Annotated in this window: 45 protein-coding genes and 2 pseudogenes (1 of these 47 only partly in view); 27 read left to right on the forward strand and 20 right to left on the reverse strand. The window is 68.6% G+C overall.

The features are described 5' to 3' along the window. Positions 1 to 191 precede the first annotated feature (191 nt). The 8 genes from ACWPN8_RS25755 to ACWPN8_RS25790 all read right to left on the reverse strand — a co-directional run bounded on the left by ACWPN8_RS25755 (position 192) and on the right by ACWPN8_RS25790 (position 9,209). Positions 192 to 1,655 (reverse strand): nickel-dependent hydrogenase large subunit, encoded by a 1,464-nt coding sequence (locus ACWPN8_RS25755; RefSeq protein ID WP_492242796.1) that lies wholly within the window; start codon positions 1,653 to 1,655, stop codon positions 192 to 194. Between the two features lie 4 nt (positions 1,656 to 1,659). Beyond that, the gene (locus tag ACWPN8_RS25760; protein WP_492242797.1) at positions 1,660 to 2,670 is read right to left on the reverse strand and encodes an NADH-quinone oxidoreductase subunit B family protein; all 1,011 of its coding nucleotides are present in this window, start codon (positions 2,668 to 2,670) and stop codon (positions 1,660 to 1,662) included. Continuing rightward, positions 2,667 to 4,022 (reverse strand): sensor histidine kinase, encoded by a 1,356-nt coding sequence (locus tag ACWPN8_RS25765; protein ID WP_492242798.1) that lies wholly within the window; start codon positions 4,020 to 4,022, stop codon positions 2,667 to 2,669. The genes ACWPN8_RS25760 and ACWPN8_RS25765 overlap by 4 nt, the downstream gene beginning before the upstream one ends. 58 nt (positions 4,023 to 4,080) lie before the next feature. After that, positions 4,081 to 4,290 carry a DUF1656 domain-containing protein gene (locus ACWPN8_RS25770; RefSeq protein WP_098738583.1) on the reverse strand — a complete coding sequence of 70 codons (210 nt, stop codon included), beginning with the start codon at positions 4,288 to 4,290 and terminating at the stop codon, positions 4,081 to 4,083. Continuing rightward, positions 4,287 to 6,386: an FUSC family protein gene (locus ACWPN8_RS25775; protein WP_492242799.1), complete on the reverse strand. Its 2,100-nt coding sequence runs from the start codon at positions 6,384 to 6,386 to the stop codon at positions 4,287 to 4,289. Before ACWPN8_RS25775 ends, ACWPN8_RS25770 begins: the two co-directional genes overlap by 4 nt. 10 nt (positions 6,387 to 6,396) lie before the next feature. Further along, a complete protein-coding gene (locus ACWPN8_RS25780; RefSeq protein WP_492242800.1) occupies positions 6,397 to 7,314 on the reverse strand; it encodes an efflux RND transporter periplasmic adaptor subunit in 918 nt (305 codons plus the stop codon). A 92-nt stretch (positions 7,315 to 7,406) separates the two neighbouring features. Further along, positions 7,407 to 7,859: a MarR family winged helix-turn-helix transcriptional regulator gene (locus ACWPN8_RS25785; RefSeq protein WP_109446558.1), complete on the reverse strand. Its 453-nt coding sequence runs from the start codon at positions 7,857 to 7,859 to the stop codon at positions 7,407 to 7,409. Positions 7,860 to 8,039: 180 nt separating this feature from the next. Beyond that, on the reverse strand, positions 8,040 to 9,209 hold the full coding sequence (locus ACWPN8_RS25790) for an MFS transporter (RefSeq protein ID WP_492242801.1): 1,170 nt from the start codon (positions 9,207 to 9,209) through the stop codon (positions 8,040 to 8,042). Between the two features lie 107 nt (positions 9,210 to 9,316). Between ACWPN8_RS25790 and ACWPN8_RS25795 the strand changes: the two genes are divergently transcribed. The 3 genes from ACWPN8_RS25795 to mazG all read left to right on the forward strand — a co-directional run bounded on the left by ACWPN8_RS25795 (position 9,317) and on the right by mazG (position 13,189). Further along, positions 9,317 to 10,303, forward strand: a complete 987-nt coding sequence (locus ACWPN8_RS25795) for an AraC family transcriptional regulator (RefSeq protein WP_492242802.1) — start codon at positions 9,317 to 9,319, stop codon at positions 10,301 to 10,303. Between the two features lie 353 nt (positions 10,304 to 10,656). After that, positions 10,657 to 12,270, forward strand: a complete 1,614-nt coding sequence (locus ACWPN8_RS25800) for a sensor domain-containing diguanylate cyclase (protein WP_492242803.1) — start codon at positions 10,657 to 10,659, stop codon at positions 12,268 to 12,270. A 109-nt stretch (positions 12,271 to 12,379) separates the two neighbouring features. Further along, entirely contained in the window at positions 12,380 to 13,189 is an 810-nt protein-coding gene (mazG, locus tag ACWPN8_RS25805; RefSeq protein WP_109446550.1) for a nucleoside triphosphate pyrophosphohydrolase, read from the forward strand. 4 nt (positions 13,190 to 13,193) lie between these two features. Here the strand turns inward: mazG and ACWPN8_RS25810 are convergent, their stop codons facing one another. The 5 genes from ACWPN8_RS25810 to crtI form a co-directional block, all read right to left on the reverse strand. After that, positions 13,194 to 14,306 carry a sulfotransferase family protein gene (locus ACWPN8_RS25810; RefSeq protein WP_492242804.1) on the reverse strand — a complete coding sequence of 371 codons (1,113 nt, stop codon included), beginning with the start codon at positions 14,304 to 14,306 and terminating at the stop codon, positions 13,194 to 13,196. Beyond that, positions 14,303 to 15,472: a glycosyltransferase family 2 protein gene (locus ACWPN8_RS25815; RefSeq protein WP_492242805.1), complete on the reverse strand. Its 1,170-nt coding sequence runs from the start codon at positions 15,470 to 15,472 to the stop codon at positions 14,303 to 14,305. The genes ACWPN8_RS25810 and ACWPN8_RS25815 overlap by 4 nt, the downstream gene beginning before the upstream one ends. Further along, a complete protein-coding gene (locus ACWPN8_RS25820) occupies positions 15,469 to 16,260 on the reverse strand; it encodes a lysophospholipid acyltransferase family protein (RefSeq protein WP_492242806.1) in 792 nt (263 codons plus the stop codon). The genes ACWPN8_RS25815 and ACWPN8_RS25820 overlap by 4 nt, the downstream gene beginning before the upstream one ends. Positions 16,261 to 16,337: 77 nt before the next feature. Next, positions 16,338 to 17,891 (reverse strand): phytoene desaturase family protein, encoded by a 1,554-nt coding sequence (locus tag ACWPN8_RS25825; protein WP_492242807.1) that lies wholly within the window; start codon positions 17,889 to 17,891, stop codon positions 16,338 to 16,340. Further along, positions 17,888 to 19,441 carry a phytoene desaturase family protein gene (gene crtI / locus ACWPN8_RS25830; RefSeq protein WP_492242808.1) on the reverse strand — a complete coding sequence of 518 codons (1,554 nt, stop codon included), beginning with the start codon at positions 19,439 to 19,441 and terminating at the stop codon, positions 17,888 to 17,890. Before crtI ends, ACWPN8_RS25825 begins: the two co-directional genes overlap by 4 nt. 63 nt (positions 19,442 to 19,504) lie before the next feature. On the opposite strand from crtI, the gene ACWPN8_RS25835 reads away from it, so the two are divergent. The 4 genes and pseudogenes from ACWPN8_RS25835 to ACWPN8_RS25850 form a co-directional block, all read left to right on the forward strand. Next, on the forward strand, positions 19,505 to 20,977 hold the full coding sequence (locus ACWPN8_RS25835) for an aldehyde dehydrogenase family protein (protein WP_492242809.1): 1,473 nt from the start codon (positions 19,505 to 19,507) through the stop codon (positions 20,975 to 20,977). Positions 20,978 to 21,042: 65 nt separating this feature from the next. Beyond that, positions 21,043 to 21,504, forward strand: a complete 462-nt coding sequence (locus ACWPN8_RS25840; protein WP_492242810.1) for a DUF4126 domain-containing protein — start codon at positions 21,043 to 21,045, stop codon at positions 21,502 to 21,504. 182 nt (positions 21,505 to 21,686) lie between these two features. Further along, positions 21,687 to 22,310: a TetR/AcrR family transcriptional regulator gene (locus ACWPN8_RS25845; protein WP_492242811.1), complete on the forward strand. Its 624-nt coding sequence runs from the start codon at positions 21,687 to 21,689 to the stop codon at positions 22,308 to 22,310. A gap of 232 nt (positions 22,311 to 22,542) precedes the next feature. Further along, positions 22,543 to 22,965, forward strand: a pseudogene (locus ACWPN8_RS25850) (protoglobin domain-containing protein); the annotation flags it as partial. A gap of 41 nt (positions 22,966 to 23,006) precedes the next feature. On the opposite strand, the gene ACWPN8_RS25855 reads toward ACWPN8_RS25850, so the two are convergent. After that, positions 23,007 to 23,396, reverse strand: coding sequence for a hypothetical protein (locus ACWPN8_RS25855; protein ID WP_492242812.1), 390 nt, complete (start codon positions 23,394 to 23,396; stop codon positions 23,007 to 23,009). 23 nt (positions 23,397 to 23,419) lie between these two features. Here ACWPN8_RS25855 and ACWPN8_RS25860 point away from each other — a divergent pair, with 23 nt between their 5' ends. From ACWPN8_RS25860 to ACWPN8_RS25895, 8 genes are all read left to right on the forward strand, one after another. Continuing rightward, a complete protein-coding gene (locus ACWPN8_RS25860; RefSeq protein WP_492242813.1) occupies positions 23,420 to 23,884 on the forward strand; it encodes a methyl-accepting chemotaxis protein in 465 nt (154 codons plus the stop codon). Positions 23,885 to 23,992: 108 nt separating this feature from the next. Then, a complete protein-coding gene (locus ACWPN8_RS25865) occupies positions 23,993 to 25,078 on the forward strand; it encodes an AbrB family transcriptional regulator (RefSeq protein WP_492242814.1) in 1,086 nt (361 codons plus the stop codon). A gap of 88 nt (positions 25,079 to 25,166) precedes the next feature. Further along, positions 25,167 to 26,312: a trans-sulfuration enzyme family protein gene (locus ACWPN8_RS25870; protein WP_492242815.1), complete on the forward strand. Its 1,146-nt coding sequence runs from the start codon at positions 25,167 to 25,169 to the stop codon at positions 26,310 to 26,312. A 191-nt stretch (positions 26,313 to 26,503) separates the two neighbouring features. Next, positions 26,504 to 27,778 carry an imelysin family protein gene (locus ACWPN8_RS25875; protein ID WP_492242816.1) on the forward strand — a complete coding sequence of 425 codons (1,275 nt, stop codon included), beginning with the start codon at positions 26,504 to 26,506 and terminating at the stop codon, positions 27,776 to 27,778. A 142-nt stretch (positions 27,779 to 27,920) separates the two neighbouring features. Further along, complete coding sequence (locus ACWPN8_RS25880) at positions 27,921 to 29,405, forward strand: multicopper oxidase family protein (RefSeq protein WP_492242817.1); 1,485 nt, start codon at positions 27,921 to 27,923, stop codon at positions 29,403 to 29,405. Beyond that, complete coding sequence (locus ACWPN8_RS25885) at positions 29,398 to 30,684, forward strand: di-heme oxidoredictase family protein (RefSeq protein ID WP_492242818.1); 1,287 nt, start codon at positions 29,398 to 29,400, stop codon at positions 30,682 to 30,684. Before ACWPN8_RS25880 ends, ACWPN8_RS25885 begins: the two co-directional genes overlap by 8 nt. A 50-nt stretch (positions 30,685 to 30,734) precedes the next feature. After that, positions 30,735 to 31,850 (forward strand): imelysin family protein, encoded by a 1,116-nt coding sequence (locus ACWPN8_RS25890; RefSeq protein WP_492242819.1) that lies wholly within the window; start codon positions 30,735 to 30,737, stop codon positions 31,848 to 31,850. Positions 31,851 to 31,852: 2 nt separating this feature from the next. After that, positions 31,853 to 33,001, forward strand: coding sequence for a DUF1513 domain-containing protein (locus tag ACWPN8_RS25895; protein WP_492242820.1), 1,149 nt, complete (start codon positions 31,853 to 31,855; stop codon positions 32,999 to 33,001). 51 nt (positions 33,002 to 33,052) lie between these two features. Here the strand turns inward: ACWPN8_RS25895 and fghA are convergent, their stop codons facing one another. Together fghA and ACWPN8_RS25905 are read right to left on the reverse strand one after the other, a co-directional pair. Continuing rightward, on the reverse strand, positions 33,053 to 33,904 hold the full coding sequence (gene fghA, locus ACWPN8_RS25900; protein ID WP_492242821.1) for an S-formylglutathione hydrolase: 852 nt from the start codon (positions 33,902 to 33,904) through the stop codon (positions 33,053 to 33,055). Between the two features lie 84 nt (positions 33,905 to 33,988). Next, positions 33,989 to 35,107, reverse strand: a complete 1,119-nt coding sequence (locus ACWPN8_RS25905; protein WP_492242822.1) for an S-(hydroxymethyl)glutathione dehydrogenase/class III alcohol dehydrogenase — start codon at positions 35,105 to 35,107, stop codon at positions 33,989 to 33,991. A 186-nt stretch (positions 35,108 to 35,293) separates the two neighbouring features. Here ACWPN8_RS25905 and ACWPN8_RS25910 point away from each other — a divergent pair, with 186 nt between their 5' ends. Next, positions 35,294 to 36,193: a LysR substrate-binding domain-containing protein gene (locus ACWPN8_RS25910; protein ID WP_492242823.1), complete on the forward strand. Its 900-nt coding sequence runs from the start codon at positions 35,294 to 35,296 to the stop codon at positions 36,191 to 36,193. Positions 36,194 to 36,208: 15 nt separating this feature from the next. On the opposite strand, the gene ACWPN8_RS25915 is transcribed toward ACWPN8_RS25910, so the two are convergent. From ACWPN8_RS25915 to ptsP, 4 genes are all read right to left on the reverse strand, one after another. Further along, complete coding sequence (locus ACWPN8_RS25915; RefSeq protein ID WP_492242824.1) at positions 36,209 to 36,526, reverse strand: hypothetical protein; 318 nt, start codon at positions 36,524 to 36,526, stop codon at positions 36,209 to 36,211. Positions 36,527 to 36,682: 156 nt separating this feature from the next. Continuing rightward, the gene (locus ACWPN8_RS25920; protein ID WP_492242825.1) at positions 36,683 to 38,455 is read right to left on the reverse strand and encodes a PTS fructose transporter subunit IIC; all 1,773 of its coding nucleotides are present in this window, start codon (positions 38,453 to 38,455) and stop codon (positions 36,683 to 36,685) included. Positions 38,456 to 38,525: 70 nt separating this feature from the next. Next, positions 38,526 to 39,500 carry a 1-phosphofructokinase gene (gene pfkB / locus ACWPN8_RS25925; protein WP_492242826.1) on the reverse strand — a complete coding sequence of 325 codons (975 nt, stop codon included), beginning with the start codon at positions 39,498 to 39,500 and terminating at the stop codon, positions 38,526 to 38,528. Then, complete coding sequence (ptsP, locus tag ACWPN8_RS25930) at positions 39,497 to 42,040, reverse strand: phosphoenolpyruvate--protein phosphotransferase (protein WP_492242827.1); 2,544 nt, start codon at positions 42,038 to 42,040, stop codon at positions 39,497 to 39,499. Before ptsP ends, pfkB begins: the two co-directional genes overlap by 4 nt. Positions 42,041 to 42,298: 258 nt before the next feature. On the opposite strand from ptsP, the gene ACWPN8_RS25935 reads away from it, so the two are divergent. The 11 genes and pseudogenes from ACWPN8_RS25935 to ACWPN8_RS25985 all read left to right on the forward strand — a co-directional run. Beyond that, positions 42,299 to 43,312: a LacI family DNA-binding transcriptional regulator gene (locus ACWPN8_RS25935; RefSeq protein ID WP_492242828.1), complete on the forward strand. Its 1,014-nt coding sequence runs from the start codon at positions 42,299 to 42,301 to the stop codon at positions 43,310 to 43,312. A gap of 518 nt (positions 43,313 to 43,830) precedes the next feature. Next, the gene (locus ACWPN8_RS25940) at positions 43,831 to 45,216 is read left to right on the forward strand and encodes an oligosaccharide flippase family protein (RefSeq protein ID WP_492242829.1); all 1,386 of its coding nucleotides are present in this window, start codon (positions 43,831 to 43,833) and stop codon (positions 45,214 to 45,216) included. Between the two features lie 41 nt (positions 45,217 to 45,257). Beyond that, complete coding sequence (locus ACWPN8_RS25945) at positions 45,258 to 47,105, forward strand: glycosyltransferase (RefSeq protein ID WP_492242830.1); 1,848 nt, start codon at positions 45,258 to 45,260, stop codon at positions 47,103 to 47,105. Further along, positions 47,102 to 49,258: a hypothetical protein gene (locus ACWPN8_RS25950; protein ID WP_492242831.1), complete on the forward strand. Its 2,157-nt coding sequence runs from the start codon at positions 47,102 to 47,104 to the stop codon at positions 49,256 to 49,258. The genes ACWPN8_RS25945 and ACWPN8_RS25950 overlap by 4 nt, the downstream gene beginning before the upstream one ends. A gap of 174 nt (positions 49,259 to 49,432) precedes the next feature. After that, positions 49,433 to 49,618: pseudogene (locus tag ACWPN8_RS25955) on the forward strand (Wzz/FepE/Etk N-terminal domain-containing protein); the annotation flags it as partial. Between the two features lie 298 nt (positions 49,619 to 49,916). Further along, the gene (locus ACWPN8_RS25960; protein WP_492242832.1) at positions 49,917 to 51,650 is read left to right on the forward strand and encodes a GumC family protein; all 1,734 of its coding nucleotides are present in this window, start codon (positions 49,917 to 49,919) and stop codon (positions 51,648 to 51,650) included. 52 nt (positions 51,651 to 51,702) lie between these two features. Further along, positions 51,703 to 52,875, forward strand: coding sequence for a glycosyltransferase (locus tag ACWPN8_RS25965; protein WP_492242833.1), 1,173 nt, complete (start codon positions 51,703 to 51,705; stop codon positions 52,873 to 52,875). After that, positions 52,872 to 53,882, forward strand: coding sequence for a glycosyltransferase family 2 protein (locus ACWPN8_RS25970; protein ID WP_492242834.1), 1,011 nt, complete (start codon positions 52,872 to 52,874; stop codon positions 53,880 to 53,882). Before ACWPN8_RS25965 ends, ACWPN8_RS25970 begins: the two co-directional genes overlap by 4 nt. Then, positions 53,879 to 55,381 (forward strand): O-antigen ligase family protein, encoded by a 1,503-nt coding sequence (locus ACWPN8_RS25975; RefSeq protein WP_492242835.1) that lies wholly within the window; start codon positions 53,879 to 53,881, stop codon positions 55,379 to 55,381. The genes ACWPN8_RS25970 and ACWPN8_RS25975 overlap by 4 nt, the downstream gene beginning before the upstream one ends. Further along, positions 55,366 to 56,553 carry a glycosyltransferase family 4 protein gene (locus tag ACWPN8_RS25980; RefSeq protein ID WP_492242836.1) on the forward strand — a complete coding sequence of 396 codons (1,188 nt, stop codon included), beginning with the start codon at positions 55,366 to 55,368 and terminating at the stop codon, positions 56,551 to 56,553. The genes ACWPN8_RS25975 and ACWPN8_RS25980 overlap by 16 nt, the downstream gene beginning before the upstream one ends. A 10-nt stretch (positions 56,554 to 56,563) precedes the next feature. Further along, positions 56,564 to 57,671 carry the 5' portion of a glycosyltransferase family 4 protein gene (locus ACWPN8_RS25985; protein WP_492242837.1) on the forward strand. 140 nt of this gene lie beyond the right edge of the window, so the window shows 1,108 of its 1,248 coding nt (coding positions 1–1,108); its start codon is at positions 56,564 to 56,566; the stop codon falls past the right edge of the window.

Here is a 57,671-nt window from a genome sequence, read left to right on the forward strand (position 1 = left end):
TGCGGACGAGGCGTAGATCCTTTGGAAAGGAATGAACCCCCGGTCCCAAGGAGATTGAAAATGGCCCCGATGGTCTCTCTGCTGATGTTCGTCAGTGTAATGTCCTATGCTGCCTTCATCATCTCATAAGAAAAACCTCAATGCGGATTTCTAGTATTCTTGGCACCTATAGTATAATTAAGTAAAAATAATCAATGAACTGTACATGCCATGCAAGGATCGAAAGATCTTACGATGTGCTGAACAGAAAGCGGCGTGCGTTCTCCTTCCCTAACTGGGGCTCCGACAAGGGCCTTCTCCAAAGGACCGGGTACTCCGTCCAGATCACGCGGTGAAAAGTTCCAGGTGGTCGGGGCGATGATCTGGTAGGAGGCGATCTTCCCGCGTTCAACCCGCAGCCAATGGCCCAATGCGCCGCGCGCGGCCTCCGTCAGCCCAATCGCCTGCGCGCTGTCCGGCATTTCCGAAGCCGCACACCATGAGGCGGACGGATCGATGGCACGCAGCCAGCCTTCCATCGCGTCGGTGGTGCGGGCCAGTTCCAGCAAACGAGCGATCACGCGGCTGCGCACCGAACCGCCATCCTGTGCAGTCAGCGCCCGGATCAACGGATGGCCATCCACCAGTTGCCGGGCAATGGCACCGGTTTCATAGGGCATGCCATCCAGCCGCGGCGCCTTGCACCAGCTGTAGCCGGTCTCGTCCATGCCATCCGGAACGGTCGAACCGGAGAAAGGCGGATGCGGGCGGTCCTGCCCGGCCATGCAGCTGAAGCGGTGATGCTCCGCCACCCGATCCGGATCGAAGGGGCCGGCGTGACCGTCGGCGAAGATGCCGCGGCGATAGAGATGTCCGCCCTCCGGCTCGGCATAGGCGCCGTGGCTGAGGAACCGGCCATAGGCCCGGCCGAGGCCCGCAAGCTCCAGATCGTCGGCGATCTCCAGGAACAGACGGAAGTCGCCGGCCGGACCGGAGATGCGCCAACGTTCCAGATCCTCCGGCCCTGCGAGGGCCAGCACCCGGTCGAGCGGCGCGCCGAACAGGCTGTCCTCCAGGAAGCGGCGGAAGCTGCGGACGGTGGCGAGCAGCCGCACCCGGTCACGCGCATCCACTGCACGGGTGACGCCGCCGGGCTGGAGCGTCAGGGTGTGCGGCCATTTGCCGCCCAGGATGCCCAGCACATGGAACAGCTCCGCCCGCGCCGCAGTGGCACTGCGCACCGCAATGCCGTGGGCGGCCTTGAACCGCGCCTCCGCCCTCTCGAACCAAGGTCGGCCCTGGTAGGCGGGGCGGGCGAAGTCGGGCATGAAGAACAGGTGGAAATGGGTCAGATGGTCGGCGATATTCTCGGTCGCCGTCATCAGGTTGGTCGCGAGCAGTCCGTTGCGCGGCACCTCCAGCCCCATGACGCCGGCCAGCGCCAGCGCCGCCGCATGGCTCTGGGAGACGGAGCAGATGCCGCAGATCCGCGGGGCGACCACCAGCGCATCCATTGGGTCGCGCCCTTCCAGAATGCGCTCGAACCCGCGGAACAGCGGCGAATTTACGTAAGCGGCAGAGACACTTGTGCCGTTTATCTCAAGCCGGACTTCAAGATCGCCTTCCACTCTGTTGAAAGGACCGACGATCAGACGGCGGTTTGGGGCTTCACTCACCCGATCAGCCTTTCCGGGTGGGACGGATGGTGGGAGCGACGAGGATGCGGTCGGCGGCGGCGTTCCGGCGCACCCGCTCCGGCGTCGCTGCCTTCGCCAGGGAGGCCAGCGCGACGAACCACGCCTTCGGCATATCGGTGGGCAGGCCGATGGGAATGCCTGCGAATTTTGGCGTCTGCTGGAACGGATGTCCGGGCTCCTCGAACCCCGGTGCCGTGCAATTGATGCAGGCGTACCCGCCACGGGTGCAGGAGCCTTCGCCATTCCACAGGCGGGTGTTGCAGTCGGCATGCGCCTGTGTGCCAAGGCAGCCCATATGTTCCATCAGGCAGCCGAGATCGGATGGCTTCTCCGCACTCGCCTTGTACTCATAATACTCGTTGCGCGGACAGCCATGGTGGACCAGATGGTCGGCATAGAAGCGCGGGCGCTGGTAGAGATCGAGGTCGGAAGCGGCGAGGGCGTTTTCGGCCAGCAGCATCAGCGTTTCGGTCACCCAGTTCGGATGGGTCGGGCACCCCGCGACATTGACCACCGGCAAGCCGCCACGCGCGCGGAACTCCGTCCCCAAGGCGCCACCGCGCTGCGTGCCATCATACTGCAGGCCGCAGGCGTCGGCGATGTTCTCGCCGCCTGCCGTGATGCCGCCGAAGGCCGCGCAGGTGCCGACGGCGACGACGGTGCCAGCGACGGCGGCCAGATCGCGTACCCAGTCGATGGTCGGCCGGCCGGTCCCCGCCAGAACATGGAAGCGCCCGGTGCCGTTGGGGCCGCGCAGCAGCGATCCCTCGACACACAGCACATCGAGCGGCTCCGCCCCCGACAGGACGCGCTCGAACAGCTCGACTGCCTCCGCCCCCGTTTCTTCCGACAGGCTGGGATGCCAGAGCAGGCGGATGCCGGCGGTCTCCAGCAGCAGCAGCAAATCCGGGGATTCGGCGCAGAGCAGCGACATGGTGCAGCCGCCGCAGCCGCCCGATTGGAGCCACAGCACCGACAGCGGGCGTTCTCTCATCGTCCGGCTCCTTCGCGCTGACCGGCGGCCGGCAGGGTCAGGGTGAACAGCGCCCCGCCTTCCGGATGATTGGCGGCGGACAGTGCGCCGCCATGGTCGTGCACCAGCTGGTAGCTGATCGACAGGCCGAGGCCGGTGCCCTTGCCGACAGGCTTGGTGGTGAAGAAGGGATCGAAGATGCGGGCCAGGATGGCATCGGGAACGCCGTGGCCGGTGTCGCGGATGGTGACGACGATTTTTCCGGCCTCCTCCCGGCCATGCAGTTCCAGCCGCTTGACCGCAGCGCCGGCCATGGCGTCGATGGCGTTCTGGACCAGATTCATCGCGACCTGATGCAGATGGCCGGGATGGCCGGCGATATCCAGCGTGTCGGGCAGGTCGAAAACGACGGTCAAGTCGGGCATCTGCGCCTTGGCGACCCAGGTGACCGCGGAGCGCAAAAGTCCCGTCAGATCAAAGCGTTCCGAGGCGTGCTTCTGTTCCGACGAGAAGCGGCGAAGCTCCGCCACGATGTCGCGCACCCGCTCCGTCCCTTCCAGCATGCCGTCCAGCGTCGCAGCGGCATCGGCACGGGCGCGGTCGATGCGCAATTCCTTGCGCAAGCCAGCGAGTTCCGGCGCCGCGGCACCGTCATGCACGCGGTCGAGATACGCGGTCATCCGGTCGACATAGCGGCGCATAGCATGGGCGTTGCCGTAGACGAAGGAGATCGGGTTGTTCAGCTCATGCGCCACGCCCGCCACCAGCCGGCCGAGAGAGGCCATCTTCTCCGAATGGACGAGCTGCTGCTGGGTCTGCTTCAGCCCTTCATGGGCGGCGGCAAGGTCGCGGTAGGCGCGGCGCAATTCCCCGACGGGCCGGCCGACCAGAACCAGCCCGATGGCATGGCCGCGCTGGTCGTAGCGAACCGTGCTGTTGACCGCGACCGGGAAGGGGCCGGTGGGGCCGCGCAGCGACAGCTCCACATCACTGACCTCCTCGCGCTGGAGGGCGGCGCTGCACAGCCGGGCGAAGGCGGGATGGAAAGCCGGGTCGAGGAAATCGCGCAACGGCCGTCCCGTCAGGTCACGCCCGGCGCAACCGAGCGCCCGTTCGGCCGCCGGGTTGGTCTGCTCGATCCGGCCATCGCGGTCGCAGGCGATCAGGACGTCGGTCATGGAGCCGAGGACGCTGGCGATGAAGGCCTGCGCCTCCTCCAGCTCCGCGTTCTTGCGCTCCAGCTCCACCTGTTGCGTCACAAGATTGGCGTAGGTCTCGTCCATCTTCCGGATCACGTCGATCCAGGCGCTCTCGGCGTCGGCATCGGACGTGATGCCGGGGATGGAGAAGGGCTGCGACAGCGGGGCGGTCATGGCAGGAAGACTAGCATGCCGGATGGCCCGCAGTGTGGACGATTTCAGCCGGAACGGGTCAGGCCGACCAGACCGACCACAGGCCGGCAAGGCCGCTCAGCACCAGCACATAGAGCGCGAAGTCGAACAGCGGTGCATGCCACACCCAGCCATAGGCGCCGATGGCGCGCAGTCCCCGCCGCAACAGCGCCGACACCGCCCAGGCGACCACGGCCATGATCAGCAGCGGCGGCAGGAACAGGCCGTAGACATCGATTTCGCCGATCATGCGCGTGCCCTTTCCTGATGCATCGTCGGAGGGACCTCCTCGTTGGCCAGAGGCGGCGGCAGCAAGGCTGCGCCTGGGAACAGGCTGCGCCGCAGCGAGGCGAGCGCCACCACGGCCCGGTCGCGCTCGGGGCAGGGCGGGGCGATGCGGATGGCGGACAGAAGCTCGTTCATGCTGCCCAGCAGCTCGGCCGGGGCCGGGTCGGGCCGCTTGGCCGACAGGGCGCGGAAATGGACGGCGACGCCGCGCAGAAGCCGGTCCAGCGCCGCTCCGCCTGCACGGCCCAGCACCGGGCGCGCCCGCTGAAGCTCGACGATGTTCAGCCCGACCCGCAGGTCGCGCACCGCATCGATGGCGTCGACATCGACGGACCCACCGGCCTGCGCCAGCCGGGCGGACAAGAGGCCGACGCGGTCCAGCATGCGGCTCTCGAAGCCGTCATTGGCCGGCACCCCGCGTGTCCGCGCCATATCGGCGATCTCGCGCCAGCCGATGTGCAGCAGGCGCCGGGCACTCCACGCCGCACCGACCGACCGGCACATGCGGGTGACCAGCATGGCGCCGACGATGCCGACGATCTGTCCGATGCTGCTGTTCAGGAAGGAGGCGAAATCGCCGTTGCCGGTGTCGAGCAGGCTGAGCGAGCCGCCGACGCCGAAGATCAGCGCCATCGCCTTGCCCATCGTCGCCGGGCGCGCAACGAAGATGCCCAGCGTCACCAGCGTCGGCGCCAGACAGAGCACCAGCATCGGGAAGCTGTCGAAGGATGGCAGCACCACCAGCAGATAGAAGGCGGACAGCGGCAGCGAGGCCATCGTATAGACCAGGAACAGGCGGATGCCCGGCACCGGATCGTCGAAGGACGCGAAGAAGCAGGTGAAGACCGCCACCATCATCGCCGCCGCCGATCCGGACGACCAGCCGGTCAGGATCCAGAAGGCGCAGACGCTGGTGATGCCCAGCAGGGCCGCCGCCGCCGACCATGCCGCCATCCCCTGATCCAGATGGAAGACGCCGCGCGACCGCTTGCGGGCCAGCGGATCGAGATGGTCGGGCAGGGCCTGGTCGCCCGTGGCCAGATGTGCCCGCAGATCCCGGCAATCGCGGTGGATTTCCACGAGCGACCGCAGGCGGCGGATGAAGCTGAAGCGGGTCGCGGCCTCCCAGCCGTCCGCCGACTGAGAGGATTCCGCCGCTTCCAGCCTGTCGAGCCGCTCGATCAGCCGGGCGGCGTCCGCCGGATCGGCGGCGGCACCGGCGGCGATCCAGTCGCGGACCGCGGCCACCACCGGCGCCAGATCCGGCGGCATCGCTCCATCCGGGCGGCGCAACGCGCCCAGCCGGTCATGCACGGCGGTCAGCACCGGCAGCAGGTAGACCATGCGGTCCTGCAAGGCCCGCATCGGCCGGGTCATCCAGCGCAGGTCGGAGGTGTCGTAGGGCAGGTGGGTGGTCATCACCCGCAATTCGGTCAGGTCGGTGGCCATCTTGTGGCGGTCGCGCAACCGTGCGTCGGTAGCGACCTGCTCCAGCGCGTCGAGCGTCCAGCGCTCCGCATCGCGCAGCGAAGCATCGAGCTTGCCGAGCAGGACCGGCCCCATGCCGCGTGGCAGGATGACGCTGTGGATGACGGTGGCGCAGACGATGCCGAGGATGATCTCTTCGACCCGGGCCAGCCCGGTGTCGAAGATCGCCTCCGGATTGGCGACGCCGGGAAAGACGATCAGGCCGGCGGTGTAGCCGGCCAGCATGAAGGCATAGCTGCGCGGCGTGCGGTCCAGCAGCGAGATGAACAGGCAGCCGCCGACCCACAGCCCGACCGCCAGCGACAGCAGTTCCGGCGCGTTGACCAGCTCGACCGTCAGGACGATGGCGGCGATGCAGCCGACGACCGTGCCCGCGACGCGATACACCGCCTTCGACCGCACGGTTCCCGACAGCGGGCTCGACACCACATAGGCGGTCAGCATCGCCCAGAAGGGCCGCGGCAATCCCATGCCGAAGGCGATGTAGAGCGCCAGCATGGAGGCGGCGAAGGACTTCAGCGAGAAGACCAGCTCGTTCAGGGTCGGGACCCAGGAAGATGCTTTTGGCATGGCCGTGCGCTCACTGCCCGGCCGGCAGCTGGGCAACCTTGGGCGTGCTGTCGGGAGACCCGATCACCGACACGGTCGCGGTGCGGCCGGCGACCAGCTGCAGGCCGTCCGGCACCTCGTCCAGCGCGATGCGCACGGGGATGCGCTGGGCCAGCCGGACCCAGTTGAAGGTCGGGTTGACGTTGGCGACCAGCCCGGTGCCCTCCGCCCGGTCGCGGTCGACGATGGCGCGGGTGATGCTGTCGACCCGGCCGCGCAGGTCGGCAGCGGCCCCCATGATGCGGACGGAAACGGGAGCGCCGACATGGATGCGCGGCAGCTTGGTTTCCTCGAAATAGCCCATGACATAGAAGGAATGGCTGTCGATCAGAGCCACCACCGCCTGACCGGCGGCGACATAGTTGCCGGTCTTCATCTGGAGGTTGGTGACATAGCCGTCGACCGTCGCCTTGACCTCCGTCCGCTCCAGGTTGAAGCGGGCGAGATCCAGCGCCGCCTCGCTCTGCTTGGCGGCGGCGGCGGCCTTGGACATGGCGGACGCCACCTCCTGCTTCTGGGCGGTCGAGACGACGTTGGTGCCCAGCTGCTCGTACCGGCGCGCCTCTGCGGTGCGATAGGCCAGTTCCGCCTTGGCGCTGTCGAGGTTGGCCTGGGCCTGTTCCACCGCCAGCTTGTAGCGGCCGGGATCCACGACGAACAGCAGGTCGCCCTTGTGGACCAGCTGGTTGTCGGTCACGCGGACGTCGGTCACCAGACCGGCGACGTCGGAGGACACCTGGACGATGTCGGCACGCACGCGGCCGTCACGGGTCCAGGGCTCGTTCATGTAGTAATCCCACAGCCACAGTCCGCCGCCGGCCGCCGCCACGGTCACCAACAGGGTCACGGCGATCCGGACCACCGTCCGGAAGGAAGGAAAGAGTGTCACGGTCTTGGTTCCTCAATCACCGCACCGATGCGACCGGAGGTCGCCGCGGCCGGAACCGGCCATGGCGCGCATCCCCGGAGAACACGGCACGATCAGGTCTGTTCACGCTTGGCGTTGGTTTCGATGATGGACAGCACGCGGTAGCAGGCCTCGACGTCGGTCTCCGCCGCGTCTGCCATCAGGCGCTGTCGGACATCGTTCAGCGCCTCGTTCACCTGCACCAGCAGGTGCCGGCCGGCATCGGTCATGTGCAGGGTCTTCGCACGGCGGTCGCAGGGATCCTCGCGCCGCTCCAGCAATCCAGCACCTTCCAGCCCGTCGAGAACCCGCACGAGGGAGGGGCCCTCGACGCCCATCTCCTCCGCCAGCTCGCGCTGGCGCAAGCCGTCGCCAAGTTCGGCCAGCAGCATCAGCGGCGTGATGGCCGATGCGGAAAAGCCGCTGTCCGCCAGCACCTTGTTCGCCGCCCGTCGCCACAGATGGGAGGCGCGGAACAGGTGCAGGCCAAAATTCGGGGGAAGGCGCAGCGCCTTATCTTGTAGCATCCCTATTTAATAGGTTTGCTATCTAAATCCGGCAAGAGGCCGATGCGGTCCCGAGGCCCCGTTCGCCGCATGGCTGGATTGCCGCAGTGCAAAAACACAAAGGCCCGCCGGTCGCCTGCATGGCGACCGGCGGGCCGGGAGACAGTTCCCTTCCGGGCTTATCGGTTGGGGACGCGATGTTCAGGCGGTCTCGACCGTCCGCGTGCGGACGCCGAGCAGGATGGTCAGGACGGCGATCAGCAGCACCGCTCCGGCCATGGTGAAGACCCCGGTCACGCCGCTGACACCGAAGATGGCTCCCCCGGCTGCGGCTCCCGTGGCGATGGCGAGTTGCACAGCGGCGACGATCAGGCCGCCGGCGCTCTCCGCCTCGTCGGGCACGGCACGGGTGATCCATGTCGACCATGCTACCGGAACCGCCCCGAAGGCGAGCCCCCACAGCGTCACCAGAACCGTGTCGATGGCCGGCGAACCGCCTGCACTTGCCAGCCCCAGTCCGAGCAGCGCCATCAGCAACGGCATGGCGACCAGCGTCAGGCGCATGTTGCGCTCCAGAAGCATGCCGCCCAGCGCGGTTCCGACGAAGTTGGCGAGTCCGAAGCCCAGGAGAATGCCGGAAACGCCGTCGAGCCCGACGCTGGTCACCGTTTCCAAGAACGGCCTGATGTAGGTGAAGAAGGCGAAATGCCCGGTGAAGACCAGCACCACGGCCAGCATGCCGATGCCGACGCCCGGCCGCGTCAGCACGTCGAGCAGGGTACGCAGCCGCGCATGTCCGGTCGGCGCCATGCGCGGCAGCGTCGCCGCCTGTGCCGCCAGGGCAAGGAGCCCGAGGACGGCGCCAAGCAGGAAGACGGGCCGCCAGCCGATCAACCCGCCGACATAGCTGCCGAGCGGAGCCGCGAACACCGTTGCCGCCGACACGCCGCTGAAGATGATCGACAGGGCGCGGGGCACCAGGTCGGGTGGAACGAGCCGCATCGCGGTCGCCGCGGCCATGGTCCAGAATCCGCCGATCGCTATGCCCAGCAGCACGCGCCCGACCAGGAGGACCGGCAGATTAGGCGCGAAGGCGACTGCGAGATTGGAGGCGATCAGCAGCATGGAAAATGCCATCAGCACGATCCGCCGGTCGACCCTGCGGGTCGCAGTGGCGATCAGCAGGCTGGTCACCAGCGCAACGGCCGCGGTGGCCGTAACCGCCTGTCCCGCCAGCCCTTCCGAAACGCCGAGATCGGCCGCCATCGGCGTCAGCAGGCTGGCGGGCAGGAACTCCGCTCCGACCAGCGCGAACACGCCCATGGACATCGCGAAAACCGCGCCCCAGGCCGGCTTCGTCACATCACTCATGTCTCTTTCCCCTCGTTTGAAGGTGTTTTTGCTGCGTTGCAGGGTAGGCTTGAAGCGCCGGACGATCCATGCCATACCGTCCGGAGTTTTTGATCGAAAGTCTGGACATGTCCCTACCCGTCCCCAGACAATCCTCGGCACCTCCGCTGCGCGATGCTGTCAGCGAGCTGTTGCTCGGCATGCGGCTTTACGGGGTCAGGTACCGCCGGATGCAGTTCGCTCCGCCGTTCGGCATCAGCTTCGGCCGGGACGAGGGGAGGGCGCAGTTCCATTTCGTGGCCTGCGGAACCGCCATCCTGCGCGGCAGGACGGGGATGTTGCATGAACTGCATGCCGGCGACGCGGTCCTGCTGCCGCGGGGCGGTGCCCATGATCTGGTCTCCGATGCAGACGGGCAGGGTCTGGATCTGGGCGGCTTCGACGAAGCGGCGCTGTGTGAAACGGTCGGCAGCATCAAATCCTGCCCGGCGGACACCTGCCGCAGCAAGGACACGGTGATCTTCAGCGGCTGCATGGAATTCGACCTCGGCGCCATGCATCCGCTGATCGGCCTCATGCCGGAGGTGATGCTGGTCGGCACCCTGCTCGACCGCTATCCGGAAATCCTTCCGATGCTGGAGGCGATGGAACGGGAGGCGCGGACCGAACGTGCCGGCTTTGCCGGAATCCTGGCGCGGCTGGCCGACGTCGTGTCGGCCTTCATCGTGCGCGGCTGGGTCGAATGCGGCTGCGGCGACGCCCGCGGCTGGGTGGAAGCGCTGCGCGATCCCAGGCTGGGGCGTGTCATCGCAGCGCTTCACCGCGATCCCGGCCGCGATTGGACCGTCGCCCAGTTGGCCGCCGAAATGGGCAGCTCGCGGTCCGTCTTCGCCGAACGCTTTCTGGCGGTCACCGGCATGACGCCGCTCCAGTATGTCACCGAACTGCGGATGCGGCTTGCCGCGCAATGGATCGGGCGCGAGAACATGCCAATAGAGACCGCGGCATACCGCTTGGGCTACGGCTCGCAGGCCGCTTTCAGCCGCGCCTTCAAACGGGTGACGGGACAACCGCCGGGGGCGGCACGCAACAGATCGCCCGGCTCACCGACATAATTTCCATAATGTAAATTATGTGTTTTATTCGTGAAGAGCTAAACGATGCACTTTATCGCAACTCAAAGATGCCAATGATCGGCCGGGGCTCGACAGCATGGCCGGGTTGCGAGAAGTATGAGCAGATTTAACAAGAAGAACTGGCATTTTTGAAATCCCGAAGGCATACGGTCTCTCCAACCGGCACTATGGATGGTTCCGGTGCGTCCCTTCGGAACGCGGACGCTTCAGCGCAACTGTAACTCCAGTCTCTTTGCTCAACCGCTTACCTGTGGTGTTTTGAACCTGCGTCATCGAGATACTCCTGCCGTTCTGGAACTGACATGTTCATTGGGTCTATAAGAAAATCCATAATGAATATCTGGGGCGGTATGGGTCTGCGTGTCCGACTCGAAATTTTCATCATAACCGCATTCTTGCCATTGGTTGGTCTTGTTCTGTCGCTCTACCTGCAGCAATGGAACGCCGACATCGAGCATGCCCGTCAACGTGTTCTGACGCTCGCCGAACAAGGCGCATCCCAGCAGGCCGATGCCATCGCGCGGGTTCGCGAGACCTTGCAGACGCTGGCTTTGATCCCCGAGGTCCGTGGGGACAGGTCCGAGGATTGCGGCCCGCCCCTGCGCAGGGCCATGTCGTTCCAGACCTGGAGCACCGGCTTTGCCGTAGCCGCCCCCGACGGCCGGATCCTCTGCCGGACGGGACTTGGCGGCAGCCCGGTGACGACCGTGGCGGATCAGGATTACTTCACGCTGGCGCTGGCCACGAAGTCATTTAGCACCAGCAATTTCCGCATTGGGCGAGGCTCCGGCAAGCCTCTTCTGGCCGCCGCCCTGCCCCTTCTCGATAAGGACGGTGCCGTCAAGGCGGTTTTGTTGACCGGACTGGATTTGAAATGGCTGGGCGACCTGACGAGAGAGGCCGCGGAGGCTCCCGGCACCACGGTGACCTTGTTCGACGGCGAGGGAACGATCCTGGCGCGCGAACCGGGGCCCCGCGCCCTGATTGGCCAGCCCATGGCCGACCATCCCGTCACACGCGCGATCTTCCGGGCCGACCGCGGCATCATCGAGCGTCCCGGTTTCGAAAATCAGCCGCTGATCATCGGCTTCGCGACTCTGGAGGACACCGGCGGGCGGATCGCTGTCGGGGTGCCACGCGATCTCGTCCTCGACGAAGTGAACGGCAAGATCATGTGGGGAATCGCGATCCTGGCCGGCGTCGTCGCGACGATCGTTGCCGGTGTCTGGTTCCTGCTTGACATCCTTGTCCTGCGCGGGCTGCGTGATCTCCAGCGCTCCGCCACCGACCTGTCGGCGGGGCGGATCGATTCCGTCGCGAAGAGTGCCGCAGCCGGATTCCAGACACGGGAGATGGGCAACGCCGCGCAGGCGATCCACGACATGGGCGCCACCCTGCACGGCTTCGCTTACAAGGACCAGCTCACCGCACTGGGAAATCGCCGCTACCTCGAAGCCAGGGTTCGGGAACTGGCCGACCTGCCGCCCGGCAGGCGCCCGACGGTGGCGGCGCTCTGCATCGACCTGGATGGCTTCAAGCCGGTGAACGACCGCCACGGGCACCATGTCGGCGATGCCGTGCTGGCGGAGGTCGGGCGCCGGCTGCTCAACTGCGTGCGTGACGGCGACGAGGTCATCCGGCTCGGTGGCGACGAGTTCCTGGTCTGTCTGGCGCTTCCACAGGCCGACTGGCTGACGCCACAGGAGGTCGCGGCCCGCATCATCGCCTCGCTGTCGGCGCCGATGAGGATGGAGGAAGCGGAAATCGGCATCGGGTGCAGCATCGGGATGGCGCTGTGGCCGGTCGACGACACGGATTTCGACACGGTCCTGCGCTATGCCGACCAGGCATTGTATGCCGCCAAGCGCAATGGACGCGGGCAGGTCGGCCTGCACGGGCGTCCGGTTCCGGCGTCAGTCGATGCAGCCGGCGCTGGCTCCGCCTAGGGGTTGCCCGGTCTTACACTCATGGCGTCCCCCCACGCCGCTTCCACCGCCCGCTCCGCTCGGTTATCGTCGCGGACCTTTACCTTCCGGCAATCGGAGACGGCACGACATGACCCGCAACATCGACCGGCTGCTCGACGTGATGGCGCGGCTGCGGAATCCGGACGGCGGATGCCCGTGGGATCTGGAACAGACCTATCGCACCATCGCGCCGCACACGATCGAGGAAGCCTATGAGGTCGCCGACGCCATCGAGAAGGACGACAAGGCCGCCCTGCGCGAGGAACTGGGCGATCTGCTGTTCCAGGTCGTCTATTACAGCCAGATGGCGCGCGAAGAGGGGCTGTTCGATTTCGACGAGGTCGCCGGCGTCATCACCGACAAGATGATCCGCCGCCATCCCCACGTCTTCGGGCCGGAGGAGGTGAAGTCGTCGGACCAGCAGACCTCGCGCTGGGAGGACCACAAGGCGGCCGAGCGGGCGGCCAAGGCCGCCGAGGAAGGACGGGCGCCGTCGGCGCTGGAGGGCGTCATCGCCGGGCTGCCGGCGCTGACCAGGGCGTTGAAGCTGCAGAACCGCGCCGCGCGGGTCGGTTTCGATTGGACCGACGCCCGCGACATCCTCGACAAGATCGAGGAGGAGGTGCGGGAATTGCGGGCCGAGATGGACGCCGGTTCTGCACAGGAGCGGGTGGCGGACGAGCTGGGCGACCTGCTGTTCGCGCTGGTCAACCTCGCCCGCCGGATGAAGGTGGAGCCGGAAACGGCGCTCCGCGGCACCAACGCCAAGTTCGAACGCCGCTTCCACCGGATCGAAGCGCTGCTGTCCGCCCAGGGGCGCAAGCCGCAGGATGCCACGCTGGACGAGATGGAAGCCATGTGGCAGCAGGCCAAGCGCGAGGAGCGCGGCGGAGCCTGACGCGTCAGTAGCCCCAGCGGTCGAAGGCGAAGGCCCACCGGCGGCGCACCGCGCGGCGGGCCGGGTCCTCCAGATCGTGACGGGCCCGGCGATACCCACGCACGCTTGCCAGATAGCGTTCCATGTTCGGCTGAACCGGTGCGAGGGGGCCGAGATCGAGCCCGTCATAGATCTCGGCCAGCGCCCCCAGCGGATCGGCGACGAAGCGTTCGTAGCGGATCTCCACCAGCCGGCCGGGCGGCAACAGCGCCTGGTCGCGGTCGAATTTCGCCATCATCGCCGGGTAGAGATCCAGCACCAGATCGTCCACCGCCTGCGGATCGTAGGATTGCAGCGAGAACTCCCGCAGCAGGGTCAGCAGCATGCGACGGGTGGAGCTGAAGACCTCGTAAGGGTCGCGGTGGATGTGGACAAAAACGGCATCGGGCCGCAGCGCCAGCAGTTCCGCCAGCTTCGATGTGTGTGCAGGATTCTTGATCAGCAGCCGCCGGCCGCCGCAAAAGATCTGCATCTTGCTCAGGTAATGGTCCATCCGGCGCCGCCACAGCGCGACGGCCTGTGGCCGGCATCCCTCGAACAGCACGCCCTGGCGGAAGGCACGGTGCAGGTGCCTGGGGAAGAAGATGCCGTGGTAGTAGGACAGCGGCTGCATCAGGGCCAGCGCCAGTTCGTCCTCCTGCGGAGAGGTCGGATCGACCGGCATGGCGTCGATGATGCGGTCAGGCGGCAGCCACTCCTCCAGCCGCGCGCGCCAGAAGGAATTCAGGCCGAGGAAGCCCCAGGGCAGGCCCACCGCCAGCGGATCGGGGGCGGCGAACCGCGCATCCTGCGCCAGCAGGTTCAGCAGATGGGTGGTGCCGCTGCGCCAGTGGCCGAGGATGAACAGCGGCGGCGGCCCGGCAGCCCTGCCCTGCCCGACCAGCCCCGCCACCCGCCGCCGCTCCAGCAGGTCGAGCGGTGCGCGGATCGCGGCGGCGCCCAGAGCGGTCGCGACGCGATGCAGGTGCAGCGGCCCGACACCGCCGCCATCGCGCAGCACTGTCGCCAGCGTGGCGGCATCGGCTCCGGCCAGCGGGTGGAAAATGCGGTGGCCGTGGCGGCGCAGCCAGGGTGTCATGGAGCACCGTTTCCCGGCCCCAGCCCACTCCCCGTCGCAGCCGGATAGGCCCTGCCGCGCCATTCCGACGGCTTGCCATGGCGGGCGCGCAGCAGGGCGGTCCATTGGATCGCCAGCATGATCAGCACGCCGACCGGATGCAGCAGGGCACCGACGACGCTCTGGCGGAAGCGGACGGCCAGCAGAAGGCGGAAGGCCAGCCCGGCACCCGCCGCCAGCCCTGCCAGCACGAGTGCCGGAACGGGCAGCGGATGGAGCGCCGCCCAGCCGAGCAGAATCCAGGGCAGCACATGGCCGCCGAACAGCAGCAGCGTCCAGACCGGCAGGGCGGCCGGGGTCGCCATTCCCTCCGTCGCGTTCTTGGAGAAGCCGGACCAGACCTCGCGCCAGCCGCGGTACATGCGGCAGCGAGCAAAGCCGGTGGCGTCGAACAGGTCGGTTCCCTGCCCCGCCCGGCGGAAGGCGCGCGGCAGCGTCACCCCGTCGTGCAGAGACGTCGCGATGGCCGCATGGCCGCCGGCCTTCAGATAGGCATCCCGCCGCACCGCGATCAGCTGGCCGCAGGCGGCAGCGAAGCGCGGGTCGGTCGAGCGCCGCATCGCCGCCATCGGCAGGTAGCCCAACAGCAGGAAATGGATCAGCGGGATCACCAGGGCTTCCGCCAGCGTCCCGGTCTCCTCGCGGGGGAAGCCGCTGACCAAGCCGCATTCACCCGCCAGCAGGGCGCCGCCGACCCGGCGGGCGGCCGTCGGCGACAACCGCACATCGGCGTCCTGGAACAGCAGCACCGGGTAGCGCGCCAGCCCGGCGAGCATCTGGCAGGCATGCTGCTTGCCCGACCAGCCCGGCGGCAGCGGCGGCGCGCTCTCCAGACGGACACGCGGATCGCGGGCGGCGATGGCCTGGACGATCTCCGCCGTGCGGTCGGTGGAGTGGTCATCCAGCACAACCACCTCGACATCGACGCCACGGCTGAGCAGGGCGGCATCGACGGCTGCGGCGATGCCGCCCTCCTCGTTGCGGGCGGGGATCAGGATGCTGACGGCGGTGCCCGGCGGCGGTTCGGCGGTCGGGCGGCGATAGAGGAACAGGTTCACGATCCCCTGCCCCAGCGGCAACAGGGCCAGGATCAGAGACAGCGCGGCGATCAGGACGATGACGCTCATGGCCCCTTGATCTCCTGCTGCATCTCCTGCTGCATCTCTTGGCGGGCCGGACCTTGCCGGCCGTCCTCCTCCCGGCTGCCATGGGCCGGAGAGAAGCCCTGTCCACCGGCCAGGGCGCGCAGCCGGCGCCAGAGGTCGTAGATGCCGCCGACCCCGACCGTTCCCTCGATCAGCGTCAGGAAACGGGCTGGATCGCGGCTCTGCGCATCGAGCGCCAACTGGTCCATCTCCGTCTCCAGCCGCCCTTCCAATTCCGCCGCGATGTCCTGCACCGGAAGAGCGGAAAGAGCGGCGGCTTCAAAGGGTTGGCCGAACCGCATCAGCGCCTCCGGCGTTCGCTCGTCCCAGAACGGGTATTCGACCGCCAGCGGCACCACCAGTGCGGTGGGCATGCGGCGGACCAGATGGGCGATTCCCGGCCGCAATGTCACCGGGCGGCGGCGCGGGTCGGTGAAGGCACCCTCCGCCGTGATCCACAGCATGGCGCGCGGGTTGCCCAGGATCCGTTCGGCGTTGCGCAGGAAGGAGACGGCGCCCGCGCGGCCGGGCTCCAGCCCGAACAGGCCGATGCGGCGCATGAAGCGGTAGCGGCGCAGCATCTCCCCATCGATCGGCCCGTAGCCAGGCCGGCCGCGGAAACGGGTGGTGCCCATCACGATCAGCAGCGCCGGATCCCACCAGGATGGGTGGTTCAGATAGACGATGACCGGACGATCCGGCGGCAGGGCGGGCCAGCCCGGCCGCGCCAGCCGCACCGCGTGGAAGCCGCGCCGCAGCCGTCGGGCCATGACCCCGCCGAAAAACCAGCAGAGCAGCCGGGACCGTAACGCAACCGGATCGTCCGTCATCCTCCCGCCGCCTTCCGTCAGGCCACGGCGCGCGCGGAGCCTGCACCGGCACCGTCATGGGCGCCGTCGCGCATGTCCTGGTCGAGGCTGTCGGCGGCGATCCAACCCGACATCAGCACCATCGGCATGCCCGGTCCGGGATGAGCGGCGCCACCGGCCAGATACAGCCCCTCCACATCGCGGGAGCGGTTGCCGGGCTTGAAGGCGCCCATGAAGCGGCCATGGCTCGCCAAGCCATAGATGGCGCCGTTCAGCACATTGTAGCGGTCGTTGATGTCCTTCGGCGTCAACACATGCTCGACGCGGATACGGTCCTCCAGATCGGGCATGCCGGCGGTGCGCTTCAGCTTGTCGAACACCACGCGGCGATAGGCCGGCAGCATGCGGTTCCAGTCATGGCGCTCGCGCAGATAGGGGGTGTGGACCAGCACATACAGCGCCTCGCCACCCGCCGGTGCGACGCCCGGCTCGGTGCGGGCCGGAGCGGCGATGTAGCAGGTCGGGTCGGGCGCGGGTTCCCCCTGACGATAGATCCAGTCGAATTCCTCCTCCGGATCGCGCGAGAAGACGAAGTCGTGATGCAGCAGGTGATCGTAGGCGCGGTCCAGGCCCAGATAGAACACCACCCCGGAACAGGCCGGCTCGTAGCTGCGGCGCTTGGCGAAGCGCTTTGCCGGCGGGCCGCCGATCAGTTCCTGATATGTGCGGACCGAATCCATGTTCGACACGGCGGCCGAAACCGGGATGCGCTCGCCGCCGTCCGTCTCGACCGCCACCACGCGGCCACGTTCCACCTGAAGACGGCGGACGCCGGTGTTGGTGCGGATTTCCACGCCGAGCCGCCGTGCCACCCGCTCCAGCGCCGCCGGCACGGCACGGGTGCCGCCCATCGGATACCAGACGCCGTCGTTGGTCTGCATGTGGGCGATGGCGCACAGCACCGCCGGAGAGCCGTAGGGCGAGGAGCCGACATACTGGGTGAAATGGTCCAGCATCTGCGCCGCCCGCGCATCCGGCACATGGCCGCGGATGGTGCCGGCCACCGTGCTGCCCATGCGGAGCGCCAGCACGTCCGACAGGGTGCTGGCGTTGAAGCTGTTGCGGAAGTTCAGCGTGTCGCCGAGATCCTCCACCGACTTCCAGAAGAAAAAGCGTTCGGAAATGCCGTGCAGCCGTTCCGACATCGCCTGGAAGCGGCGGTAGCCCTCCCCCGCCCCGCTGCCGGGCGCCAGCTTGTCCAGCTCCGCCGCCATGGTGCCGACATTCTCCGACAGGTCCAGCACCGTGCCGTCGTCGAAGAAGCAGCGCCATTGCGGCTCCAACCGGACCATCTCCAACTCCCGGTCCAGATCGCAGCCGGCCTCCTCCAGGATGCGGCGCAGGACGCGCGGCACCGTCAGGATGGTCGGCCCCATGTCGAAGCGGAAGCCGCCTTCCTCCAGAACGGCCGCCTTGCCGCCGACCCAGGCGTTCTTTTCCAGCAGGGTCACCTTATGCCCGCGCGCCGCCAGCACCACCGCCGCCGCCAGTCCGCCCAGGCCCCCGCCGATCACCGCAATCCGATCCGTCATGCCATTCCCCCTGCAACGGCTTGCCGCAGCATGCCGGACAAACCAATGGTTTTTGTGCGCCAGGGCGTCGGCAGGCCCAGTTCCTGGGCCAGCAGCCGCGCCGTGATGCGTGCGCCTTCAAAAATGACCGGCAGGCCGCTGCCGGGATGGGTGCCGCCACCCACCAGATAGACGCCGTCCAGATCCTCGAACCGGTTGCGCGGCCGGCGGTGAAGCATCTGGTCCAGACTGTGCGCCAGATTGAAGGTAGCACCACGGTGCACGGCGAACTGGCTGTCCCAGTCGGCCGGAGTCACCACCCGCTCCACCCGGATCCGGCGTTCCAGATCGGTCAGGCCGAAGGCGGCCAGCCGGTCGAGCACCAGACGGCGATATTGCGGCGCCTCCGCTTTCCAGTCGATGTGGCCGCGCTGGTGGCCGACCGGTACCAGGATGTAGAGCGTGCTGCCGCCCGGCGGCGCCAGATCCGGATCGGTGACGCAGGCGTTCTGCACATAGATCGACGGCCGGCGCGGCAACTCCCGGCATTCCTCGATCTCTGCGAGGTTGCGGGCGTAATCCTCCGCCAGATAGACGGTGTGGTGGTCCAGCCCGTCCACTTTGCCTTCGATGCCGAGATACATCATGAAGGTGGAGCAGGAGAATTTCTTGGTGGCGAGGCGGGCGTCGCTCCAGCGCCGGCGCAGATCGTCGGGCACCAGCGTGGTCATGGCGCGGGCGAAGTCGGCGTTGATGACCAAGGCATCGGCCGGATAATCGCCGGCGTCCGTGCGCACACCGACGGCGCGGCGGCCCTGGAACTTGATGTGGCGCACCGTCTCGTTCAGCCGGACGGTGACGCCCAGGCTTTCCGCCACCCGGCGCATCGCCTCCATCACCGATTCCGTGCCGCCGCGGGGATGGAAGATGCCGTGTTCATGCTCCAGGAAGGACAGGATGGTGAACAGGCTGGGGCAGCGGAAGGGCGACATGCCCAGATATTTGCTCTGGAACGAGAAGGCGAGGCGGATGCGCGGATCCTGGAAATAGCGGGACAGGTCGCGGTCCACCGAGCGGTGCGGCGCCAGCCTGCCCAGGGCCTTCAGCATCGGCAGCGAGGCGAGCGCCCAGGGGCTGGAGAAATCGGATTCCAGAACCGGGCGGAAGCGCTCCATCTTCGCCCTGTTGTCGGCCAGGAAGCGCGGAAGCCCGTCGGCATCGCCCGGGCTGAGCTTGGCGATCTCCGCCATCAGCGCCTTCAACTGGGCATGGACCCGCAACTCCCCGCCGCCCTCGAACACCAGCCGGTAGAGCGGGTCGAGGCGGATCAGGTCGACCTCGTCCGACAGGCGCTGTCCGCAGGCCTCGAAGATTTCCTCCAAGATGCGGGGATAGAGGAAGAAGGTCGGGCCGCTGTCGAACCGGTAGCCGTCGAGCGAAAAGCCCGCCGACCTGCCGCCGATGCGGTCCTGCCGTTCCAGCACCGTCACCTTCGCTCCGGTGAGCGCCAGGAGCATCGCGGATGCCAATCCGCCCGGTCCCGCGCCGATGATCACGACTTGTCGTTCCATCCGCTTGCCAAACGCTCCTGCGCTGCCGAATTCAGTCGTGATCTCTACGAAGCTGGGTCGGAAATGGATCGCAACAACAGCCCTCCTCCTGACGTCCTATCTCCATGGATAAGAAAAGCGATCCTTCGGGAGGCGGTCGGCTCTACGTCCTGGTCCGAACGGGATATTTCCATACGCCTTTCCTCTATTCGTGGACTCCGCCATCGGATCGCCGTCGGTGCGGAAGACCTCGTCGAAGCATTGCAAACGCGCCCGGCACGGACCGCCACCGAGAGCGTCAGCGCCGAAATCCTGCCACTGGCGGAGGCCTGTCGGTTTCTGGAACGGGAAGCGTCCAGGCTGCTGGCGCCGAGGAGGCTGGGCCGGCGCGGCCGTCCGGTCTGGCTGTTCGGGGTGGAGGCGGAGGTGCGGCGGGAGCCGGTCGGTACTGTGTTGATCGTCGGTCCGTCCAATTACCCATTGCTGCTGCCGGGCGTTCAGGCGATCCAGGCTCTCGCGGCCGGAAACAGGGTGCTGGTCAAGCCGGCACCGGGATGCAGCGCGCCGATGATCCTGCTTGGAACCTGGCTGGAAGAGGCCGGACTGCCGCCGGGGCTGTACCGGGTGCTGGACGAATCCGCCGCCGCGGTGGATGAGGCCATCGAGGAGGGCATCGACAAGCTGGTGCTGACCGGATCGGCCGGTACGGGACGGGTGGTGGCGGAAAAACTGGCCCGGCATCTGGTGCCCTCGACGATGGAGCTGTCGGGCAACGACGCCGTCTTCGTCCTGCAGGGTGCGGATCTGGAGCGGGTCGCCCGCGCGCTGGCCTTCGGACTTCGGCTCAACGGCTCCGCCACCTGCATCGCGCCGCGGCGGGTGTTCGTCCCACAGGGCATGGCGGCGGGGCTGGAGGCCGCTCTCCTCCGCCATGCCGGCAAGATTCCGGCCGTGCCGGTGTCCCCGCCGACCGGACGCCGGCTCGCCGCCCTTGCCCGGGACGCGGTTGCCGGCGGAGCCCGTGCGCTGGGCGCTTTGCCGGAGGTGGACAGCCCGGCGATGGCGCCGCTGATCCTTGCCGATGCGACGCCCTCCATGGCGCTGCTGCGCGAGGAGATCTTCGCCCCGGTGCTGTCGCTGGTGCCGGTGCGGGACATGGAGGAGGCGCTGACGGTTGCGTCCGGCAGTCCCTATGCGCTGGGGGCGTCCGTGTTCGGGCCGGAGGCGCAGGCCTGGGAATTGGCCGGACGGATCGACGCCGGAACCGTGACGATCAACGACCTCATCGTGCCGACCGCCGACCCGCGCCTGCCCTTCGGCGGGCGGCACGCCAGCGGCTGGGGCGTCACCCGTGGCGCCGAGGGGCTGCTGGAGATGACGCAGGTGAAGACCGTCTCGGTCCGCAAGGGACGGCTCCGCCCCCATTTCGACCAGCCGCGCGCCGGTGACGAGGCGCTGATGCTGGCCGCACTGCGCCTGTTCCATGGCGGGCCCGGCACCCGCGGAGGGGCGCTGCGGCGGCTGGTACAGGCGGTGCGCGGACGTTCCGCCGGATGACTGTAAACTTCAGCCGATCGTTAGCCCACCGCTGACTTTGACCCCAACGAAACACGGATGACCGGATGCTTGCCCTGGCCCTTGCCTTTCTGATCGGCGCCGTCGCCGGCTCGCGCACCCTGCTCGCCCCGGCGGCCGTCAGTTGGGCCGCCTACGGCGGTTGGCTCGACGTATCGGGAAGCTGGCTGTTCTTCCTCGGGCACCCGGTGTCGCCCTGGGTCTTCACCGCCATGGCGGTGGTGGAGCTGGTCGTCGACAAGCTGCCGACCACTCCCAGCCGCAAGCTGCCCTTCCCCTTCGCCAGCCGCATTGCCGGCGGCGTTATCGCCGGAGCGGCCATCGGGGCGAATGCCGGATTCTGGATCGGCGGTCTGGTGGCCGGCGGCATCGGCGCCGTGGTGGGCACACTGGTCGGTTATGCCGCCCGCATGCGCATGGCCGCCGCCTTCGGCCGCGACCGCCCCGCCGCTCTGCTGGAGGATGCGGTGGCGCTGATCGCGGCCCTGCTGATCGTCTCCGCCGCGTGAGGGACCGCTGCTTTCCTCTCGGGCGTATCCGGCGTTTTTTTACTGCATGGAACCAAAGTTACTTCACAGTAGAACGGTAAGCCGGTTTGCTGCGCCAGCCGACCGTCTGCCGGCCTGGGCATGGGCACAGCCAAATGGGAAAGCGATTGGCCGGAAGAATGAGCGAAGGGAGCCAGCACCGCATGTCGGATTCGCCATGGAAGACCGCCGCCGACCGCCGCAGCGAACGGGAGGAAAAGCGGATCGCCGTGCTGCGGACCGCGGCGCAGGCCTTCAACGAGCTTGGCTATCACGCCACCTCGCTGGACGACATCGCCCGGCGGCTGAACGTGACCAAGCCGACGATCTATTACTATGTGAAGAACAAGGAGGAGATTCTGTTCGAGTGCGTGCGGATCGGGCTGGAGATGCTCGACACCGCGTCGAATGAGGTGACGGGTCATGGCGGCAGCGCCTATGAGGAACTGGTGGCGGTGATGACCACCTATGTCGGCATTGTCACCATGGACTTCGGCATGTGCGTGATCCGGGTCGGCGAGGAGCCGCTGACCGAGGACAGCCGCCGTACCCTGCGCAGCCTGAAGCGCCGCATCGACCTGAAGTTCCGCATTCTGATCGAACGCGGCATCGCCGAGGGCAGCATCGTTTCCTGCGATCCGAAGATCGCCGCCTTCACGCTGTCGGGAGCGCTCAGCTGGGTCGCCCGCTGGTACCGCCCGGATGGGGAGATGGACCCGGCGGAGATCGCCCGACAATCCATAGCCCTGCTGCTGAACGGCCTGCGCCCGCGTCCCGACATGGGGTGACTCCACCGCCGATCCCCGGTCGACCTTAGGCCGAAAGTATTATAGTTGGTCAGCCGTCCGCATTGCATGACCTGCCACTGCTCTCCTTATTATACATATGTGGGTATGATAAAAATGCGGTGGTGAGTTGCCATCGAGAGGCGATCCGGACGAGCATCGTTAGCGTAGAACGATCCATGCGAGGCCCCCGGAACTGAGGATCGTCCAGAAGATGACCGTCGAGCTGACAGATATGCAGGCGAAGAGACTTTCCACCTTTTCCATCACCCAGGACGATCTGGACCGGCTCAGGGGCAACCGGGAGTTCGCGGAGCAGCGCCTTCCCCTATTGCTGACCGAATGGCATCGGCATTTCGATGCCTGGCCGGAAATCCAGGCGGCGCTGCAACTGCCGGACGTGCATGCCGCCCGTCTGGATCATTGGATGCGGGCCGTGTCCGGTCGGATCGATGCCGGCTTCTCCGAGTCCGCCACACGGCTCGCGACCCTGTTCTACAAGAACGGCGTCCCGGCTTATGCGGTGTCGATCTGCCATTACATCGTCAGTTCCAACATTGCCCGCGAACTCGGGCTCACCGCCGGCGACGAGGGGCTGAGGGCCGGCCTGTTCGGCGCCGCGGCCCGCCGCAGCCGGCTGGCACAGCTGGAAACGCTGAACAAGATCGCCTGGTTCGACATCGAACTGCTGCTTGAGACCTACAAGCTGGCGGAAGAGGAGAGCAAGCGCGCCACCCTCGACCGGCTCGCCGGGAATTTCGAAGACAGCGTGAAGAGCATCGTGGAGGGCACGGTCGCCGCCTCCAACCAGATGCAGGCCAACGCCCAGCGCATGTCGCAGATCGCCAGCGGGACCAGCCGCCGCTCCGCCGATGTGGCGACGGAGACGGAATTCGCCTCGTCCAGCATGCAGACGGTGGCCGCGGCGACCGAGCAGCTCGCCAGTTCCATCTCCGACATCAGCCGGCATGTCAACGAATCCTCCCGCATCTCCACCTCCGCCGTCGATGAGGCCGAACGGACCAAGGGAACCGTCAGCGGTCTGGTGGAGGCGGCCCAGCGCATCGGCGACGTGGTCAACCTGATCAACAACATCGCCAGCCAGAACCAACTTGCTGGCGCTGAACGCCACCATCGAGGCGGCGCGGGCGGGCGAGGCGGGCAAGGGCTTCGCGGTCGTCGCCAACGAGGTGAAGAGCCTCGCCAACCAGACCGCCAAGGCGACGGAGGACATCTCCAGCCAGATCGCCGGCATGCAGAATGCCGCCGGCCAAGCCGCCGAAGCGATCCATGGAGTGGGCCGCACCATCACCCACATCAACGAGATCGTCACCACCGTCGCCGCGACGGTCGAGCAGCAGACCGCCGCGACGCAGGAGATCACCCGGAACGTGCAGGAGGTCGCGGTCGGCGCCCGCCGGGTCACCGCCTCCATCGGCGAAGTGACGCAATCCTCGTCGGAGACCGGTGGCATCGCGCAGGAGGTGCTGGCCGCTGCAGGACTTCTGCACCGGCAGGCGGACGATCTCAACCGGGGCGTCGACGATTTCCTGACCCGGATCCGCATGGCCCGCTGAACCGCTGGTCGGCCGCGCATGGCTGCCGCGCCCCCTCGCCTGCTGGACGGACGGAGGGGCGGCGGGCAGCATGGGGCGGTCGAGATTCATTCGTGCAGGTATGGTTTCGTGGTCAGCGCAAAGGATGGTGGCGGAAACGGCGACCGTTGGGGGCTCCGCCTGCGGAAAATTGCGCAATGGGCGGGACTGCTCGCCCTGTCCGCGGCGGCGACGCTGGGGCTCGATGCGGCCGGGCTGCCGGCGGCTTGGCTGATCGGGCCGATGATCGCCGCCATCGCGCTGGGCGTCGGCGGCGCCACCATCCGCGTTCCGGCCTCGGGCTTCACCATGGCGCAGGCGATCATCGGCTGTCTCGTCGCCCATGCCGTCACCTCGTCGATCCTGCTGTCCATCGCAGAAAACTGGCCGCTGATGCTGGGAACCGTCGGGCTGACGGTGCTGGTCAGCGGCATCGTCGGCTGGCTGTTCGTCCGCTACGGCAGCCTGCCCGGCACCACCGCGGCCTGGGGCGTGTCGCCGGGTGCGGCCTCCGCCATGGTCGCCATGGCCGGCGACTATGGCGCTGACGTCCGGCTGGTCGCGGTGATGCAGTATCTGCGCGTCGTGCTGGTGGTGCTCAGCGCCTCGCTGGTGACGCATGCGCTGACCGCCGGTTCGCAGGGCTCCGCCATCCCGGTGGCCCCGGTGGAGGCGCTGGACCTGCGCGGGCTGGCGGCGACGCTTCTGGTCGCCGCGGCGGGCGGCTGGATCGGCCACCGCTTCCGCATTCCCTCCGGTGCCCTTCTGGTGCCGATGGTGCTGGGCGCACTGGTCCAGACCGGTGCGGGCGTGACCCTGCAACTGCCGCACGCGCTGCTGACCATCACCTACACCGTCATCGGCTGGAGCATCGGCCTGCGCTTCACCCGCGAGGTGCTGAGCCACGCCCTGCGTGCCGTGCCGCAGATGCTGCTGTCGACCGGGCTCATGATCGCCCTGTGCAGCCTGTCGGCCTGGGTGCTGGTCACGCTGCTGCCGACCGACCCGCTGACCGCCTTCCTCGCCACCAGCCCTGGAGGACTCGATTCGGTGGTGGTGATCGCGCTGGGCAGCGGGGTTGATTTGCCACTCGTGCTGGCCCTGCAAACCCTGCGGCTTTTCGTGGTGGTGCTGTCCGGGCCGCCGCTCGCCCGCCTGATCGCACGCTACGCCTGACGGTTGCGCGGCGCCATTGCGTCCCGGTGTCGGGCAGACGTATCCTTGATACCCCCCCTTTCATGACCGATCCCGGAGTGCCCCGGCAATGACCGACCGTCCCCACCGTCCCGAAACCATCGCCGCCGGCGCCCTGGGCTTTGAGGATGCGGCCAGTGGCGCGGTCATCCCGCCGATCCACCCGTCCACCACCTATGTCCGGGATGCCGACAACGGCTATGGCCGCGGCCGGGTCTATGCCCGTGCCGACAACCCCACCTTCGATATTCCGGCAAGGACCATCACCGAGCTGGAAAAGGGCGTCGACACGCTGCTGTTCGCCTCCGGCATGGCGGCTGCGACCGCCGTGTTCCAGGCGCTGGACCCCGGCGACCATGTGATTGTGCCCGACGTGATGTACTGGGCCTTCCGCAACTGGGTGCACGGTCCGGCCACCCGCTGGGGGCTGAAGGTCGAGGGCGTCGACACCAGCGACACCGACGCAGTGCGCGCCGCACTCCGCCCCGGCCAGACGCGGCTGGTGTGGGTGGAAACCCCGGCCAACCCGCTGTGGACCGTCACCGACATCGCCGCCGTCGCCGAACTGGCGCACGAGGCGGGGGCCTGGCTGGCGGTGGACAGCACGGTCGCCACCCCGGTGCTGACCCGTCCGCTGGAACTGGGCGCCGACATCGTCATGCATTCGGCGACCAAGTATCTCAACGGCCATTCCGACGTCGTCGCCGGCACCCTGACCGCCGCCCGCAAGGACGAGTTCTGGGCCCGGATCAAGGCGGTGCAGACCCAGCAGGGCGGCATCCTCGGCAGCTTCGAGGCTTGGCTGCTGCAGCGCGGCCTGCGCACCCTGTTCGCCCGCGTCCGCTGGCAGAGCGACGCCGCCATGGCCCTGGCCGAGCGGCTGTCCGCCCATCCGCGGGTGGCCGAGGTGCTCTATCCCGGCCTGCCGGGCTTCCCCGGCCACGGCATCGCATCGCGCCAGATGAGCGGCGGCTATGGCGGCATGCTGTCCGTCCGCGTGAAGGGCGGCACCCAGGCGGCCATCGACACCGCCGCCCGTGTCGAGATCTGGCGCCGCGCCACCTCGCTCGGCGGGGTGGAAAGCCTGATCGAACATCGGGCCAGCATCGAAGGGCCAAGCTCTCCGGTGCCGGGCGACCTGCTGCGCCTGTCGGTCGGGCTGGAGTCGCCGGACGACCTTTATGAGGATCTGTCGCAGGCGCTCGGACAGGGCTGAGGACCGTCCACCTCCCGCCGCCCGTGGGACGGGTCGGCGGGACATATCGACGCGGCATGGCGGAGCCTGCGCATTTCCGAGTACCCCCAACGCGGATAGGGCTTGACAGTGAGAATGATTCGCGACGTTATTCGCTGAGAATAAGTCGCACTTGCTGTCATTACCGACCACCGACGTTCGAGGAGACCTCCATGTCGAAGCGCGCTGCCGGCTTCGCCGCCGTAGCCGTCGTTGCCCTGCTGCCGTACGGTGCCCAGGCTGCCGGTCCGGCCTACAAGGACGTGGCGAAGAACTACGCCGACATCGCCCATGCCGCCTATGAGGACGCCACCAACGGCGCCAAGGCGCTGAAGAAGGCGGTGGACGCCCTGGTCGCCAACCCGACCGAGGACAATCTGGCGAAGGCGCGCGACGCCTGGAAGGCCGCCCGCGTTCCGTACATGCAGACGGAAGCCTTCCGCTTCGGCAATCCGATCGTCGACGAATGGGAAGGCAAGGTGAATGCCTGGCCGCTGGACGAGGGCCTGATCGACTATGTCGACGACGGCTATGCCGGCGGCGAGAGCAACCCCTACGCCAAGGCGAACGTCATCGCCAACCCGAAGATCACGGCCGGCGGCAAGACCATCAACGCCTCCAAGATCACCAAGGACCTGCTGACCGACAAGCTGCACGGCGCCGGCAAGGTCGAGGCGAACGTCGCCACCGGCTACCACGCCATCGAATTCCTGCTGTGGGGCCAGGATCTGCACGGCACCGGTCCGGGGGCCGGTGAGCGCAAGGCCACCGACTATGGCAAGGGCAAGGACTGCACCAACGGCCATTGCGACCGCCGGGTCCAGTATCTGAAGGTCGCCACCCAGATGCTGGTCGACGACCTGTCGGAAATGACTGCCGATTGGGCCGCCAAGGGCAAGGCGCGCGCCTCCATTGCCAAGGCTCCGGAGAGCGAAGGCGTCGGCCGCATGCTGACCGGCCTGGGTTCGCTGAGCTATGGCGAACTGGCGGGCGAGCGCATGAAGCTCGGCCTCATGCTGCACGATCCGGAAGAGGAGCATGACTGCTTCTCCGACAACACCCACAACTCGCACTATTACGACGAAGTCGGCATGGTGAACGTCTACAACGGCAGCTACAAGCGCACCGACGGCAAGACCGTCTCGGGCGCCTCGCTGTCGCAGCTGGTCGCCGCCAAGTCCGCCGACGCCGACGCTGCGGTCAAGACCGCCCTGGCCAACACCATGAAGGCGATGCAGGCGATCAAGGACACCGCCGACAGCGGCAAGATGGCCTACGACCAGATGATCGCCGCCGACAACGACGAGGGCAACAAGCTGGTGTCCGCCGGCATCGACGGCCTCGTCGCCCAGAAGAAGGCGCTGGAAGGCGCCGTCGCCGCGTTGGGCGTCTCGGTCGATGTCAAGGGCTCCGACAGCCTCGACGACCCGTCGAAGGTCGGTAAGTAAGCACGGCCTGCCCGGCTCCGGTCCCGCGCCCTCCCGCGCAGGACAGTTTCCCCCGAGCTTCCCTTCCGGGCCGACCCGGCGGGGGATGGCAAAGGGACCGGAGCCGGTCTTTATCCTGCCTGAAGTTTTTTGGACCGCCGTCATGCCGCATCGCCCCGCCCCCACCCTGTCCCGTCGCACCCTCCTGCGCGCCGGGGGCGCCGCCGTCGCGGCGACGGCGCTGGGCGGAACCGGCCTTGCCGCCCCCGATGCCGGCGCGCTGAAGGCCAGTCTCGCCGGCCCGACACCTGTCACCGCCGCCGGCGAGCTGGTCGAGGTCGAGTTGGTCGCCCGGCAGCGGATGCTGCGCATCCTGCCGGAACCGGCCGGGCTGTCGCCGCTGATCACCTATGCCGACAGCTTTCCCGGCCCGATCATCCGCATGCGCAAGGGCCAGCGGTTGCGCGCCACCCTGGTGAACGGGCTGGACGAGCACACCTCGGTCCACTGGCACGGCATCCGCCTGCCGAACCTGGAAGACGGCGTGCCCTATCTGACCCAGCCGCCGACCAAACCGGGCGAGCGCCACGTCTATGAATTCACCCCGCCCGATTCCGGGTCCTTCTTCTTCCATCCCCATTGCAACACGGTGGAACTGCTGGGCCGCGGCCTTGCCGGCGTCCTGATCGTCGAGGAGCCGGACGCGCCGAAGGTCGATGCCGACGTCGTCTGCCTGGTCAAGGACTGGCAGTTGGACAAGACCGGCACGTTCGGCACGTTCATGACCGACCGCGGCGCCTCGCGCGCCGGCACCTTCGGCAGCGTCTCGACCGTCAACGGCGCCATCGAGCCGGTGATCGAGGTTCCCGCCAATGGCGACATCCGCGCCCGTCTCTACAACATCGACAGCACCCGCGTGGTCGATCTGCGGGTTGAGGGGGCCGAGGCCTGGATCATCGCGGTCGACGGCAATCCGCTGCCGCCCCGCCCGCTGGATGGCTGGCCGATGGGGCCGGCAATGCGCATCGACGTGCTGTTCCGTGCACCCGCCAAGGCCGGCCAGACCCTGCGGCTGACCAATGTCTATTCGGCCGAACCCCGGCCGCTCGCCACCTTCCGCGCCGTCGGACCCGCCCGGCCCAACAAGCGGTTCAAGCCGCGCGCCCTGCCCGCCTCAGCCATTCCGGAGCCGGATTTGAAGGACGCGCCGATCATCCCGATGGCCTTCTCCGCCACTGCGGTGGCGCAGAGCTTCGACGCGGCGGCTCTGCCCGGCCTGCCCTATGCCGACGCGCTGTGCCTGTCGGCGAAGACCTTCTGGGCGATCAACCAGCAGAGCTGGCCGGAGGGCGGGCATGAACGCCTGCCGCCGCCGCTGATCACGCTGGAGAAGGGCCGGAGCTACATCTTCGAGCTGGCCAACCTGACGCCGCACCTTCACCCGATCCACATCCACGGCTACACCTTCAAGGTGCTGTCCTCCGATGCCCGCAAGGTGGTGCCCCACCATGCCGACACGGTGCTGCTGGAGCCGAAGGAGCGGCTGCGCGTCGCCATCAAGGCCGACAATCCCGGCGACTGGATGTTCCACTGCCACATCATCGAACATCAGGACACCGGCATGATGGGATACATCCGCGTTGCCTGATTTTATCAATTTCCGCAGCGTTTTCACCGCTGCGCTGCTTCTCGCAGCTCAGGCCACCCCTGTCACCGCCCAGGCCGCCGACAGCCTCGACAACCGCATCGGCGAGGCGCTGTTCCGCCGCATGTGGGTGGCGGCGCCCACCGCGACGCAGGCGGCGGACGGGCTCGGTCCGCTCTACAACGCCCGCTCCTGCGCCACCTGCCATCCGCGTGGCGCCGGCGGCCGGCCGCCCGATCCGGCGGTGAAGGACGACCAGGGCGTCGGCTATGCGATCAAGCTGAACGCCGATCCGGTCTATGGCCGGCAGATCCAGTCCAACGCCATTCCGGGCCAACTGGTCGAAGGCCGTCCCCGCGTCACCTACCGCGAGGAGACGGTCCGCTTCCCCGACGGCGAAACCGTCCGGCTGCGCCACCCGACGCCGGTGGTCGAGGATCTCGGCTATGGCCCGCTGGCCGAAACGACGGTGATGTCCGCCCGCGTGCCGCCGCGCGTTCACGGCATGGGCCTGCTCGACCGCATTCCGGCCGAGGCCATCGAAGCCGAAGCCGCCAAGCAGGCCGCCTCCGGCGGTCCGGTCGCCGGGCGGGTGAATTATGTGACGGTGGACGGCAAGCGGCAGGTCGGCCGCTTCGGCTGGAAGGCGATGCACCCCACCCTGGACCATCAGGATGCGGAGGCCTTCAGCCTGGATATTGGCATGTCGACCCCGGCCTTCCCGGAGCCCTGGGGCGACTGTACCCCGGCACAGACCGCCTGCCGCAACGCTCCCCACGGCGATTCCAAGCAGTTCGAGGGGCTCGAGATCCCCAGCACCGTCATCGGCCTGATCGACGGCTACCTGCGTGACCTGCCGCCCGACGGCAGCCTGGAGATGCCGAAGGACAAGGCCGGCACCGCGCTGTTCGCCGACACCGGCTGTGCCGCCTGCCACCGCCCGACCTGGCGCACGGGAGAGGATGCCGAGCATCCGTCGCTGTCCAACCGCGACATCTTCCCGCACAGCGACATGCTTCTCCACGACCTGGGCCCCGGGCTGGGCGACCGGCTGCCGATGGGCGAGGCTAACGGGTCGGACTGGCGCACCACGCCGCTGTGGGGCTTGAACCGGCTCGCGGCCAAGGATGGGCAGCTGTCGCTTCTGCATGACGGGCGCGCCCGCAGCGTCACCGAAGCGATCCTGTGGCATGGCGGCGAGGCGGAAACGGCGAAGGACCGCTTCAAGTCTCTGCCGGGCGAGGACCGGAAACGTCTGGTGCGTTACGTGCTGGGTTTGTAAAGGAAGGGCGGGGGGTTCGCTCCACGTTAAAGGCAGAAGGGATTGATCGTATGCGACGCCGCATAGTGCTGGGACTGATGTCGGCCGCCGCTGCCGTGGCGGCCCTGCTGCCGCGGACGCCGGCCTTCGCCGCCCGCCAGTCGGACAAGGATGCCGCCTTCCTGGGCGGCATGGTCCGCACCCATGCCCTGCCCCGCTTCGATGCGCTGGTGACGGCAGCCACCGCCTATGCCGATACGCTCGACCGTTTTGCCGCCGGCCCCACCGCCGCCGGGCTCGATGAGGCGCGCGCCGCCCATTTCAAGGTCACCGACGGTTGGGCCGCCGTGCAGCATCTGCGCCCCGGCCCGCTGACCATGAATCTGCGGGCCGACCGCATGTCGTTCTGGCCGGAGCGGCCGGGCGTGGTCCAGCGCCAGATCGGCCAGATCCTGCGCGACCATGATCCCAAGCTGCTGGAGCCCGGCGCGCTCGCCCGCCAGAGTGCCGCCGTCCAGGGGCTGACCGTGCTGGAGCGGCTGCTGTTCGACGAGGGCGTCACCGCCGACGGCTTCACCGGCAGCGATGCCAAGCAGTACCGCGCCAGGCTCGCCGCGGCCGCCGCCCGCAACATCGCCGCCATCGCCACCGATGCGCGCGACGGGTGGAAGGAGCTGGAGGCGCCCCTCGCCGCCGGACAGTCGACCGTTCTCGGCCCCAATGCTTCGGAAGCGGTGAACACGCTCTACGCCTCAGCCATCACCGCGATGCAGGTGGTGATCGACCAGAAACTGATCGCCCCGCTCGGCACGAGCATCGAGGATGCCAAGCCGACGGTGGTGGAGGCGCTGCGCAGCGGCCGGTCGCTGCGCAATGTCGTGCTGAACCTGGAGGGGCTGCGCGCCCTGCTGATGGGCGAGCATGGTGGTCCGGGTTTCGTCTCGCTGCTGCCCGCCAACGACGACGGCGCCACCGCCAAGCAAGCCATCGATGAAAGTTTCGCCTCCGCCATCAGCGCTGTCGAGGCGGTCCCCGGCCCGCTTAACAAGGCGGTCACCGATCCCGCCGCCCGCAAGAAGACCGAGAGCGCGCTGCGGTTGGTCAAGGCGGCGCGGGTGGAGATGCTGGGCACGCTGGCGCCGCTGCTGGACATCACTCTCGGCTTCAACGAATTGGACGGAGACTGACGATGGCGGTCGACCGCAGGAACATCCTGAGTCTGCTGGCCGGGAGGGTTTTCGGTGGGCGCGTGCTGTCAGGCGCCGGCCTGTCGGGTGGGCTGCTGGCGGTGCTGACGGGCAAGGCCCATGCCGCCGACGCCGACACGCTCTACCTCAACGCCTATGCCACCGCCGGGGCGGAGCCGAGCTTCGGCGTCGCCGCACTCGACCGCACCGGCAAGGTGCTGTTCACCACCGCCACCCCCGGCCGCGCCCATGGCATCATGCCCCGGCCCGGCATGGCGGAGGCCGCCGTCTTCGCCCGCCGGCCCGGCCGCTGGTTCCAGACGCTGTCGCTGGCGGACGGCACCCCCGGCCCGGTGGTGCGGGCGCCGGACGACCGCCGCTTCACCGGCCATGGCGACTATTCGGCCGACGGTCGCACCCTCTTCGTTGCCGAGGACGATGTGCCGCGCGAAGAGGGCGCCATCGGCATCTATGACGCCACCGACAATTACCGCCGCATCGGCGCCATCCCCACCCATGGGCTGGGGCCGCACGAGTTGATCCTGATGCGCGACGGCACGACGCTGGCGGTCGCCAACGGCGGCGTCATCACCCACCCCGATACCGGCCGGGCCAAGCTGAACCTCGACAGCATGGACAGCTCGCTGACCTATGTCGACGCAACCACCGGCAAGCTGCTCGACAAGGTCCGGCTGCCGGAAGAGCACGCCAACCTCGGTATGCGCCACATCGCCCTGCTCGAGGATGGCGGGATCGCCTTCGGCGTGCAGGACGAGCGGCCCATCGGCATGCTCCAGCCGCTGACCGGCGCCCACCGTCCCGGTGGCGGCGCCATCCGCCTGTTCGACACCCCGGAGGATGTGCTGTCGCGCATGCAGGGCTATATCGGCAGCGTGGCGTCGGACGGCAGAACCGTGGCGGCCAGCTCGCCGATGGGCGGGATCATCGGGCTGTGGGATGCGGCGAGCGGGGCTTGGCTGGGCTCCACCGCGCTGGCCGACGGTTGCGGTCTGGCGCCGAACGGCGACGGTTATCTGGCAACCAGCGGGCTCGGCGTGATCGAGCCGGTCTCGGTGAGCGCCGAGGCGGGACCGGAGCGCAAGGCGCCGGCCTTCCGCTGGGACAACCACCTGACGCGGCGCGTGGCCTGACGGAAGGCCTCGAGGCAGGGGGCGAGTTTTGCCCCCTGCCCGTTCGGCATCTCATGCCAGCAGCGCCGCCGCATGGTGGCGCAGATGGTCCTCGATGAAGGTGCTGATGAAGAAGTAGCTGTGGTCGTAGCCCGGCTGCATCCGCAGCGTCACCAAGTGACCGACCGCCTCCGCCGCGGCGACCAGCGTCTCCGGCTTCAGCTGCGCCTCTAGAAAGCCGTCGCGGTCACCCTGGTCGATCAGGATCGGCAGCCGCTCGGCGGCAGTCTCGATCAGCGCACAGGCGTCCCACTCCAGCCAGCGGTCGCGGTCGGGGCCGAGATAACGGCCAAAGGCCTTCTCGCCCCAGGGCACCGCGGCCGGGTTGACGATGGGGGCGAAGGCCGACACCGCCTTGTAGAAGCCCGGATGTTTCAGCGCGCAGACCAGCGCGCCATGCCCGCCCATCGAATGGCCTGCGACCGACCGCTTGTCGGTGACCGGATAATTTGCCTCGACCAGCGCCGGCAATTCCCGCGTCACATAGTCGTGCATCCGGTAATGGCGCGCCCAGGGCTGTTCGGTCGCATCGACATAGAACCCGGCGCCGAGCCCGAAATCCCAGGAATTGTCGGGGTCGCCGGGCACCCCCTCGCCGCGCGGGCTGGTGTCGGGAGCGACGATGGCGAGACCAAGCTCCGCCGCGACGCGGAAGGCACCGGCCTTCTGGGTGAAGTTCTCGTCGGTGCAGGTCAGTCCCGACAGCCAGTAGAAGACCGGCACCGTGGCGCCGGATTCCACTTGCGGCGGCAGAAAGATCGCGAAGGTCATCTCGCAATCCACCGCCGCGGACTGGTGCCGCACCCGCTTCAACCGGCCGCCGAAGACGCGGGTTTCCGACAGGGTGGTCAGGGGATCGGTCATGGAAGCGCCTTTTGAAAAACGATGGCCGGAAGGCTCCCTCCCCCGGTCCAGATAGAGGGAGCGAGGGAAAGAGCCAGCGTCACCTCACTGGTTGTACAGGATGACCGAGCGGATGCTCTTGCCCTCATGCATCAGGTCGAAGGCATGGTTGATGTCCTCCAGGCCCATGGTGTGGGTGATGAAGGTGTCCAGCTCGAATTCGCCGCGCAGATAACGCTCCACATACTCCGGTAGCTCCGACCGGCCCTTGACGCCACCGAAGGCGGAGCCGCGCCAGACGCGGCCGGTGACCAGCTGGAACGGACGGGTGGCGATCTCCTCGCCAGCGCCGGCGACGCCGATGATGACCGACTTGCCCCATCCCTTGTGGCAGCATTCCAGGGCGGCCCGCATCACCTTGACGTTGCCGATGCACTCGAAGCTGTAATCGACGCCGCCGTCGGTCATCTCGACCAGGACTTCCTGGATCGGGCGGTCGAAGTCCATCGGGTTGACGACGTCGGTGGCGCCGAGCTGCTTGGCGATCTCGAACTTCGACGGGTTGACGTCGATGCCGATGATGCGGCTGGCCTTCGCCATGGTGGCGCCGATGATGGCCGACAGGCCGATGCCGCCCAGCCCAAAGATGGCGACGGTCGAGCCCGGCTCCACCTTCGCGGTGTTCATCACCGCACCCATGCCGGTGGTGACGCCGCAGCCCAGCAGGCAGACCTTCTCAAGCGGCGCCGCCTTGTTGATCTTGGCGAGCGCGATCTCCGGCAGGACCGTGTATTCGGAGAAGGTCGAGGTGCCCATATAGTGGGCGATCTCCTTGCCCTTCAGTGAGAAACGGCTGGTGCCATCGGGCATCAGGCCCTTGCCTTGGGTGGCGCGGATCGCCTGGCACAGGTTGGTCTTGCCGGACAGGCAGAATTTGCACTTGCCGCATTCCGGCGTGTAGAGCGGGATGACGTGGTCGCCCACCGCCACCGACGTGACGCCCGGGCCGACCTCCACCACCACGCCGCCGCCCTCATGGCCGAGGATGCAGGGGAAGACGCCTTCGGAATCCTTGCCGGACAGGGTGTAGGCATCGGTGTGGCAGACACCGGTGGCGACGATGCGAACCATCACCTCGCCGGCCTTGGGGGCCGCGACCTCGACCTCTTCGATCTCCAGCGGACGGTTGGCTTCCCAGGCGACGGCGGCGCGCGACAGAACCATGTGGGTTTCCTTCCCCAAGTCGGATTGGTCCCGAGAACGGGTTTGCCCCGAAAGCGGGTTTGCCAATGAGGATTGGCATTTGATTTCCGCAGTGTAGACCGCGACCGGTCATTGCCAGAACGGCGATTTCGGGAATAGATTTTTGCCGTATGGGGATAATGGCCCGATGGCCCTGGGAGAATGTCCATGAGCGGCTGGGACGGCATCGACGAATTCATGGCGGTGGCCGAAACCGGCAGCTTCTCCCGGGCAGCGGAGCGGCTGCGCGTCTCCTCCTCCCATGTCAGCCGCAGCGTGGCGCGGCTGGAGGACCGGCTCCAGGCCCGGCTGTTCTACCGCACCACCCGCAAGGTCAGCCTGACCGAGAGCGGGCGCGCCTTCCTCGCCCGCTGCCGGCGGCTGGCGGAGCAGCGCGACGACGCCTTCCTGGCGGTGGGCGCCTTGCAGGGCGGCAGCGACAGCGATGTGAAGGGGGTGCTGCGCATGACCTGCGCCACCGCCTATGGCGAGCAGTTCGTCATGCCGCTGATCAACGACCTCATGGAGCGCCACCCGCAGCTGAGCATCGAGGTGGAACTGACCAACCGGCAGCTCGATCTGGTGCAGGAAGGCTACGATCTGGCGATCCGGCTTGGCCGCCTCAGCGAATCGAGCCTCGTGGCGACGCGCATCGCCCCGCGCGTGATGCATCTGTGCGCCGCCCCGTCCTATCTGGAACGCCACGGCAGCCCGGACAACCTGACCAGCCTCGGCTCCCACCAGTGTTTGGTCGGCACCTCCGACCACTGGCTGTTCGACGACAACGGCCAGGACTGGCTGTTCCGGCCGCGGGGCCGCTGGCGCTGCAACAGCGGCTTCTCGGTGCTGGACGCGGCTTTGCGCGGGTTTGGGCTCTGTCAGCTGCCGGATTATTATGTGCGCGGCCCGGTGGCCGAGGGACGGCTGGTTTCCCTGCTGGACCGCCACCGGCCGCCCAATACGGCGGTGTGGGCGGTCTATCCGCAGAAGCGGCATGTTCCGGCGAAAGTGCATGCGGCGATCCGGCACCTGAAGGACGGGCTGGCGCGGCGGCAGGAGTACCGGTGACGATAACGGGTCCGCTCAGCCGTGATGGCGCAGATAAGCGCGCGGGTTGCACTCCTCCCCCAGCGCCATGGCGCGGGCGCGGTGGATGTGCTGCATCAGCACGTCGCGGAATTCCTGCGCCGTCAGGTCGCTCCATTCCGGCGTCTCGTTGGCGAAGGTCATCTGCGCGGCGGTCGCCTCGAACAGGCGCAGCCATTCATCCGCCTTGCCGGCCGGATTCTCGTCCTTGCGGAACATCTCCGCCATCATCTTGGTCATCAGCGTGCCAAGGGCCAACAGGTTTACATGCAGAAGCATGTTGCCCAGCATCACATCAGGCTTTTCGTCGAGCATGGATCGGTCACTCCGGGCGATGTCATGACCGATCCCACGGGCGGAGCCGCAAAAGCTGGCGCGGATTCTTCGGGTGGAGAGAAAAAGAAAGCCCCTCCCCACGGAAGCGGAGAGGGGCCAGTTTCGGGAGGACGCCCGAGAGGAAAGGAATAGGGATCAGGCGTGCGCGCCGGCCTGCTGGACCACCGGCTTCGGCGCTGCGGCGGCGGCGACCGGCTTCTTCAGGATGCGCAGGGCGACGGCAGTCACCACCGTGCCGACCACCAGAGCCACCACATAGCCGAGCAGATGCGTCACTGCATTGGGGATCGGCAGGACGAAGACGCCGCCATGCGGCACCTTCAGCTCGGCACCAACGGCCATCGACATCGCACCGGTCAGCGCGCCGCCGATCATCAGCGCCGGGATGACGCGCAGCGGATCGCGGGCGGCGAAGGGAATGGCGCCCTCTGTGATGAAGGCGATGCCCAGGACCGCGGCGGCGTTGCCGGCCTCGCGCTCCTCTGCGGTGAAGCGGTCGGCGAACAGCTTGGTGGCGAGCGCCAGACCCAGCGGCGGCACCATGCCGGCGGCCATGGCGGCGGCCATCGGGGTGTAGACCTGGGAGGCGATCAGGCCGGTGGAGAAGGCGTAGGCCGCCTTGTTGACTGGACCGCCCATGTCGAAGGCCATCATCGCCCCGATCAGCAGGCCGAGCAGGATGGCGCTGCTGCCCTGCATGCCTTTCAGCCAGGCGCTCATCCAGGCCAGTGCCTCGGCGACCGGGGTGCCGACGACATAGATCATCAGCAGGCCGGTCAGCAGCGAGCCCAGCAGCGGCAGGATCAGGACCGGCTTCAGCCCTTCCAAATTGCGGTGCAGCTTGATGTGACGGTTGAGGAAGGCGGTGCCGTAGCCGGCGATGAATCCGGCGACGATGCCGCCCAGAAAGCCGGCACCGATGCTGCCGGCCAGCATGCCGCCGACCATGCCGGGGGCGATGCCGGGACGGTCGGCGATGGAGTAGGCGATGTAGCCGGCCAGCGCCGGCACCATCAGGGCGAAGGCACCCTTGGCGCCGATCTGGAACAGGGCATAGCCCAGCGTGCCGGCGTTGGATTCCTCGTAGACGTAGATGCCGCCCAGCGCGAAGGCCAGCGCGATCAGCAAGCCGCCCGTCACCACGAAGGGCAGCATGAAGGACACGCCGGTCATCAGGTGCTTGTAGGGGCCGGTGCGCTGGGCCGAGCGCTCGGCCTTGCCGGCGGCGACGGCATCGGCCAGCGGGACCGCGCCGCCAGCGGCGCCATGGGTCTTGGCCTCGGCAAGGGCACGGTTGACCAGGGCCTTGCCGTCGTTGATGGCGGGCTTGGTGCCGCTGAGGAACACGCGCTTGCCGGCAAAGCGAGACAGGTCGATCTGGGTGTCGGCGGCGATCAGAACGACGTCCGCCTCGCGGATCTCGTCGTCGGTCAGGGTGTCGCGCGCACCGACGGAGCCCTGGGTTTCCACCCGGACCTTGTGGCCGAGCGCGGTCGCCGCCTGCTGGATGCCCTCGGCCGCCATGAAGGTGTGGGCGATGCCCGTCGGGCAGGAGGTGATGGCGACGATCCGGCGTGGACCGGCTGCCGCATTTGCAGACGCGGAGGATGTGGACAACGCCTTTTCCAGCACGGCGGCGGGATTGCCCAGCACCTCGTCGAGCGAGGCGGTGCTGCGCTTCAGCGCGGCGAAGCGTCCGTCGTCGAAGTCGCCGCTGCCGACCAGCATCAGCCCGTCAGCCGCGGACAGTGCGGCGGCGTCGAGCGGAGACTGGATGCCGAGGCTGGTGCGAGTCTCCACCTGGATGCGGTGGCCGGCCTTTGCCGCCGCCTTGCGCAGGGCCTCGGCCGCCAGAACGGCCTGGGTGGTAAGATCGCCCGCTGCGATCACGGCCAACAGGGTCGCCATTGTTTCCTCCTGGCGGGTTCGAGCCCGCGCCTGTCACTGCGTTGATTTCAGTCCGATGGTGCCGGAAATCTCAATCGATCGGGGTCAGGGACACCTGGGCGGCCAGCGACCGCACCGTCGACGGATCGGGCAGGTTGGGGCCGAAACAGCCGAGCTTGGCGGCGGCGAAGGCCACCGAGAGCCGGGCGACATCCTCCAGTCCACCATCCTGCTGGAAGGCCGCGATCAGTCCGGCGACCATCGCGTCGCCTGCGCCGACGGTGCTGAGCGCCTGGACCGGCGGCAGCCGGCCGTGCAGGGCGCGGGCGCCATCCCCATCGCTACCGACGAACAGCGCACCGTCCGCCCCCAGCGACACCACCACCACCGACACGCCGCGGCGATGCAGATCGCGGGCCGCATCGAGCAGGTCGGCGTTCGTCGGCAGCGGCCGGCCGGCCCAATCCTCCAGCTCGTGCCGGTTTGGTTTGATGCAGTGGGGCAGCGCACCGGTGGAAGCCAGCGCCGCCGCCAACGGCGCCCCGCTGCTGTCCAGCACGACGCGGGCGCCGGCTGCCGCCAGATCGGCGGTTAGGGCGGCGTAGGTTTTGGCGGGCAAGCCTTCCGGCAGGCTGCCGGCAAGAAGCACCGGCGTGCCCGGCTCCACCAGCCCCAGCACGGTCTCGCGGACGCGGTCGACGGCGGCCGCATCGGCACTCAGGCCCGGCAGGTTGATGTCGGTCGTATCGTTGGCCGCGAGGTCGGCGATCTTGATGTTGACGCGCGTCTCTCCCGGCAACCGCAGGAAAGCGTCGGCGATGCCCTTGGCCTGGAACAGCGCCTCGAAAGGCGCGGCATTGCCGGTGCCGAGCAGGCCCGTCGCGGCCACCGGCGTACCCCAATCGGCGAGGCAGCTGGCGACGTTCACGCCCTTGCCGCCGGCATTGTGGCGAACCGCCTTGGCGCGATGGACACTGCCGGGCTTCAGCGCCTCGACCATGATGGTCTGGTCGATGGCCGGATTCAGCGTGACGGTGACGACTGACTTCAAGCCGGATTTCGTCATGACGCTTCCCCTTCCAGCGCCCGCACCTCATCTGACGATTCGCAATCCAGCGCCCGCTGGGCCAGCGCCCGCAGGCCGGCGAGGTCGCTGTCGCGCAGCTTGTCCTTGACGCCGGGGATGTCGCGCGGGGTCATCGACAGCTCGCGCACACCCAGCCCGGCCAACAAGGCGGCACCGAACGGATCGCCGGCGATGCCGCCGCAGACGCCGACCCAACGGCCGTGCTTCTCCGCCCCTTCCACCGTCAGGCGGATCAGGCGCAGCACCGACGGGTGCAAGCTGTCGGCCTCCGCCGCCAGTTCGGGGTGCTGGCGGTCGATGGCCAGCGCGTATTGCGTCAGGTCGTTGGTGCCGATGGAGAAGAAATCGACATGGCGGGCCAGCACGTCGGCCTGGATGGCGGCGGCCGGCACCTCGACCATGATGCCCAGCGGCACCGCCGGGGCGTCCAGTTCGGCCCGTATGCGGTCGCAGACGGCGCGCAGCGTCTCGATCTCGCGCAGCGTGGTGATCATCGGGAACATGATCAGCAGGGCGCCCGGCTTCGCTCCCTTGGCGGCGCGGTAGAGCGCGCGCAGCTGCGGCTCCAGCAGTTCGGGATGGCGCAGCAGCAGGCGGGCGCCGCGCACGCCGAGGAAGGGATTCTCCTCATGCGGCAATTGCAGATGCGGCACCTGCTTGTCGCCGCCGATGTCGAGCGCGCGCACGATCAGCGGGCGGCCGTCCAGCGCCTCCAGCATGGCGCGGTAGGTCTCATACTGCTCCTCTTCGCTGGGCGCATCGCCGCGCTCGAGGAACAGGAACTCGGTGCGCATCAGGCCGACGCCCTCGCCGCCCTGCGACAGGGCCATCGCCACCTGATCGGGACGGTTGACGTTGGCGCCGATCTCCACCGTGTGGCCGTCGCGGGTGCGGGCAGGCAGGCTGCGCCGCTCCTCCTGCTGGGCCTTTTTGACACGCTGCTCGTCGATCCAGCCATGGGCGGCGGCGATGTCGGTGTCGGAGGGGTCCAGATAGAGGCGGCCGGACTGGCCGTCGAGGATGGCGGTGGTGCCGTTGGCGAGCCCGGTCAGTGCCGCACCGCCTGCGACCATCGCCGGCAGGCCCAGCGTGCGCGCCAGGATGGCGGTGTGGGAGGTCGGGCCGCCCTGCGCCGTCGCCAGACCGATGACGCGGCCCATGTCGAGGGCTGCGGTGTCGGATGGCGACAGGTCGTCGGCGACCAGGATGCAGGGGGTGTCCGGCAGGTCGCGGATGGAGCCGCCCCGGAGGTCCGGATCGATGCGGGTCAGCACCCGGCGGCCAACATCGCGCAGGTCGGCAGCGCGGCCGGCCAGCACCGGGTTCGGGTTGGCGGCGAGCTTGGCGGCACTGCGCTCCACCGCCTCGTTCCACGACCAGCCGGGACCGTGCCCTTCGACCATCAACTGGCAGGCCAGCGTGATGACGTCGGTGTCGTTCAGAAGCTCCGCCTGGGCAGCGAAGATGCCGGCCTCGGCCGGTCCAAGCCGGCGGGCGGTGTCGTCGGCCAGCGCCTTCAGCTGCTGGCGCGTCAGGTTCAGCGCCTCATGCAGGCGGTTGCCGCCCTCCAGCAGCGGGGCCGGACGGTCGGGAACGGTCAGGTCGGCCTTCGGCATCACGTGGACCGGGCCGATGGTCAGGCCCGGGCTGGCGCCGATGCCGACAACCACGGGCATCTCGCGGCCGCCATTCGTGCCGCCGGCGGCCGGCGGGGTCCAGCCTTGCACCACGGCCTTCGCCTTGCGCGCCGCGGCGGCGGCGTCCGCCTTTTCCCGTGCGCTGAGGCCGGTGATGGTGGCGCGCAGCCGGTTCAGCACCGCGCGGGCGTCGGGCCCGTCAGTGGACACGGTGATGCGGTCGCCCGGACGCAGGCCCAGCTGCAGCAGCGCCACCAGCGTCTTGCCGTCGGCGCTCTCCCCGCCATGGCGGACGCGGACCCGGCCGGACGCGGCCCGGGCGCTCTCGACCCAGGCGGCAGCGGGGCGGGCATGCAGGCCGGTCGGATAATCGACCACCCACTCGAAGCTCTCGGCAAGGTCGCCGGCATCGGCGGTGGAGGGGGCCGGCGATGCGGTCTCGTCGGACAGCGCGGCGACGAGATCGGCGGGGTTGCCGGTGGTGAACAGGGCGGTCAGCCGCGCCTCGTCCTGCATCAGGCGGGTCAGGCGGCGCAGGATGGCGATGTGGGCGTCCGACTGGGCGGCGATGGCGACGACGAGACGGGCGGTCTGCCCGTCGTTCCACACCACGCCGTCCGGCACCTGCAGAATCGCGATGCCGTTGCGGCGGACCAGATTGCGGTCGTCCACCATGCCGTGTGGGATGGCGACGCCATGTCCGAGGAAGGTGTTCGCCACCGTTTCGCGCCGGATCATGCTGTCGGCATAGGCGGGGTCGATGCAGCCCGCGGCGATCAGCAGCTGCGCCGCCTCGCGGATCGCCGCCTCCTTGCCCGCCGGAGCGGCGCCGAGGCGGATCAGATCGGGGGGAAGGCTCAAGGGGTGCGTGTCGGTGAGCATGGCGACCGTCTCCTCCGCGGGCTTTTGTTTGTGCTGTTGAACCAAGTGAAAACGATTACAGTTCGGTTGTCAACGCTTGTTGCGTTGCAACATATGGGTTTTCCTGGATGAATGGCTTGTCAGTCGGACAAAAATGAAGGATGGTTTGCCGAGGCTACTGGAAACGTTTTCAGAAAATACCCCGCCCTGGTCATCTTCGGCCCATGCGGCTAAGGTCGCCTCCCCAATCGGGCACCCTTCCACACGATCGGTCTGGACATGAGCGTCTCGGGAAAAACCGTCGGCATCAAGGACGTGGCCCTGGCCGCCGGCGTGTCGGTCGCCACCGTGTCACGCGTGCTGAGCAACGGTCCGGTCAGCGACGCCCTGCGCAGGCGGGTGGAAGATGCGGTGCGCGCCACCGGCTACCGCCCCAACCTGTCGGCGCGGCGGCTGCGCTCGCAGCATTCGCAGACCATCGGGCTGGTGGTGTCCGACATCCGCAACCCCTTCTTCACCGCCGTCAGCCGCGCGGTGGAGGATGCGGCCTACCGCGCCGGGATGCGCGTTATCCTGTGCAACAGCGATGAGAATCCCGAACGGGAGGAGTTGTACCTGCGCCTGATGCAGGAGGAGCGGATCACCGGCCTGATCTTCGCCCCCACCCGGGCGACGCTCGACCGGCTGGACGGGCTGGATCTCGATTTCCCCGTCGTGCTGATCGACCGCAATGCGCCGACCGGCCGTCACGATGCCGTGGTCCTCGACAACCCGCGTGCCGCGGCGATGCTGGTGGAGCATCTGCATGGCCAGGGCTATCGCCGCATCGCCGGGCTGTTCGGCAACACCAGCACCACCGGCCAGGAGCGCCATGAGGGCTACCGCGCCGCCATGACCGCCCGCGGCCTCGCCCCGGCGGCCCGCTTTCTCGCCCCCCATGCCGATGCGGCGGAAGAGGCGGTGGTGGCGTGGATGTCGGAGCGCGAGCGGCCGGAGGCCTTCATTGTCAGCAACAGCCTGTTCCTGATGGGCGTGGTCAAGGCAGCCCGCCGGCTCCATCTGCCGATTCCCGACGGTCTGGCGGTCGCCGGCTTCGACAATGAACCCTGGACGGAGCTGGTCGGTCCCGGCCTGACCGTCATCGAACAGCCGGTGCAGGACATTGGCCAGTCCGCAATGGCCCTTCTGTTCGAACGGCTGGAGGCGCCGGACCGTCCCAGCCGCCGCCTCATTCTCGGCGGCACCTGCATCGTGCGCGGCTCCACCGCCGCACGGATGGCCGCGGCCGACTGAAGACGCCCATCAATGGCGTCAGGCGGCGATCCGACGACGCCATGCGGCGGGGCGCAACGGCGCCTCCCCCTCCCCTCCCGTGTGCGACCGGCCCAGCAACGGGCTAATCCCGATGCCGGAAAATGGGCGTCGCCGATAACCGCTGCCCGAAAGATACGCTAGGTCAGACAGTCCTCGCCAACGGATGTTCAAAGAAAAATACTCCCCTGGTGTGTGGGAAGAACAGTTCCGAAAGCGGCGTTGACCCTGGACCAACACCCCACTACCGTCCTGTTTGCAACGCACAACAAAAATGCGCGTCGGATCAAATAACGGCCGCATTTTACGATTGTTCCTCTTCCCGATAACTTTTGAATTTGTCGAACAATGTTGGTGATGCGAACTATTTTTCGCCGGCAAAAGTAGGCAAGTGAAAGCCGCTTCAAATCGGGAGTGGGGCTGCAATCAAAACAGGAGTTCCAGAACGACAGGTTACGCAGTGCGCGGGATTCAGGGCCATCAACGGGGGTGACGGCGCGATGCTGAAGGATTTGACCGGACGGAAGGCGGCGGCAAAGCAGAACAGCTTCGCCCGGCATGGCGTGGCGACGGTGCTCGTCACCGCCACGACGATGGCGCTGGGGCTGCTGACCGGGATCCTGGTCGCCCGCACCATCGGTCCGGACGGCCGGGGAGCGCTGACCGCGGTGCTGACCACCGTGCAACTGCTGGGCTGGCTGTTCGGCATGGGCTGCGGCAAGGCGGTCACCTATGCGCTGTCGCGTGACCATGCCGCCGGCGGCCGCCTGCTTAGCACCTGGACCCTGATCCTGCTGCCGGTTGCGGCGGTGGCGATCGGCGTCGGCTATCTGCTGCTGCCGACGCTGCTGGCGGCACAGCCGGCGGAAACGCTGGCGCTGGCGCGGCTCTACCTGCCGATGATCGCCATGGCCCTGCTGTCCGAACTGATGCTGGGCCTGATCCTCGGCGATCAGGATTTCCGCAGCTTCAACGCACTGAATTTCCTTCAACCGGCCGGCGTTGCCATCGTCTATGCCGCGCTGTGGGCCACCGGCCGATTCACGGTGGAGGCCGCCGTCATCGTCCAGGCGGCGATGAGCACGCTGGTGCTGGTGGTGGCGACCGGGCTGCTGGTCCGCCGCCACGGCATCGGCCGCCCCGACCCGGCGCTCGGCCGGCAGACCGTCTGGTATGCCCTGCGCACCCACGGCGACGTGGTGGGCGGCGTCATCACGCAACGGCTGGACCTGCTGATCATCCCGGCCTTCCTGTCGGCGACGCAGGTCGGGCTCTATGCGCTGGCGACCAGCCTGTCCTGGCTGATCGTCAGCCTGTCCGGCGCGCTCGCCACCGTCGTCATGCCTGCCGCCACCCGGCGGGGACAGTCGGGGCGCGAGTTGGTGCTGAACAGCCTTCAGGCGACCTTCGCCATCGGCGGTCTCCTGGGCGGCGGGCTCTTCGTCTTCGCCGACATCGCCATCGGGCTGGTCTATGGCCCGTCCTTCGCCGACAGCGCGCTGCCGCTGCGGCTGCTGCTGCCGGGCGCCATCCTCTATGCCGCCGCGTCGATCCTGCTGAACGGGCTCTATGCGGAGAACCGGCCCTTCACCGCCACCCTGGCCAATCTGCTGGGAATGGTGGTCACGCTGGCCGGGCTGCTGCTGTTCCTGCGCGGCGGCGGAATCCTGGCGGCGGCCATCGTTTCCACCGTCGCCTACACGCTGGTGTTCGCTACCGCGGCGACGCTCTACCGCCGTGCGACCGGACTGCCCTGGCGCGTCTTCCTTCCCGACCCGGCGATGCTTGCAGCCTTGCCGCGGCGCCTGTTCGACAAGCCGGCCCCGGTGACAGCCGCTCCGGCCCTTACTCCGGATGCCACCCCGGCCGGCCGCGTGGCCAAGTGACCGAACCCACCGGACATTCTTTAGGAATTGAGGAAACCGCAATGCGACTGTCGCTCTTGACGCCCGAATACCCACCCGGCGAAAAGCTCGGCGGTATCGCCACGCACACCCATACGATGGCCCGCGCACTGGCGCGGCTGGGCCATACCGTCCAGGTGGTGACTCCATGGAAGGCCGGCGGCCTGCCGGCCGGCACCTCCATCGAGGACGGCGTGACGGTGCAGCGCGTCGATCCGGGTCCGCACAGGCATGCGGTGGTCGACCGCTTCCGGACCAACCGCCGGCTGGCCGATGCCGTCCGCGCCTTCCGTCCCGACGTGGTCCATGCGGCGGAGTTCGACGCCGACGCCTGGTGGCTGACCCGCTTCAGCACCATCCCGGTGGTGACGCGGCTGGCGACCCCGACCGGGCTGGTGATGGACACCAACAGCCAACCCTGGGTTCCGCACACCCATCTGCTGAACGCACTGGAGCGCGACCAGACCCGGCGCAGCACCGCGATCTACGCCTCCACCCGCGCCATTGCCCGGCGGGTGGCCGATTACTGGCGCATCGCGCCGGAGCTGATCCAGGTCATCCCCAACAGCATCGACATCGCCGCGGTGGCGGCGAACCGGACGGCCGAACCGCCGATCCCGCTGCCGAAACGCTTCATCGCCTTCTTCGGCCGGCTGGAGGGACGCAAGGGCATCGCCACGCTGGGCCGCGCTATCCCGGGCGTCCTGGCCGCCAACCCCGACCTGCACCTGATGATGATCGGCGGCGAAGATTCGGCGAGCGCCGCCGTCATCGACCAGTTCCGCCGCGACGTCGCCCCAGTCGCCGACCGAGTCCATTTCACCGGCGCCCTGCCGCGCAACGACGCGCTGGCCGTGGTAGCGCGGGCCGAGATGGCGGTCGTCCCTTCCCTGTGGGAAAGCTTCGGCTTCGTGGTGGTGGAGGCGATGGCGCTGGGCGTGCCGGTGGTCGCCAGCGACTGCGGCGGCTTCCCCGAAATCATCGAGCACGGCCGCACCGGCTGGCTGGTACCACCGGGGGAAGCCGAACCGCTGCGCGACATGCTGATCGCCCGGCTGGCCGACCGCGAGGGGCTGAAGGCGGTCGCCGCGGCCGGTCTGGAGCATGCGAAGACGTTCGACGTCGACACGGTCGCCGCCCAGGTCGCCGTCCTGCTGGAGAATGCCAAGGCGGAACGCACCCAGGCCGCCGGCTCCGGCATCTACAACAACGGTTACCGCCGCCATTTCCGCCCCGACCACCCCACCACCCCCTTCTACCGCATCTATGACGAGAAGCGGCGCGCGGTGGCGGCGGAGCTGGAACGACTGCCGCGGATGCGCATCCTCGACGTCGGCGGCGGCTATGGCCGCATCACCGGCCCCTTCGCCGGCCGTCACGACGTGACGCTGGTCGACATCTCGCACGAGATGCTGGCGGAGGCAAAGGAGCGCTTCCCCGCCCTGACCGTCCAGCAGGCCGACGCCCGCAAGCTTCCCTTCCCCGACGACAGCTTCGACCTCGTCATCGCCATGGACCTGCTCTGCCACCTGCCGGATCTGGAAGCCGGCGTGCGCGAGTTGCAGCGGGTGGTCAAGCCCGGCGGCCGGATCGTCTGCGACACCACCAACGCCAACCCTCTGTGGGTGATCGCCTATCCCCGCTACTACCGCTGGCGGCCCGACCGGCTGCTGGCGACCATGCGCTGCCATGGCGTGCTGCCGGAATGGAAGGCGCTGGTCCGCCACCATTGGGCACCAGAGATGCGCAAGGCCATCGCCGCCACCGGCCTGACCCTGCAGAAGACCGATCACTTCGGCCCGCCGGGGGTGGCGAAATGGCACCTGTGGTGGTGCCGGCGCGGCGGCGGGACGGAGGGCCGCGCATCGTGACCAAACCGCCCCTTCTCCTCTTCCTCGCCCATGGCGGCGATCCGCACCGCGTCGCCATGGCGCCGGTGCTGGCCGCCGCGGCGGAACGCGCCGGATGGACCTTCGACCTCTATTATGACGGACGCCGCAGCGGCCGGCATTTCGGCGGTTGGGAGGACGGCAACCGCACCGAGGCGACCGGCACCGGCAGCCTGATGGCCGGCGGCCGGCATCTGGACCATGCGCTGTGGCTGACGACCTGCTTCCGCGTCGTGGCGCTGGGCGACCCGGCCTCTCCGCTTTGGCCGGTGGTGGAGGCGGGCGGCGAATGCGCCCTGCGCAGCACCGATCCGGCCGCCCTGTATGACGCCGCCTTCCGCCTGCTGGGGCAGCCGCTCCCGCAGGAGGTCGCGGTGCTGGACATGGCGCCGCAGACCCTGCTCGGCATCGTCGCGGCACCGTTCCTCTATCCGCAGCTGATGGCGGAGCCCTGCCTGGGCATCGACGCCAGTGCCGATGCCGGGCTGCGGGAACGGCTGGAGACGCTGGGCGCCCGGCGCTTCACCGGCCACTGCGTCGACCCGGTGCGCGCCCGCACCTTTCCCGGCGGTCTGGACACCGTCGAGGGCAAGGTGGCGGGGGAGAGCTATGCCAGCTTCAGCGTGGCATTGGCCCGCCGTCACGCCGCATGGGGACGCGGCACCTTGCTGGGCGACCCTGACCTGATCGCGGCGCAACTGCCGCTGGCTGCGAGCAAAAGGCTTCTGCCGCTCTATGGGCGGCCGCAGACCGACGTGATCGAGCGAGCCGCCGACCTGATCCAGGCCGGGGCGGACCCGGTCTATGGCCGGCAGTTCGACGATCACGACTTCTTCGCGCTCGGCCGTCTGGGCCGCGGCTTGCAGATCGTCGATCCCGATCCGCCCTTCGCCAGCACCGCCGCGGTGCCGCTGCGCATCGCCGCGCCGCCGCGCCCCTTCACCGACTTCGAGCCCGACGACGCCACCCTGCGCCGCTGGGCGGCGGAGGGACGGGTGCTGACCACGCTGGTCCTGTGGTCCGGCATGATCCGCGAGCTGCACTGCATCCCGCGCATTCTCGATCTGGTGGCGGCGACCGGCCTGCGCTGCGGGCTGGTGGTCACCGTCGACAGCCTGACCCAGTCCAGCCCCGCCGACCTCGCCCTGCTGGCGGTGCCGGAGGAGCGCGGCGGCGTGCTGGGCCGGGTGGAGCTTCTGCTGGGCAGCACCGGCCGCGGCGTCTGCGCCGAGGGAGAGATGCCGGGCCTCGAAAATCAGGGCGGTGAGCTGACCCGCCTGCTGGCCGATGCCCGTGCGGAGATCGCCACCATGCTGCCGCCAGGGCTGATGCCGCGCGGCTGGTGGCCGCTGGTCGACTCCCCTCTGGTGCCCGGACACACCCCGCGCCTGCATTGGGAGGAGGGCCGCCCCGTCCTGCGCATCTCCCCGCGCGCGCGCCCATCGGAAATTCCGGCAGCCAGCGTCGAGGCGGCCCCGAAAGACACGCCGCGCACGGCAAAGCGGAGCGGCGCGCCGGCGATGGACGCCCGGCGCCTGATCGGGAACGCGCTGCGCCGCTACCGGCTCGACCGCTTCTACGAGGCGTGGCGGCCCTACGACAGCGCCCGCCCCGGTCCGCTGCGGCCGGAGGTCGCCGCCGCCGTCCGCTCCGCAGGCTTCGATTACATGTGGACCAAGTCTGGTTTCGGTGCCGCCGAGGCGGTGGTGACGGACGGCGGATTTGTCGCGCTCCCCTTCACCGCCGGCGATTGGGACGGCTGGTCGCCCTTCTACACCATCCGCAACACCGCGCAGGTCCGGTCGGCGGAACGCCGCCTGACGCGCAGCGGGAAGCCGGGATGGCTGGCCTCCAACATCGATTCCATCCTGTGGATGCTGCCCGGAGAGGTTTTGGAAAAGGGACGCGCGCTGTTCCAGGTCGCCCAACTCGTCGCCAATGGCGGCGGGACTGGGACGCTGGTCAACGTCACCCCCAACACCGTTGCCCGCTATGCCCGCATCCTGGCCGAGGCCAAGGCCGGACACGGCGCCACCGCGCCTCCCGCGCGCCCGCCGGAGGTCGGCGGCAAACGGGCACCGGAGGCAGCGCCGGAAACCCGCCAGCCCACCCGCGACCCGGCAGAGGTCGCCTGAGCCGCCCAGCCGCATCAGCAAAACCCTGCACCGTTCGCCCGCTATGAAGGAGTTGAGCCCATGGACGCACCGGAACACCGATTGCCGTCAGGCACGGCCGGTCTCGCCGCCGGCTTTGTCGCGCCGCCGGTCGGAACGGGCGCCGACAAGGTCGACGTCAGCCGGCTGGTGCAGATGCTGTGGCGCCAGAAATGGCTGATCCTCGGGTTGACCGCGGTGCTGTGGCTGCCGGCGGTGTTGCTGATCAACGCCATGACCCCGCTCTACAGCTCCTCCACCGTCGTGGTGATCGACCCGCATCCGAACCGCGTCATCAACATCCCCTCCGTTTCCGAGCCGATGGGGATCTATCTCGACACCGTCAACACCGAGGTCGAAATCCTGCGCTCCCGCGATCTCGCCGCCCGCGTGGTCGAGGCGCTGAACCTGGGGCAGGAACCCGAATACGCCGCCCCCACCAACAAGCCGGGCCTGTTCAGCCCGCTGATGGAGGAAGGCCGCACCCTGGTGACCGAGGTGGCGGCGATGCTGCCTGAAGTCTCTGGCCGCCCTGCTGACGCCGCCGCCGCGCCCGGCCGCCCCGACCGGCAACGCACAGGACAGGGAAGCCGACCGCCTGACCGAGGCGTTCCAGAAGAATCTGCGCATCAGCCCGGGCGTGCAGTCCCGCGCGATCCGCATCACGGTGGAGGCGAAGGACCCGCAGCTTGCGGCCCGCGCCGCCACCGCCGTCGCCGACGCCTATCTCGCCATCCAGGTGGAAGCGAAGCGCAAGGCCACCCAGAACGCCAGCGAATGGCTGCAAAGCCGCCTGGACGAGCTGCGCCAGGACATGACGACCACCGGCCGCGCCGCGGTCGAGGCGATGCGGTCCGAGACCGGCATGGTGAAGGGCCGCGACGCCCCGCTGGTGAACGAGGAGATGTCGGCCCTGAACGGGCAGCTGGCGGAGGCGCGCACCGCCCATGCCAATGCCCAGGCCCGGCTGCGCCAGTTGCAGTCGGTCAGGCCCGGCAACCCGGAATCGCTGACCGGCACCGACATCGGCGGCGATCCGCTGATCACCACCCTGCGCCAGCGCCAGGCGGCGCTGAACGCCCAGCTGGCGGAATTGCGGGCCCAGTACGGCGACCGCCACCCGGCGCTGAACCGGCCGACCGCGGAACTGCGCGAGCTGAACGCCACCCTCGCCACCGAAATCGACCGCGTGGTCCGCAGCCTGCGGGGCGAGGTGGAACAGCAGGTCGCCAAGATCCAGGATCTGTCCCGCAGGCTGGAGGGCCTGAGGGCGGAATCCTTCGACACGCTTCAGGCCGACGTGCGGCTGCGCGATCTTCAGCGGCAGGCAGATGCGTCGGACGACAACTACCGCCGCGCCGTCACCCGCCTGAAGGAGACGCAGGTGCTCCAGGCGTTGGAGATGACGCCGGACGTGCGCATCGTCTCGGCAGCCGCCGTTCCGGGCGGCCCGGTCGGGCCGGGCAAGGCGGTGCTCGCCGGGCTGGCCGCGGTCGTCTGCGGTGCCATCGCCACCGGCGTCGCCCTGGTGCGGACCATGCGGCAGCGCGGCGTCTACAGCTCCCATCAGGTCGAAGCGCTGCTGGGCCTGCCTGCCGTCGGCATCGTGCCGCTGCTGGGCCGGGCCAAGCGGTCCACCCAGCGGAGGGGCGGTGCCGACGACGATCCTTATTCCAACACCGGCGGCGGCGATTTCGCCGAGGCGGTCTGGCGGCTCTGCGCCCGGCTGCATCTCGTGCGCACCGGGGCCGAGCCCGCCAGCGTCAAGGGCGGCGAGGTGGTGATGCTGACCTCGTCGGTGGCGGGAGAGGGCAAGACGACGCTGGCCGTGGCACTCTCTGCCTTCCTTTCCGACACCGGCCGGCGCGTCGTCATCGTCGATTGCGACACCCGCCGTCCGGCCGTTCACCGGCTTCTCGGCGGCGTCCGCCCGCCCAAGGGGCTGACCGACCTGCTGGAAGGCGACGCGACGCTCGATCAGGTTCTGCACATCGACGACCGCCGCCGGGTGTCGGTGATCGCTGCCGGCCGGCCGGTCGACCGCCCGCAGATCCTGCTCGGCTCCAAGGCCATGCTGTCGCTGCTGGTCGAGCTGGCCGAACGCTACGACGTCGTCGTCCTCGACACGCCGCCGGTGCTGTCGGTGTCGGACGCGCTGATCCTGGCGCCGCTGGCCGACCGTGTCCTCTACGTCGTGCGCTGGGCGCGCACCGCCTCCAGCCTCGCCAGTGCCGGCATCAAGCAGGTGCGGCAGGTCGGCGGGCGGATCGGCGGGGCGGTGCTGTCGATGGTCAACGCCCGCGAACACGCGAATCTCGAATATGGCGCCCGCCCGCCCAGCGGCCGCTCCTATCGCCTGCGCCGCATCGCCTGAGACCGAACCCTTGGCCTCAGGCAAGCGCCGGTCCCTTTCTGGAGAACCCACCATGAAAGTCGCGATCGTCCATTACTGGCTCGTTGGGATGCGCGGGGGCGAGAAGGTCGTCGAAGCCCTGTGCGAGCTGTATCCGGAGGCGGACATCTTCACCCATGTCTACCGGCCGGAACGCATGTCGCCGATCATCCGCAGCCATCGGGTAACCACGACCTTCATCGACCGGCTGCCGATGGCCCACCGGATGTACCAGAAATACCTGCCGCTGATGCCGCTGGCGCTGGAGCAACTGGACCTCAGCGCCTACGATCTGGTCATCAGCAGCGAATCCGGACCGGCCAAGGGTGTGCTGACGCGGCCCGACGCGCTGCATGTCTGCTACTGCCACACGCCGATGCGCTATGTGTGGAGCGGCTATCACGATTACCTGCACTCGGCCGGCCCGATCGTCCGGCCGCTGATGCCCTATGCCATCCACCGCCTGCGGCAATGGGATCTGGCGACGGCGGCACGGGTCGACCGCTTCATCGCCAATTCGCACACGGTGGCGCAGCGCATCTGGCGGGTCTATCGCCGCGACGCCACCGTCATCCATCCGCCGGTGGAAACACAGCGCTTCGCCACCGTCACCTGCCCCGGCGGCGGCGGCGGGAGCGACCATTACCTGTTCGTCAGCCAGCTCGTCTCCTACAAGCGCGCCGACATCGCCATCGAAGCGTTCAACCGCATGGGCCGCAAGCTGGTGGTCGTCGGCGAGGGAGAGGAGTTCCGGCGCCTGAAGCAGATGGCCGGACCGACAGTGGAGCTGGTCGGCCATTGTTCCCCGGCCGACCTCGACCGCCACTATGCGTCCTGCCGGGCGCTGATCTTCACCGCCAACGAGGATTTCGGCATCGTTCCGGTGGAGGCGATGGCCGCCGGGCGGCCGGTGATCGCTCTGAACCGCGGCGGCGCCACCGAGACGGTGCGCGACGGCCTGTCCGGCCTGTTCTTCGACCAGCAGACGCCAGAGGGGCTGATCGAGGCGGTGGAGCGGTTCGAAGCGCAGGAGTCACGCTTCAACCCTGCCGCCATCCGCGCCCATGCCGCCCGCTTCGACCGCGACGTGTTCAAGGCGCGCCTGCGCGAGACCATCGACAGCTGGATGAACGGCGAGGAGGCTTCCCTGGCGCCCGAACGCTCCACGGCGATCAGCCACCGCGGACGGGAGCTGGCACCGGCATGAGCGGCGGCACCACTCCTTCCATGGCGGCCCGTCCGATCTCGCTGGTGCCGGTGGATCCCGCCGCCACGGAGCGGCTGGGCGTCACCGTGATCGTCCCCACCTACCGCCGGCCGGACCAGCTGGCCGGTTGCCTGGACGGGCTGGTTCGCCAGACCCTGGCGCCGGTCCAGGTGGTCGTCACCGTGCGCGACAGCGATCCGGAGTCCGCCGAGGTCGCCCGCCGCTACCGCCCCGCCCTTCCCGTCGAGGTCGTCGGCATCGACGTGCCGGGACAGGTCGCCGCCATCAACCGTGGCATGGACCATGCCGTCGGGGACATCGTCGCCATCACCGACGACGACGCCGTTCCGCATCCCGACTGGGTGGAGCGGATCGAAGCCTGGTATCGCACCGACACCCGCATCGGCGGGGTCGGCGGACGCGACCATGTCTTTCACGGCACCGTGCCGGAAACCGGGGAGGCGGAGATCGTCGGCCGGCTGCAATGGTTCGGCCGCGTCATCGGCAACCACCATCTGGGCGTCGGTCCGGCGCAGGACGTCGACGTTCTGAAAGGGGCCAACTGGAGCTTCCGCCGAACGGCCATCGCCGGCCAGCGGCTGAACACGAGGTTGCGCGGCAGCGGCGCCCAGGTCCGCAACGAGGTGGATTTCTGCCTGCGCCTGTCCCGTCAGGGCTGGCGGCTGGTCTACGATCCGCTGGTCGCGGTCGACCATTTTCCGGCCGTCCGTTTCGACATCGACCAGCGTGGCAGCGACCATTTCCATCCGTTGGCGCAGGAGAACGCGACCTTCAACGACACGCTGGCGCTGATGGCCCATTTCGGCCCGGCCAACCGCGCCGCCTTCGCCGCCTGGGCGATGCTGGTGGGAACCTGCGAGTTTCCCGGGCTGGCGCAATGGGCGAGGCTGCGGCTGCGCGGTGACCGGCATGCCGGGGCGAAGCTGCGCGCCACGCTGCGCGGCCGGCTGGCGGGAATGCGGGACTGGCGGGAGACGGTGGCATGACCTTCGCCACAGCCGGCCAGGACCAGAGTCAACTGTCCCATACCCATCACGGCGCTGGCGGCCTGCCGTCCCTGGGCAAGCTGGCAGCCCCGGTCTTCTGGTTCCTGGTCCTGATGCCGGTGCTGGTCGGCAAGGCTGGCCTGCTGGAGATCATCTTCCCGGTGGGGGCGCTGGCCGTCGGCGCGCTGCTGGTGACGCGCGACCCGGCCCGTTTCGCCGCCTTCACCTGGTGGCTGTGGTTCCTGACACCGGAGGTGCGCCGGCTGGTCGACTACCAGGCTGGCTGGAGCGTCATCAGCCCGGTCATGGTGACGCCCTTCGCCGTCGGCGCCATGACTTGGGCCGTGATCGCGCAATATCTGCCGATGCTGCGCTACCGCGCCTATTTCGGCTTCGTGCCGGTGATGCTGGGCATCTTCTACGCCTACCTCAACGGCATCACCCAGGCCGGTGTGGCGGCGGCGACCTTCGCGCTTCTCAACTGGCTGGTGCCGGTGACGCTGGGGCTCTATGTCGCCCTGCATTGGCCGCTCTACCCGCAGATCCGCGACGCGGTGCTGCGCGCCTTCGTTCTGGGGCTGGCGCTGGTCGGCGGTTATGGACTGATCCAGTATTTCTTCATGCCGGCCTGGGATGCCCGCTGGCTGATCAATGTCGGCATGACCAACCAGGGCATGCCGCTGCCGATGCAGGTGCGGGTGTTCAGCACGTTGAACTCCTCCGGCCCGCTGGCTTTCCTGCTGGTGACCGGGCTGGCGGTGCTGCCGGCGGCACGCGGCATCCTCGTGCCGATCGCCGGCGCGCTGGCGCTGGGGTCGCTGCTGCTCAGTCTGGTGCGGGCGGCGTGGCTGGCCGGGCTGTTCACCTTCGCCTGGCTGCTGCTGACCATGCCCGGCCGGCACCGGCTGAGGCTGGTCGCGGTCGGCGTCGGTCTGGTGCTCTGCTCCCTGCCGCTCCTCAGCGTGCCGTTGGTCAACCAGGCCATCGTCTGCCGCTTCGACACGCTGAATTCGATGGAGAACGACCGCAGCTATCAGGAGCGGCAGGAATTCTACGGCCGCTTCCTCATCCAGGCGCTGACCGAAGTGCGCGGCGCCGGTCTCGGCACCATCGACACCGCGACCAAGCTGACCAACGAGGACGGCCAGCTGGGTGCCATGGCCTTCTTCGACAGCGGCATCCTGCGCGTGCCTTACGAGCTGGGCTGGCCTGGCACGTTGGGCTATGTCGCCGGGATCATCGCGCTGACGGTGGGCATGCTGCGCCGCGGCGGGGCGCCGCCCGACCCCTTTGCCCGCTGTGCCGAAACGGCGGCGCTGACGATCCTCATCTGCATGGTGTTCGAGCACACGCTGGTGAAGGTCACGGGCGTCGGATTCTGGTTCTTCCTGGGCATGGCGATGGCCGCCAAGAACCATGGGCTCGCCACCCAGCAAGCCGCCGTCCAGCAACCCGCGGCAAGCCAATTCCAAGAGGACAAGCAATGGACGGAAGCCTGATCCTGCCCGGCACCCTGCCGGAAGAGATGCGGGAGGCCAGTGTGCTCCAGCTTGGGCTGGGCTGGTTTCCGGAAACCCATGGCGGGGCGGAGAATATGTTCTACCACCTCGCCCGCCATCTGCCGCAGCAGGGCATCGCCGTCTCCGGGCTGGTGCTGGGCACCGTCTCCGAAACGCTGGACAATGGCGCCCGCATCGCCAGCTTTGCGCCTCCCTCGGCCTCGCTGCCGCGCCGGATGGTGGCGGCCCGGGCCGCCATCGCGGAGGCGCTGCGCCGGCAGGCGCCGGACCTCGTCGCCTCGCATTTCGCGCTGAACACGGTGGGGGCCCTGCCGGCTCTGCGCAATCGCCCGATGGTCGTCCATTTCCATGGCCCCTGGGCGCTGGAAAGTGCGGCGGAGGGGGCCAGCCCGCTGGCGGTCCGACTGAAATTCATGGTGGAGCGGCTGGTCTATCACCGCGCCACCCGCTTCGTCGTGCTGTCCCGGTCCTTCGCCACCATCCTGGCCGAGCGTTATGGCGTGCCGCCGGAGCGCATCCACCGGGTGCCGGGCGGCGTCGATGCCGACCGCCACGACCTTCCCGACAGCCGGCAGCGGGCGCGCGCCCGGCTCGGCTGGCCTCTGGGGCGCCCCACGGTGCTGACGGTGCGGCGGCTGGTGAAGCGCATGGGGCTGACGGCGCTGGTCGATTCCATGGTGGAGCTGCGCCGCCGGGTGCCGGACGTGCTGCTGGTCGTCGCCGGACGCGGGCCGGAGGCAGCAGCCCTTCAGGATCGCATCGGCGCGCTGGGGCTGGAGGAGCATGTGCGGCTGCTGGGCTTCGTACCCGATGCGCATCTTCCGCTGGCCTACCGCGCCGCCGATTTGTGCGTGATGCCGTCCCAGGCGCTGGAGGGGTTCGGCCTGACCGCGCTGGAATCGCTGGCGGCCGGCACCCCGGTGATGGTCACTCCGGTCGGTGGCCTGCCGGAGGTGGTGGAGGGGCTGGACGGCGACCTCGTGCTCGCCGGGACCGACGCACGCTCCATCGGCATCGGCCTTGCGGAGGCGCTGACCGGCGTCCGCCGCCTGCCGGATGCGGACGCTTGCCGAGCCCTGGTCCGCAGCCGCTTCGACTGGCCGGTGATCGCCGCCCGCACAGCCGCGGTCTACCGCGGCGCCCTGCAATGAGCAGCCCGCGATGAGCACGGTTGTCATCCTCTGCGATCATGCCCACCCCAGCGGCGGGCTGGCGAAGGTCGCCATAGCGAGTGCGGTCGGGTTGGCCGGGCGCGGCCATCGGGTCCATTTCTTCACCGCCGTGCCGCCGATCGATCCGGCCCTGCTGACCGACGGCATCTCCGTCCATTGCCTGGAACAGGCCGACCTGAAGGGCAATGCCGACCGTGTGCAGGCAGCTCTGCGGGGTCTCTGGAACCGCGAAGCGGCGCGTGCCCTGGAAAGCCTGCTTGCCCGCTGCCCGGCCAACGACACGGTGATCCACGTCCATGGCTGGGCCAAGGCACTGTCGCCCAGCGTCTTCCCGGTCTGCCGCAAATCTGGCCTACCGGTGCTTCTGACCCTTCACGATTATTTCCCGCTCTGCCCCAACGGCGCCTTCTTCGTCTTTCCGGAAGGCATCAACTGTCCGCACCGGGCGCTGTCCGCCGGCTGCCTCGCCACCGACTGCGACGCCCGCGCCCTGCATCACAAATGGTGGCGGGCGGCCCGCCATGCGGCGGGGGCGCTGGCAGGCGGCTTCACCGGGGGCATGGCGTTGGTGACGCTCAGCGACCGGCAACGCGCGGTGATCGCCCCCCACCTTCCGCCCGGCACCATGACCTTGCCAATCCCGAACCCGGTGGAAGTGGAAGACCTCGGTCCGGCTCCGGTCGCCGACAACCGCCACATGCTGTTCGTCGGTCGCCTGTCGCGCGAGAAGGGCGCTGCCCTGCTGGCGGAAGCGGCGGCCGAGGCCGATTGCCCGGTGCGCTTCGTCGGCGACGGCGACGAGAGGGAGACCATCCGCCGGCTGAACCCGGAGGCGGAGCTTGCCGGCTGGCTCCCATCCGACGGAGTGCTGGAGGAGGTGCGGCGGGCGCGTGCCCTGGTGGTCCCGTCGCTGTGGTATGAGACCTTCGGCCTCGCCGCCTATGAAGCGCTGGCAAATGGCGTCCCTGTCATCGTCAGCGACAATTGCGCGGCGGCGGAGGCGGTCCTGTCCGGCGAGAACGGCTTCCTGTTCCGCAGCGGCGACGCCGCCGACCTCGCCCGCTGCCTGAAGCTGTTCTCCCACGATGCGGAGGTGA

The sequence above is a fragment of the Azospirillum sp. UENF 112521 genome (genome assembly GCF_058780665.1).

Excerpts from the sequence above, each read along its gene's own strand:
- fghA (WP_492242821.1), bottom strand. The coding sequence starts at position 33,904 with ATGACCGATCCCCTGACCACCCTGTCGGAAACCCGCGTCTTCGGCGGC.
- ACWPN8_RS25800 (WP_492242803.1), top strand. The coding sequence starts at position 10,657 with ATGAATATCTGGGGCGGTATGGGTCTGCGTGTCCGACTCGAAATTTTC.
- ACWPN8_RS25795 (WP_492242802.1), top strand. The coding sequence starts at position 9,317 with ATGTCCCTACCCGTCCCCAGACAATCCTCGGCACCTCCGCTGCGCGAT.
- ACWPN8_RS25835 (WP_492242809.1), top strand. The coding sequence starts at position 19,505 with ATGGATCGCAACAACAGCCCTCCTCCTGACGTCCTATCTCCATGGATA.
- ACWPN8_RS25965 (WP_492242833.1), top strand. The coding sequence starts at position 51,703 with ATGAAAGTCGCGATCGTCCATTACTGGCTCGTTGGGATGCGCGGGGGC.
- ACWPN8_RS25870 (WP_492242815.1), top strand. The coding sequence starts at position 25,167 with ATGACCGACCGTCCCCACCGTCCCGAAACCATCGCCGCCGGCGCCCTG.
- ACWPN8_RS25980 (WP_492242836.1), top strand. The coding sequence starts at position 55,366 with ATGGACGGAAGCCTGATCCTGCCCGGCACCCTGCCGGAAGAGATGCGG.
- ACWPN8_RS25895 (WP_492242820.1), top strand. The coding sequence starts at position 31,853 with ATGGCGGTCGACCGCAGGAACATCCTGAGTCTGCTGGCCGGGAGGGTT.
- pfkB (WP_492242826.1), bottom strand. The coding sequence starts at position 39,500 with ATGACGAAATCCGGCTTGAAGTCAGTCGTCACCGTCACGCTGAATCCG.
- ACWPN8_RS25840 (WP_492242810.1), top strand. The coding sequence starts at position 21,043 with ATGCTTGCCCTGGCCCTTGCCTTTCTGATCGGCGCCGTCGCCGGCTCG.
- ACWPN8_RS25970 (WP_492242834.1), top strand. The coding sequence starts at position 52,872 with ATGAGCGGCGGCACCACTCCTTCCATGGCGGCCCGTCCGATCTCGCTG.
- ACWPN8_RS25820 (WP_492242806.1), bottom strand. The coding sequence starts at position 16,260 with ATGGCCCGACGGCTGCGGCGCGGCTTCCACGCGGTGCGGCTGGCGCGG.
- ACWPN8_RS25920 (WP_492242825.1), bottom strand. The coding sequence starts at position 38,455 with ATGGCGACCCTGTTGGCCGTGATCGCAGCGGGCGATCTTACCACCCAG.
- ACWPN8_RS25770 (WP_098738583.1), bottom strand. The coding sequence starts at position 4,290 with ATGATCGGCGAAATCGATGTCTACGGCCTGTTCCTGCCGCCGCTGCTG.
- ACWPN8_RS25760 (WP_492242797.1), bottom strand. The coding sequence starts at position 2,670 with ATGAGAGAACGCCCGCTGTCGGTGCTGTGGCTCCAATCGGGCGGCTGC.
- ACWPN8_RS25890 (WP_492242819.1), top strand. The coding sequence starts at position 30,735 with ATGCGACGCCGCATAGTGCTGGGACTGATGTCGGCCGCCGCTGCCGTG.
- ptsP (WP_492242827.1), bottom strand. The coding sequence starts at position 42,040 with ATGCTCACCGACACGCACCCCTTGAGCCTTCCCCCCGATCTGATCCGC.
- ACWPN8_RS25940 (WP_492242829.1), top strand. The coding sequence starts at position 43,831 with ATGCTGAAGGATTTGACCGGACGGAAGGCGGCGGCAAAGCAGAACAGC.
- ACWPN8_RS25880 (WP_492242817.1), top strand. The coding sequence starts at position 27,921 with ATGCCGCATCGCCCCGCCCCCACCCTGTCCCGTCGCACCCTCCTGCGC.
- crtI (WP_492242808.1), bottom strand. The coding sequence starts at position 19,441 with ATGGAACGACAAGTCGTGATCATCGGCGCGGGACCGGGCGGATTGGCA.
- ACWPN8_RS25875 (WP_492242816.1), top strand. The coding sequence starts at position 26,504 with ATGTCGAAGCGCGCTGCCGGCTTCGCCGCCGTAGCCGTCGTTGCCCTG.
- ACWPN8_RS25935 (WP_492242828.1), top strand. The coding sequence starts at position 42,299 with ATGAGCGTCTCGGGAAAAACCGTCGGCATCAAGGACGTGGCCCTGGCC.
- ACWPN8_RS25825 (WP_492242807.1), bottom strand. The coding sequence starts at position 17,891 with ATGACGGATCGGATTGCGGTGATCGGCGGGGGCCTGGGCGGACTGGCG.
- ACWPN8_RS25905 (WP_492242822.1), bottom strand. The coding sequence starts at position 35,107 with ATGGTTCTGTCGCGCGCCGCCGTCGCCTGGGAAGCCAACCGTCCGCTG.
- ACWPN8_RS25765 (WP_492242798.1), bottom strand. The coding sequence starts at position 4,022 with ATGACCGCCCCGCTGTCGCAGCCCTTCTCCATCCCCGGCATCACGTCC.
- ACWPN8_RS25915 (WP_492242824.1), bottom strand. The coding sequence starts at position 36,526 with ATGCTCGACGAAAAGCCTGATGTGATGCTGGGCAACATGCTTCTGCAT.
- ACWPN8_RS25945 (WP_492242830.1), top strand. The coding sequence starts at position 45,258 with ATGCGACTGTCGCTCTTGACGCCCGAATACCCACCCGGCGAAAAGCTC.
- ACWPN8_RS25845 (WP_492242811.1), top strand. The coding sequence starts at position 21,687 with ATGTCGGATTCGCCATGGAAGACCGCCGCCGACCGCCGCAGCGAACGG.
- mazG (WP_109446550.1), top strand. The coding sequence starts at position 12,380 with ATGACCCGCAACATCGACCGGCTGCTCGACGTGATGGCGCGGCTGCGG.
- ACWPN8_RS25815 (WP_492242805.1), bottom strand. The coding sequence starts at position 15,472 with ATGAGCGTCATCGTCCTGATCGCCGCGCTGTCTCTGATCCTGGCCCTG.
- ACWPN8_RS25785 (WP_109446558.1), bottom strand. The coding sequence starts at position 7,859 with ATGCTACAAGATAAGGCGCTGCGCCTTCCCCCGAATTTTGGCCTGCAC.
- ACWPN8_RS25975 (WP_492242835.1), top strand. The coding sequence starts at position 53,879 with ATGACCTTCGCCACAGCCGGCCAGGACCAGAGTCAACTGTCCCATACC.
- ACWPN8_RS25775 (WP_492242799.1), bottom strand. The coding sequence starts at position 6,386 with ATGCCAAAAGCATCTTCCTGGGTCCCGACCCTGAACGAGCTGGTCTTC.
- ACWPN8_RS25790 (WP_492242801.1), bottom strand. The coding sequence starts at position 9,209 with ATGAGTGATGTGACGAAGCCGGCCTGGGGCGCGGTTTTCGCGATGTCC.
- ACWPN8_RS25910 (WP_492242823.1), top strand. The coding sequence starts at position 35,294 with ATGAGCGGCTGGGACGGCATCGACGAATTCATGGCGGTGGCCGAAACC.
- ACWPN8_RS25810 (WP_492242804.1), bottom strand. The coding sequence starts at position 14,306 with ATGACACCCTGGCTGCGCCGCCACGGCCACCGCATTTTCCACCCGCTG.